At 53.5% G+C, this 57,671-nt stretch carries 53 protein-coding genes and 4 tRNA genes (1 of these 57 running past the window's edge); 34 read left to right on the top strand and 23 right to left on the bottom strand.

Annotation, left to right across the window (positions count from 1 at the left end):
• The 9 genes in view from H2508_RS15190 to H2508_RS00350 are tightly spaced (at most 14 nt apart) and all read left to right on the top strand, a layout consistent with a single transcriptional unit that may run on beyond the window.
• A protein-coding gene (locus H2508_RS15190; protein WP_182168436.1) for a cyclic nucleotide-binding domain-containing protein crosses the window boundary here: on the top strand, positions 1-1,115 show its final stretch. The gene continues 1,372 nt to the left of window position 1, outside the view; the window shows 1,115 of its 2,487 coding nt (coding positions 1,373-2,487); the start codon falls outside the window, past its left edge; it ends in the stop codon at positions 1,113-1,115.
• Positions 1,115-1,993, top strand: a complete 879-nt coding sequence (locus H2508_RS00385) for a hypothetical protein (protein WP_182168435.1) — start codon at positions 1,115-1,117, stop codon at positions 1,991-1,993. The genes H2508_RS15190 and H2508_RS00385 overlap by 1 nt, the downstream gene beginning before the upstream one ends.
• Positions 1,994-1,997: 4 nt before the next feature.
• Entirely contained in the window at positions 1,998-3,719 is a 1,722-nt protein-coding gene (locus H2508_RS00380) for a cytochrome c3 family protein (protein ID WP_182168434.1), read from the top strand.
• Positions 3,720-3,723: 4 nt separating this feature from the next.
• Positions 3,724-5,748 carry a heme-binding protein gene (locus H2508_RS00375; RefSeq protein ID WP_182168433.1) on the top strand — a complete coding sequence of 675 codons (2,025 nt, stop codon included), beginning with the start codon at positions 3,724-3,726 and terminating at the stop codon, positions 5,746-5,748.
• A 4-nt stretch (positions 5,749-5,752) separates the two neighbouring features.
• Entirely contained in the window at positions 5,753-7,660 is a 1,908-nt protein-coding gene (locus H2508_RS00370; protein ID WP_182168432.1) for a hypothetical protein, read from the top strand.
• A gap of 10 nt (positions 7,661-7,670) precedes the next feature.
• The gene (locus tag H2508_RS00365) at positions 7,671-11,444 is read left to right on the top strand and encodes an LVIVD repeat-containing protein (protein ID WP_220463527.1); all 3,774 of its coding nucleotides are present in this window, start codon (positions 7,671-7,673) and stop codon (positions 11,442-11,444) included.
• The gene (locus tag H2508_RS00360) at positions 11,441-12,745 is read left to right on the top strand and encodes a multiheme c-type cytochrome (protein ID WP_182168431.1); all 1,305 of its coding nucleotides are present in this window, start codon (positions 11,441-11,443) and stop codon (positions 12,743-12,745) included. The genes H2508_RS00365 and H2508_RS00360 overlap by 4 nt, the downstream gene beginning before the upstream one ends.
• On the top strand, positions 12,742-13,806 hold the full coding sequence (locus H2508_RS00355) for a PP2C family protein-serine/threonine phosphatase (protein WP_220463526.1): 1,065 nt from the start codon (positions 12,742-12,744) through the stop codon (positions 13,804-13,806). Before H2508_RS00360 ends, H2508_RS00355 begins: the two co-directional genes overlap by 4 nt.
• Positions 13,807-13,820: 14 nt before the next feature.
• Positions 13,821-14,846, top strand: coding sequence for an FHA domain-containing protein (locus tag H2508_RS00350; protein ID WP_182168430.1), 1,026 nt, complete (start codon positions 13,821-13,823; stop codon positions 14,844-14,846).
• A 46-nt stretch (positions 14,847-14,892) separates the two neighbouring features.
• On the opposite strand, the gene H2508_RS00345 is transcribed toward H2508_RS00350, so the two are convergent.
• The 4 genes from H2508_RS00345 to H2508_RS00330 all read right to left on the bottom strand — a co-directional run bounded on the left by H2508_RS00345 (position 14,893) and on the right by H2508_RS00330 (position 18,687).
• Positions 14,893-15,261: a PilZ domain-containing protein gene (locus tag H2508_RS00345; RefSeq protein WP_182168429.1), complete on the bottom strand. Its 369-nt coding sequence runs from the start codon at positions 15,259-15,261 to the stop codon at positions 14,893-14,895.
• A gap of 75 nt (positions 15,262-15,336) precedes the next feature.
• Positions 15,337-17,001 (bottom strand): energy-dependent translational throttle protein EttA, encoded by a 1,665-nt coding sequence (ettA, locus tag H2508_RS00340; protein ID WP_182168428.1) that lies wholly within the window; start codon positions 16,999-17,001, stop codon positions 15,337-15,339.
• Between the two features lie 170 nt (positions 17,002-17,171).
• Positions 17,172-18,230 (bottom strand): succinylglutamate desuccinylase/aspartoacylase family protein, encoded by a 1,059-nt coding sequence (locus H2508_RS00335; protein ID WP_328799268.1) that lies wholly within the window; start codon positions 18,228-18,230, stop codon positions 17,172-17,174.
• Entirely contained in the window at positions 18,223-18,687 is a 465-nt protein-coding gene (locus tag H2508_RS00330) for an ATP-dependent zinc protease family protein (RefSeq protein ID WP_182168426.1), read from the bottom strand. Before H2508_RS00330 ends, H2508_RS00335 begins: the two co-directional genes overlap by 8 nt.
• 706 nt (positions 18,688-19,393) lie before the next feature.
• Between H2508_RS00330 and H2508_RS00325 the strand changes: the two genes are divergently transcribed.
• The 13 genes from H2508_RS00325 (at position 19,394) to ribA (ending at position 31,340) form a co-directional block, all read left to right on the top strand.
• Positions 19,394-20,509, top strand: a complete 1,116-nt coding sequence (locus H2508_RS00325; RefSeq protein ID WP_220463525.1) for an efflux RND transporter periplasmic adaptor subunit — start codon at positions 19,394-19,396, stop codon at positions 20,507-20,509.
• A complete protein-coding gene (locus tag H2508_RS00320) occupies positions 20,509-22,467 on the top strand; it encodes a MacB family efflux pump subunit (protein ID WP_182168424.1) in 1,959 nt (652 codons plus the stop codon). Before H2508_RS00325 ends, H2508_RS00320 begins: the two co-directional genes overlap by 1 nt.
• A gap of 246 nt (positions 22,468-22,713) precedes the next feature.
• Positions 22,714-23,976: a serine hydroxymethyltransferase gene (gene glyA, locus H2508_RS00315; protein WP_182168423.1), complete on the top strand. Its 1,263-nt coding sequence runs from the start codon at positions 22,714-22,716 to the stop codon at positions 23,974-23,976.
• 196 nt (positions 23,977-24,172) lie between these two features.
• Complete coding sequence (gene nrdR / locus H2508_RS00310; RefSeq protein WP_182168422.1) at positions 24,173-24,649, top strand: transcriptional regulator NrdR; 477 nt, start codon at positions 24,173-24,175, stop codon at positions 24,647-24,649.
• 8 nt (positions 24,650-24,657) lie between these two features.
• Complete coding sequence (gene ribD, locus H2508_RS00305; protein ID WP_182168421.1) at positions 24,658-25,770, top strand: bifunctional diaminohydroxyphosphoribosylaminopyrimidine deaminase/5-amino-6-(5-phosphoribosylamino)uracil reductase RibD; 1,113 nt, start codon at positions 24,658-24,660, stop codon at positions 25,768-25,770.
• Positions 25,771-25,809: 39 nt separating this feature from the next.
• Entirely contained in the window at positions 25,810-26,472 is a 663-nt protein-coding gene (locus tag H2508_RS00300; RefSeq protein ID WP_182168420.1) for a riboflavin synthase, read from the top strand.
• Positions 26,473-26,481: 9 nt separating this feature from the next.
• Positions 26,482-27,585 carry a 3,4-dihydroxy-2-butanone-4-phosphate synthase gene (gene ribB, locus H2508_RS00295; RefSeq protein WP_182168419.1) on the top strand — a complete coding sequence of 368 codons (1,104 nt, stop codon included), beginning with the start codon at positions 26,482-26,484 and terminating at the stop codon, positions 27,583-27,585.
• A gap of 15 nt (positions 27,586-27,600) precedes the next feature.
• Entirely contained in the window at positions 27,601-28,074 is a 474-nt protein-coding gene (gene ribH / locus H2508_RS00290) for a 6,7-dimethyl-8-ribityllumazine synthase (protein ID WP_182168418.1), read from the top strand.
• Positions 28,075-28,087: 13 nt separating this feature from the next.
• Positions 28,088-28,537: a transcription antitermination factor NusB gene (gene nusB / locus H2508_RS00285; RefSeq protein WP_182168417.1), complete on the top strand. Its 450-nt coding sequence runs from the start codon at positions 28,088-28,090 to the stop codon at positions 28,535-28,537.
• Positions 28,538-28,549: 12 nt separating this feature from the next.
• Positions 28,550-29,482 (top strand): thiamine-phosphate kinase, encoded by a 933-nt coding sequence (thiL, locus tag H2508_RS00280; protein WP_182168416.1) that lies wholly within the window; start codon positions 28,550-28,552, stop codon positions 29,480-29,482.
• Positions 29,482-29,955, top strand: a complete 474-nt coding sequence (locus H2508_RS00275; RefSeq protein WP_182168415.1) for a phosphatidylglycerophosphatase A family protein — start codon at positions 29,482-29,484, stop codon at positions 29,953-29,955. Before thiL ends, H2508_RS00275 begins: the two co-directional genes overlap by 1 nt.
• 58 nt (positions 29,956-30,013) lie before the next feature.
• Positions 30,014-30,655 carry a retropepsin-like aspartic protease family protein gene (locus tag H2508_RS00270; protein ID WP_182168414.1) on the top strand — a complete coding sequence of 214 codons (642 nt, stop codon included), beginning with the start codon at positions 30,014-30,016 and terminating at the stop codon, positions 30,653-30,655.
• Positions 30,656-30,749: 94 nt separating this feature from the next.
• Entirely contained in the window at positions 30,750-31,340 is a 591-nt protein-coding gene (ribA, locus tag H2508_RS00265) for a GTP cyclohydrolase II (protein WP_182168413.1), read from the top strand.
• 61 nt (positions 31,341-31,401) lie between these two features.
• On the opposite strand, the gene H2508_RS00260 is transcribed toward ribA, so the two are convergent.
• The 8 genes from H2508_RS00260 to yrfG form a co-directional block, all read right to left on the bottom strand.
• Positions 31,402-32,289, bottom strand: a complete 888-nt coding sequence (locus H2508_RS00260; protein ID WP_328799266.1) for a polyprenyl synthetase family protein — start codon at positions 32,287-32,289, stop codon at positions 31,402-31,404.
• A gap of 2 nt (positions 32,290-32,291) precedes the next feature.
• The gene (xseB, locus tag H2508_RS00255) at positions 32,292-32,519 is read right to left on the bottom strand and encodes an exodeoxyribonuclease VII small subunit (RefSeq protein ID WP_182168412.1); all 228 of its coding nucleotides are present in this window, start codon (positions 32,517-32,519) and stop codon (positions 32,292-32,294) included.
• Positions 32,520-32,733: 214 nt separating this feature from the next.
• The gene (locus H2508_RS15075; protein ID WP_220463524.1) at positions 32,734-33,747 is read right to left on the bottom strand and encodes a glycosyltransferase family 4 protein; all 1,014 of its coding nucleotides are present in this window, start codon (positions 33,745-33,747) and stop codon (positions 32,734-32,736) included.
• A gap of 330 nt (positions 33,748-34,077) precedes the next feature.
• Positions 34,078-35,160 carry a glycosyltransferase family 4 protein gene (locus H2508_RS00245; protein ID WP_268920692.1) on the bottom strand — a complete coding sequence of 361 codons (1,083 nt, stop codon included), beginning with the start codon at positions 35,158-35,160 and terminating at the stop codon, positions 34,078-34,080.
• A gap of 62 nt (positions 35,161-35,222) precedes the next feature.
• Positions 35,223-35,930: a class I SAM-dependent methyltransferase gene (locus tag H2508_RS00240; protein WP_182168410.1), complete on the bottom strand. Its 708-nt coding sequence runs from the start codon at positions 35,928-35,930 to the stop codon at positions 35,223-35,225.
• Positions 35,927-37,867, bottom strand: a complete 1,941-nt coding sequence (gene dxs / locus H2508_RS00235) for a 1-deoxy-D-xylulose-5-phosphate synthase (protein ID WP_182168409.1) — start codon at positions 37,865-37,867, stop codon at positions 35,927-35,929. Before dxs ends, H2508_RS00240 begins: the two co-directional genes overlap by 4 nt.
• Positions 37,868-38,036: 169 nt before the next feature.
• Positions 38,037-38,423 carry an RNA-binding S4 domain-containing protein gene (locus H2508_RS00230; RefSeq protein WP_182168454.1) on the bottom strand — a complete coding sequence of 129 codons (387 nt, stop codon included), beginning with the start codon at positions 38,421-38,423 and terminating at the stop codon, positions 38,037-38,039.
• A 14-nt stretch (positions 38,424-38,437) separates the two neighbouring features.
• Positions 38,438-39,112 (bottom strand): GMP/IMP nucleotidase, encoded by a 675-nt coding sequence (gene yrfG, locus H2508_RS00225; protein WP_182168408.1) that lies wholly within the window; start codon positions 39,110-39,112, stop codon positions 38,438-38,440.
• 140 nt (positions 39,113-39,252) lie between these two features.
• Here yrfG and cysQ point away from each other — a divergent pair, with 140 nt between their 5' ends.
• From cysQ to H2508_RS00210, 3 genes are all read left to right on the top strand, one after another.
• Positions 39,253-40,098: a 3'(2'),5'-bisphosphate nucleotidase CysQ gene (gene cysQ / locus H2508_RS00220; RefSeq protein WP_328799265.1), complete on the top strand. Its 846-nt coding sequence runs from the start codon at positions 39,253-39,255 to the stop codon at positions 40,096-40,098.
• A 98-nt stretch (positions 40,099-40,196) separates the two neighbouring features.
• A complete protein-coding gene (locus H2508_RS00215) occupies positions 40,197-40,442 on the top strand; it encodes a YdcH family protein (RefSeq protein WP_182168407.1) in 246 nt (81 codons plus the stop codon).
• 38 nt (positions 40,443-40,480) lie between these two features.
• The gene (locus tag H2508_RS00210; protein ID WP_182168406.1) at positions 40,481-41,383 is read left to right on the top strand and encodes an MBL fold metallo-hydrolase; all 903 of its coding nucleotides are present in this window, start codon (positions 40,481-40,483) and stop codon (positions 41,381-41,383) included.
• 21 nt (positions 41,384-41,404) lie between these two features.
• Here the strand turns inward: H2508_RS00210 and H2508_RS00205 are convergent, their stop codons facing one another.
• Positions 41,405-41,878: a methylated-DNA--[protein]-cysteine S-methyltransferase gene (locus H2508_RS00205; protein ID WP_328799264.1), complete on the bottom strand. Its 474-nt coding sequence runs from the start codon at positions 41,876-41,878 to the stop codon at positions 41,405-41,407.
• 214 nt (positions 41,879-42,092) lie between these two features.
• Between H2508_RS00205 and H2508_RS00200 the strand changes: the two genes are divergently transcribed.
• Entirely contained in the window at positions 42,093-43,334 is a 1,242-nt protein-coding gene (locus tag H2508_RS00200; protein WP_182168404.1) for a sterol desaturase family protein, read from the top strand.
• Here the strand turns inward: H2508_RS00200 and H2508_RS00195 are convergent.
• The 9 genes from H2508_RS00195 to H2508_RS00155 all read right to left on the bottom strand — a co-directional run bounded on the left by H2508_RS00195 (position 43,331) and on the right by H2508_RS00155 (position 52,123).
• Positions 43,331-43,873: a YaeQ family protein gene (locus H2508_RS00195; RefSeq protein ID WP_182168403.1), complete on the bottom strand. Its 543-nt coding sequence runs from the start codon at positions 43,871-43,873 to the stop codon at positions 43,331-43,333. The two genes, H2508_RS00200 and H2508_RS00195, sit on opposite strands and share 4 nt — an antisense overlap.
• Before the next feature lie 25 nt (positions 43,874-43,898).
• A complete protein-coding gene (locus tag H2508_RS00190; RefSeq protein ID WP_182168402.1) occupies positions 43,899-44,243 on the bottom strand; it encodes a hypothetical protein in 345 nt (114 codons plus the stop codon).
• Between the two features lie 88 nt (positions 44,244-44,331).
• Positions 44,332-45,240, bottom strand: a complete 909-nt coding sequence (locus H2508_RS00185) for a hydroxymethylglutaryl-CoA lyase (protein ID WP_182168401.1) — start codon at positions 45,238-45,240, stop codon at positions 44,332-44,334.
• On the bottom strand, positions 45,241-47,241 hold the full coding sequence (locus H2508_RS00180; protein ID WP_182168400.1) for an acetyl/propionyl/methylcrotonyl-CoA carboxylase subunit alpha: 2,001 nt from the start codon (positions 47,239-47,241) through the stop codon (positions 45,241-45,243).
• A gap of 10 nt (positions 47,242-47,251) precedes the next feature.
• A complete protein-coding gene (locus tag H2508_RS00175; RefSeq protein WP_182168399.1) occupies positions 47,252-48,034 on the bottom strand; it encodes an enoyl-CoA hydratase/isomerase family protein in 783 nt (260 codons plus the stop codon).
• A 186-nt stretch (positions 48,035-48,220) separates the two neighbouring features.
• Positions 48,221-49,828 (bottom strand): carboxyl transferase domain-containing protein, encoded by a 1,608-nt coding sequence (locus H2508_RS00170; protein WP_182168398.1) that lies wholly within the window; start codon positions 49,826-49,828, stop codon positions 48,221-48,223.
• A gap of 7 nt (positions 49,829-49,835) precedes the next feature.
• Positions 49,836-51,005 (bottom strand): isovaleryl-CoA dehydrogenase, encoded by a 1,170-nt coding sequence (locus tag H2508_RS00165; RefSeq protein ID WP_182168397.1) that lies wholly within the window; start codon positions 51,003-51,005, stop codon positions 49,836-49,838.
• Between the two features lie 51 nt (positions 51,006-51,056).
• Complete coding sequence (locus H2508_RS00160) at positions 51,057-51,449, bottom strand: MerR family transcriptional regulator (RefSeq protein WP_182168396.1); 393 nt, start codon at positions 51,447-51,449, stop codon at positions 51,057-51,059.
• A gap of 149 nt (positions 51,450-51,598) precedes the next feature.
• Entirely contained in the window at positions 51,599-52,123 is a 525-nt protein-coding gene (locus tag H2508_RS00155; RefSeq protein WP_182168395.1) for a nuclear transport factor 2 family protein, read from the bottom strand.
• Positions 52,124-52,285: 162 nt separating this feature from the next.
• On the opposite strand from H2508_RS00155, the gene birA reads away from it, so the two are divergent.
• The 4 genes from birA to H2508_RS00135 all read left to right on the top strand — a co-directional run bounded on the left by birA (position 52,286) and on the right by H2508_RS00135 (position 55,195).
• On the top strand, positions 52,286-53,263 hold the full coding sequence (gene birA, locus H2508_RS00150; protein ID WP_182168394.1) for a bifunctional biotin--[acetyl-CoA-carboxylase] ligase/biotin operon repressor BirA: 978 nt from the start codon (positions 52,286-52,288) through the stop codon (positions 53,261-53,263).
• On the top strand, positions 53,260-54,000 hold the full coding sequence (locus H2508_RS00145) for a type III pantothenate kinase (RefSeq protein WP_182168393.1): 741 nt from the start codon (positions 53,260-53,262) through the stop codon (positions 53,998-54,000). The genes birA and H2508_RS00145 overlap by 4 nt, the downstream gene beginning before the upstream one ends.
• A 145-nt stretch (positions 54,001-54,145) precedes the next feature.
• Positions 54,146-54,221 (top strand) — tRNA-Thr (locus H2508_RS00140).
• A 173-nt stretch (positions 54,222-54,394) separates the two neighbouring features.
• The gene (locus tag H2508_RS00135; protein ID WP_182168392.1) at positions 54,395-55,195 is read left to right on the top strand and encodes an enoyl-CoA hydratase; all 801 of its coding nucleotides are present in this window, start codon (positions 54,395-54,397) and stop codon (positions 55,193-55,195) included.
• Between the two features lie 4 nt (positions 55,196-55,199).
• Here the strand turns inward: H2508_RS00135 and H2508_RS00130 are convergent, their stop codons facing one another.
• A complete protein-coding gene (locus H2508_RS00130; protein WP_182168391.1) occupies positions 55,200-55,781 on the bottom strand; it encodes a YrbL family protein in 582 nt (193 codons plus the stop codon).
• A 212-nt stretch (positions 55,782-55,993) separates the two neighbouring features.
• Here H2508_RS00130 and H2508_RS00125 point away from each other — a divergent pair.
• The 4 genes from H2508_RS00125 to tuf all read left to right on the top strand — a co-directional run.
• Positions 55,994-56,077, top strand: a tRNA-Tyr gene (locus H2508_RS00125).
• A gap of 136 nt (positions 56,078-56,213) precedes the next feature.
• Positions 56,214-56,287 (top strand) — tRNA-Gly (locus H2508_RS00120).
• 14 nt (positions 56,288-56,301) lie between these two features.
• Positions 56,302-56,377: transfer RNA gene (locus H2508_RS00115), tRNA-Thr, on the top strand.
• Positions 56,378-56,466: 89 nt separating this feature from the next.
• Positions 56,467-57,671, top strand: a 1,205-nt coding sequence (gene tuf, locus H2508_RS00110) for an elongation factor Tu (protein WP_182168377.1), incomplete at its 3' end; no start/stop codon positions are given.

The following is a 57,671-nucleotide window of genomic DNA, read 5'->3' as shown; positions in this document are numbered from 1 at the left end:
GCCCGCGTCAGGGCGATGCTGTGGTGTCGCAGGACAGTATTCTGATTGAGACGCCGCGCCGCATTATGGTCAAGTTGATGAACTCCAACGAAGAGGTGCGCAGCGGGATTGACCGAGTCTTTGTGATGCGCGCACTACAGGCTGCTTTCCGCCCGCAGCTATCACTAGATGAGTTGGCTGCCATTGCTGGGCGTGTTGAAACCTGCCAATTCAAAGCCGGTGAGGTCTTGTTTAGCGAAGGCGAAGAGGGCGAATGCTTGCACCTAATTCGCAGCGGCACCGTGATGTTAACGCGCGGTGGGGCCAATATGGTCGTGGCGCAAAGCCACTCTGGCGAGTTGGTCGGTCAGCTGGCTTTAATGGGTACGCCCAAGCGTGCTGACAGCGCTACAGCAGCGGTGCGTACGGAAACAGTATTGCTTCGCCGGCCCGAATTCCTAACACTGGTTAACAGCCAGCCAGAGCATGTGGCGACCCTGCAGAGTAGGCTCAGTGATACCCTACAAAAGTCCAATGCCATGGCTTCTCAGCCACAGGCCGCCCGTGCCATAGGCTTTTTGATGGCAGAGGGCTTGGGTGAAGCCACTAATGCACTGGTGATCGATGAAACACTCTGTGTGGGCTGTGACAACTGCGAGCGTGCCTGCGCTGAAACCCACAATGGTATTTCCCGCCTGAATCGTCAAAGCGGTGCCTCGATGGCTGGCTTACATGTCCCGGTGTCCTGCCGTCACTGTGAACTGCCGCATTGCATGAAAGACTGCCCACCCGATGCCATTCGGCGCACGGCCAATGGTGAAGTCTTTATCAGCGATAGCTGCATCGGCTGTGGCAACTGTGAAACCAATTGTCCCTACGGTGCCATTAAGCTCAGTTATCAAGCGCCTAAGAAACCAGGCCTACTGTCTTGGCTGCTATTTGGCCTGGGCAGTGGTCCGGGCGAGCCCGAGCACTTCAAGCCCAGTGCGGCGGCTCAAGATGCGGGTAAAAAAGCAGTGAAATGTGATGCCTGCATGGGTCGAAGCGGCGGACCCGCCTGTGTCCAGGCTTGTCCCACAGGGGCTGCCCTGCGCCTGTCTCCGAATCAGTTTGCTCAGCTTGTGGAGGGGCGTTAATGCATATTAATTTGTTGGCATGGCGCGGCTACCGCTATGGCAAGTTGGCCTTGATATTGGGGCTGTTATCAATAGTGCTCTATGCCAGCCAGGGGGGTGATGCAGCGCAGCCGCCTAATGGTGGCACATGGCAAGGCTATGTACTGGGTACAGTTGGTGCACTGTTAATCCTCTGGCTCAGTGTGCTGGGGATTCGCAAGCGCCGCTATAACTCCAACCTAGGCACGGTACAGGGCTGGACTTCGGCCCATGTCTACCTCGGTGGGGTGTTGTTATTAGTGGCCACTTTGCACAGCGCCGCCCAGCTTGGCTGGAACGTCCACACACTCGCTTACGCTCTGATGTGTATGGTGATTGTGTCGGGATTTTATGGACTCTATGTCTACTTGCATGTTCCTGGCCGGCTGGCAGGCAATAACGCCGGTAAGGATCGCGAGGCTTGGCTGGAAGAGCTGGCGGCATTGGATGAGCACATTCGTGAAGTGGTCGAAAGCTGTGATGCCGAACTACAAAGTATGGCGCTCAGTGCTTTGGAGTTGAGTCGGCTTGGGGGCTCCCTAACACAGCAATTAAGTGCGCGAGATCACTCGCGAATTTTACTGCCTAACCAGAGCAAAGCGGTCTCTAATGCAGAGCAGGCAGTGATGATTCATAGCCTGTCCCAACGCATTCCTAAGGCGCGCAAACAATCTGAAGCTGCGGTGCTCAATCAGCTGCTGGCCCTGTTTGGGCGGCGTCAGGTGATTCTTAACTTATTGCGTCGTGATATACAGCTGCGTGGCTTTCTTAAGATCTGGTTGCTGCTGCACATTCCACTCACCATTGCCCTGCTAGTGGCGCTGGTGATTCATATTTTCACTGTATTTATTTACTGGTAGCGCCGTGTATTTTCTGGTCCGTAAAAAAACTGGCCGCGGCAGCGGTGAAGCACTAGAGGCCGAGTATCAGGGAACAGAACTGACCCTCGGTAGTGATGACAGTGCCATGGTCCAGATGCCGGGATTGGCCGGTGTTTTACAGTTCAAGCCTAGCAGCGCTGGGGCTCAAGTTTCAGCCAGCAAGTTGGAGTTCGAGCTAGAGGGAAAAAGTCAGCGTAAAGCGGAGTTAGCTCTGGGGCAGACGCTCAGCGTCGCGGGCTATGAACTATCGCTTTTTAAGCCGCCGGCAGGTTTTGTATTAGGCCTACAAGTACATCGTAGCGCTCCCCTTAAAGCCAGTTTTGCTACAGCACTTGATCTATCGGAGTCGGCTTGGAGCGTGCGCCGCTTGAGCTGGATTTTGGCACTGTTAATTTTGTCTCTGGGCCTGATTATTCCTTTGACCGGCGTTGTTAAGCCGGAGCTTGCGCAGACCCTGCGGACTCACCCACTGCCTGACGATAGCCTGTGGTCAACGGGACCGCTGGACGCCGCTCACGACACCAGTGGCATAGCCAAAGATTGCCAGGCCTGTCACAGCAAGCCCTTTGTGATGGTGGAAGACGCAGCCTGCCTAGACTGTCACCGCCCGATAACTGAGCATGTGGATGTGGCAGTGCACCCCGCAGAGGCCTTTGTTGGCGAGCGCTGTGCTAGCTGTCACCGTGAGCACAATGAACCCCAGCGGCTAGTGCGAAGTGATAATAAGCTCTGTGTTGACTGCCACGCAGATAACGCTCAATGGCCAGAGGCCAAACAAATGGAGGCGGTGACAGCCTTTAGCGCTGACCAGCACCCAGACTTCAAGCTCAGTTTGCTTAGTCCTAAAGGCAAAGGGGCAGCACACGGCTGGGAAGTCGAGCGGGTCCGTCGCGGTAGTGCTGAGCTAGAGGAGCGCTCAAATCTTAAGTTCAGCCATGAAGTCCACCTCGATCACGATAAGGTGCAGAGCGAGAGCACCGGCGAGGCCTTGAACTGTGCTTCTTGTCACAGCCTCAAAGACGATCGACAGCACTTTGAGCCGATCAGCATGGATAAGCACTGTCGCAGTTGCCACAGCCTGAGCTTTGATATGTATGAGCCGGAACTGGAATTACCTCACGGGGATTTGCGCGCTGCCATTGTGGCAATGGAGTCACACTTTATTCGTGAATTTACCGACCCAGCGCTGCGCCAAGAGCGCTCTGAGAAAAAACCGCGGCGAGTGCCCGGTAAGCGTGAGGCGGCAGCGAGTTGTGAGGGCAGTGGCTTAGATTGTGGTCGCGCTGAAGCCTTGAAGGAAGCGGAGTATCAATTTGCACAGACTGGCTGCATCACTTGTCACGAAGTGCTCGAAACCGGTTTACAGGATATTTCTGATCGCTGGTATGTGCAGCCGATCCGCATTAGCGGTGATTGGTATCCGAAAAGTCGCTTCGACCACAAGAGCCATTTAAGTATTGCTTGGTCCGAGTCGAGCGAAGTGTGTGAGGCCTGTCACGATGCCTCCCAGTCGAAGCTGGCCACCGATATTTTAATACCAGGGCAGGATAACTGCTTGGAGTGTCATGATCAGGGCCGAGCTGTGAGTACCGATGTGGGTTGCGTCAGCTGTCACGCTTTCCATCAGCGCGACAGTAGTTTGTCTATTGAAGCCCGAGGCTTGCTAGATAAACAGCATCCAGCAGCCAATAAGCAGGGAGAGTAAGTTGATGAACTGGCGAATAATTGGCCTCTGTAGCGCATTGCTGCTCGTCGCCTGTGGCGGAGGGAGTGGCAGTGGTAATAGCGAGGGTAGCTCAGGTGATAAAGACCCGAGCAATAAACCCTGTGTCGGTCAGTGCGCAGATGATGCTAGGCGCTTGACCATCACCGATGTTGAGCAGATTCTAGCGCAGGCCATTGCCCAGTCACGGGCCATGGGTGAAGAGGCCACCATTGCCGTTGTCGACCGAGTGGGTAATGTGCTGGCAGTTCATCGCATGGCCGCCAGCGCTGCCGAAGTGGCCATCAGCACGACCTTCCCCACCACAGTGACTACCGGCCTAGAAGGCGTGGTGTTGCCGGCTGGATTAGATGGCGATGCACTAGCGGCGATTGCCAAGGCTGTGACAGCTGCTTATTTATCCAGTGAGGGCAACGCTTTTTCTACCCGTACCGCCAACCAAATCGTGCAGGAGCACTTCAATCCCGGGGAGAAAAATCAGCCCGGCGGGCCATTGTTTGGCGTGCAGTTTAGTCAGTTTGCCTGCTCTGATTTCACACTTTCTCCCTATGGTGTCACTCGAGAGGGCACAACAACAGCCAACTTAGGTCCCCTACCGGCCAAGGCAATGCCCGGCCCGCAGCGCTCGCCCTTAGGTCTCGCTGCTGACCCCGGCGGATTTCCCTTATATAAAAACGGCACCGCGGTGGGCGGTGTCGGTGTGATCGCCGATGGACGCTACAGCATCGATCAAGATGTCTTTGATATCGACCGAGATGTGGATGAGTTGATCGCTTTTGCTGCCAGCTTTGGCTTTGCCGCGCCCCTCGATCGCCGCGCTGAGCGGATTACAGTTGAGGGTAAGTCTTTTCGTTTTAGTGATGTCGACTTTGCTGACTTGGCTGAGGATCCAGCCCAAGCGCCGGCGTATGACAGTCTTGTCAACGCGGGCTCATTAGTTGCGGTAAAGGGCTATAGCCGCGCCAATATCATTGCCGGCACTGCATTTGGCAGCCCCGAGTCTGGCATTCGGCCCGCGGATGGCTACGCAGAGCTCGATGCTTTTATATTTGTTGATGCCAACAATCAAAATCGCTATCCGCTGCGCGCTGGCAGTGATGCTGCACTGTTAGCAGTGGATGCCCTCAGCGCTAATGAAGTGCAGCAGTTGCTGCAATCTGCCATCACCGTTGCTAACCGCAGCCGCGCACAAATTCGTCGTCCCTTGGGCAGTCAGGCGCGAGTGACAGTATCCGTGGTGGATAGCCAAGGCGTCATATTAGGTATGCTGCGCACCCGTGATGCCCCTGTCTTTGGTGCCGATGTGTCACTGCAAAAGGCGCGGACCGCCACTTTATTCTCCTCTCGTGACGCCGCTGATTTCTTGCGCAGTATTAGCACGCCAACTGTCTACGTAGATTCGCAGTTGAGCCCCAAAGCACAGGTACTCATTCCCGATTATGTTGAGGCGGCGCAAAGCTTTATTGGTCCCCAAGCGCTGACCGACGGTATCGCCTTTTCCGATCGCGCCGGTGGCAATTTATCGCGGCCTTTCTACCCCGATGGTATTCGCGGCAATAGGCACGGCCCTTTCAGTAAGTCTTTCGACAATAACGAGTGGAGCGTGTTTTCCACCGGCCTACAGTTGGACCTTTCACTCAATAAAGTGCTGCAACACCTGTTGTTTACACTCGGGGCCATTGATGAAGATGTCGGCCCTAACTGTGTTGAGTCGACGGTACCACGCCTAGCGAATGGCAGTCAGATTTTCCCTGGCAGTGTGCCGATTTATCGCGGCGATACTTTAGTGGGCGGCATCGGGGTATCCGGTGACGGTATTGAACAGGACGATATGATTTCTTTCCTTGGGTTACATGAGGCGGGATTAGCACTCGGGGGCAGCATTAATAATGCGCCACCGGAGATGCGAGCTGACCGGCTGGAGCCTGCAGGTCAACGCTTGCGCTATATACAGTGCCCGCAAACACCCTACCTTGATAGCGACGAACAGTTCGTTTGCGCGGGGAAATAATGCCATGGATGCCAGCAGTCTAAGCTCAAAGCACTTGCCACTTAGTCAGTTCGCAGTAGGCCTGATGCCGTCACTGGTATTAGCGCTGGCCGCCGGCCTGATATTCATTCCGCAACAATCCGCGGCTCAAAGTAGCGAAGAGCCTGTGATCGCTTGTGACGACAAAGATGTGCGCGACCGCAGTCGCAGTACCCGTCGCCGCGCTGCTGGCTCTAACCGGGATTGTGAATACCGAGAGACGGTTGTTGATGAGGATAGCGCTGAGGTCATGCGAGAGCGGCCAGTGGCGCTGCATCGTACGGTTTTGCCGCGACACTACTCAGGCATCCCTCGGCCAGGCATTGAACGGTTTGAGGCTTTGGTAGCAGTTCCCGATCGCTGGCGCATAGTCGATAGCCTAGGCTATGAAAGTAATTGGTACGACCCTTATAACCGCAACACCTTAAAAGGCGATAAGCCAATTCACGGCGAGTGGTTTTTTAATGTCACAGCAATTTCTGACTCTGTAATAGAGCTGCGTGAGCTGCCCACTCCGGTCGGCATGCAGTCAACGGATAGTGCGGGTTCATTGGACATACTTGGCGGCAGCGAGCAGGCACTGTTCAATCAAAACTTGGCGGTGGAGTTGGTGTATTACAAGGGTGACACCGTATTTCGCCCACCGGACTGGGAGTTCCGCTTTACCCCAGTGTTTAACTACAACTATAGCGAAGTGGAAGAGCTCAATGGCATCAATGCCAAGCCCGGTGATGGCACTACCCGCCACGATAATCACCTGGGTATACAAGCGGCCTTTGTCGATAAGCACTTGCGCAACGTCAGTGATCGCTATGATTTCGACAGTCTGCGCATTGGTATTCAGCCCTTTTCTAGCGACTTTAGGGGTTTTCTTTTCCAGGACTCGCCTTTCGGGGTAAGGCTCTTTGGTACCCGTGACAACAACCGCTTCCAGTACAACTTGGGCTGGTTCCGCCGCATGGAAAAAGACACCAACAGTGGTCTCAATGATGTTGGCCAAGACTTGCGTGACGATGATGTATGGCTTGCCAATTTGTATTGGCAGGATCAGCCAACACTGGGTTTTTTTTCGCAGCTGACAGCCATTTATAACCGCAATCGCGAGGGCGATGAGCTGTTTTTCGACAGCAATGATTTCATCCAGCGCCCAGCCTCCCTAGGGCAGGAGCGGAAGCGCGATTACGATGTCTATTACTTGGGTTATAACGGCGATGGACACTTTGGGCGGCTCAATCTGAGCGTGTCAGCTTATGCCGCCTTTGGTGAAGAGAAAGGCAGTGTCTTTAGCGCTAAAGACTCTGATATTGAAGCTTTCTTCTTTGCCGCCGAGCCCTCTATGGACTTTGATTGGATTCGGGCTCGACTGTCCTTCCTCTACGCCAGTGGCGACGATGATCCCTTCGACGATAAAAGTCAGGGTTTTGATGCTATTTTCGAGAACCCACAATTTGCCGGCGCCGATACCAGTTATTGGATTCGCCAGGGCGTGCCGCTGATTGGCGGTGGCCGTGTGGCACTGTCTCAGCGCAATGGGCTGCTCCCTTCTTTGGAGTCATCCAAAGAGCATGGACAGTCTAATTTCACCAACCCCGGTCTATTTCTAGCCGGTGGGGGTGTTGATTTTGACCTGCTGCCTGAATTGCGTCTGTCTTTTAATGCCAACTACCTCGCCTTTGCTAAAACCGAGGTTTTAGAGGTGGCCCGTGCTCAGGCCAATATCGATAAAGAGATTGGCCTCGACCTCTCCGCTGCCTTGATCTGGCGGCCATTTATGAGCCAGAACGTGGTAGCGCGTTTGTCTTATGCGCAACTATTCGCCGGAGACGGCTTTAAAGAGCTGTATGGTGACGACGACCCTTACTCCTTGCTTCTTAACGTGATACTGACCTTTTAAAGGGGCTGCCATGAGACCTAGTGACAAGCCACACCGTTTTCCAAGCCTGTTCCATTGTTGGATGGGCAGCATGGCAATTGTGTTATTGGCGCTGCCAGTAAGCGATACCCTGAGCGCCTCAGGCAGTAAGCCTGTCGAGCGAGTTTATGTCACCGCGCCTGCGGCACCTGCCAGTCAGAGTGCTGCTGAAATGGAGCGTAAAAGCGCTGGCTGTATGAGCTGTCACACCGCGACAGATGAAAAAACAATGCATGCCAATCCCGCGGTTAAACTCGGCTGTAGTGACTGTCATGGCGGTAATGCTCAGGTACAGCGTCCCAGTGGTACAGAGAGTTTGGCGGATGCCGGATATCTCGAAGCATTGCAGCAGGCTCACGTATTGCCGCGCTACCCCGAGCGCTGGGGCTTTCCTTCAAGCGCTAACCCAGAGCGAACTTACACTTTACTAAACAAAGAAAGTCCTGAGTTTGTACGTTTTATTAACCCCTCGGATTACCGCATAGCAGAGCAGGCCTGTGGCGCCTGTCACCTGCCAATTATTGAGGCGGCTAAGCGCAGCCTAATGTCTACCTCAGCCATGTTTTGGGGTGCCGCTGCATATAACAATGGCATCTTGCCCTACAAGTACTCCATTTTAGGTGAGGGCTATACGCGCGAGAGTGAGCCGGCCAAAATTCTTGGCCCAGTTAAGCCCAGCCCAGAAATGACCCGCATGAGTATCTTGCCAGAGCTGTATCCATTGCCAGCTTGGGAGACTATGAAGCCGGGCGATATCTTCAGGGTCTTTGAGCGGGGCGGTCGCAACATTGGCAACCTGTTCCCTGAAACTGGCCTACCTAATGCGCTGGGTCAATTGCAGCGCATAGAAGAACCGGGCCGTCCGGACTTTCGTCAATCCAACCGCGGGCCCGGTACCGGCGCGCGAATTTCAGTTCCAGTACTGAATATGACCAAGACTCGGCTCAATGACCCGCACTCTTGGTTTATGGGCACTAACGACCAGCCGGGGGACTATCGTCAGTCTGGCTGTGCCGCTTGTCACGTGGTCTATGCCAACGACCGTGACCCGAAGCACTCGGCGCTTTATGCCCAGTTTGGCCACACAGGTGAAAGCCAGAGTATCGATCCGACTATCCCTAAAAATCAGTCGGGCCACCCCTTAAAGCACGCCTTTACCAGAGCTATACCCACCAGTCAGTGCATGGTTTGCCACATGCACCAGCCCAATATGTTTGTTAACAGCTACTTGGGTTATACCATGTGGGATTACGAGTCCGACGCGCCCTCTATGTGGCCTGAGAAGCAAGTTTATCCCAGTGATAAGGAGCGTCACGACGTGCTTGAGCGCAACCCAGAGGGCGCTGCACCGCGGGGTAAGTGGGCAGACCCTGAGTTCCTCAAGGCGGTGTCTGAACTCAACCCCGGATTGAAAGACACCCAGTTCGCCGACTACCACGGCCACGGCTGGAACTTCCGCGCTATCTTCAAACGCGATCGCGAGGGCAACCTACTGGATGCTGAAGGTGAGCAGGTCAGCGACGACGATCCAGCAAAGTTCGACAAGGCAGTCCACATGGCCTCTATCCATATGGAAAAGGGCATGCATTGTGTGGACTGTCATTACGGTCAGGATAATCATGGCAACGGACACATTTATGGCGAAGTCGCCGCTGCCGTAGAAATTGATTGCAAGGATTGTCACGGCTCAGCTCAGGCCTATCCGAACCTGTTTACTTCTGGCCCTGCCGCTCTCGATGGAGGCACCGACTTGGGCGCGCTTCGCAACCCAGACGGGCGCAAGCGCTTTGAGTGGCTAGGCAACAAATTGATTCAGCGCTCGGTCTTGGATCCGGAGCTTGAGTGGGAGCTCAGCTTGGTGAAAGACAGCGTGACCCCGGGTAATGCTGAGTACAACGAGAAAGCCGCTCGGGCCAAACTGATGAGCCGCGATACGGCCACTCAGGACTGGGGCACAGATGTGGCCTCTGACAATCTCGCGCACTCTGACGACGAGATGGAGTGTTATACCTGCCACACTTCATGGACCACTTCTTGCGCTGGCTGTCACTTGCCGATTGAGGCAAACAACAAAACTGAGCGGCACCACTACGAGGGGGGTGAGACGCGAAACTTTGCCACTTATAATCCCCAGGTATCCCGTGACCAAATGTTCCTGCTAGGTAAGCGGGAAACAGCGAAAGGTGGTAAGTATGCACCGGTGCGCTCCAGTTCTGCGCTGGTCTTGTCGTCCACTAACGCCAACCGCGAGAAGATCTATATTCAGCAGCCGCCGATAGCAGCCAGCGGCTACAGCTCTCAGGCCTTTAACCCGCACTTTCCCCACACTGTACGTAAAACAGAGACCAAAGAGTGTGAGGATTGCCACCTGTCGAAGGATAACGATAACAACGCTATTCTCGCTCAGCTGATGATGTATGGAACGGGCTTTGTAAACTTTGTCGGCCACTATGCTTGGCTAGGTGCTGAGGAGCAAATCAGCGGCGTAAAAGTCACCGAATGGGACGAACCACAGGCCGTACTGGGGAGTTATTTGCATCGTTACGCCTACCCAGATTACTTCCAGCAGCACCAGCAAGCAGGTGGCGTTCTGCAGGAGGGGCACATTCATCGCAGTGGGCCCGCAGCCTGTGTGCAGTTGCGCGGTGAGTACTTGTTTGTTGCTGAGGGTGACAAAGGCATGCAGGTCTATGACGTAGCCGGAATCGCCAACAAGGGTATTTCTCAGCGGGTTATTAGCGGGCCCTTTAGTCCCCTCGGGCACAACACTCGCATCCCTAGCAGCAATGCGACATGCGTGGTCTTACCAACTAACCAGCCGATCCATCCTTCGCGCAACGAAGGAGAGTTGATGCGCGACATTAACTTAGAGCAGCCTTTTCATCCCTTGTACAACTATGTGTACATTACGGATGCTAAAGAAGGTTTGATCCTGAGCGATGTCGATACCCTAAGCGATGGCGAGCCGCGCAATAATCACTTGCAGCGCGCGCTCACCTGGAATGAGAATGCTGTTCTCAATGGAGCGCGGCACATGGTCTTAGGTGGTAAGTATGCCTATATTGTGGCTGATGCCGGTTTGGTGGTGGTAAATATCGACCAGCCCCTGCAGCCGCAACTCGAGGCTGTGGTGCCGCTCAATCAAGGTCATTCAGTAGCGCTGCAGTTCCGCTATCTCTTTGTCACCGATGCCGATGGCCTCAAGGTGATTGATATCACTGAGCCCAGTGCGCCGCACTTACTCCCAGAAAATACCATTGCTCTGCAGCAAGCGGGGCGTATGCATCTGGCTCGGACTTACGCTTATGTGGCTGCAGGCAGTGAGGGCCTTGCGATTGTCGATATCACTCAGCCGAGCAGGCTGCGTTTGTTGCAGACATACAGTGATGGTCTAGTGGATAGCCGCGATGTCACTGTGGCCAGTACCAATGCTTCGCTCTTTGCCTACGTGGCCGATGGCCGAGGGGGCTTGAAAGTATTGCAGTTGACCTCGCCAGATTCACAGCCTAAGTTCTATGGCTTCAGTCCTGAGCCCAAGCCTGAATTGATTGCTAGCTACCCCACCGCGTCGCCAGCGCTTTCTTTGAGTCGTGGTTTAGAGCGGGATCGCGGCGTTGATGAAAGCGGAGGGCAAGTAGCAGTATTTGGACGAATTGGTGCGCGGCCACTCAACTTGGAAGAGATGCGCAAGCTCTATGTCGATGAAAACGGCAAGCCTTGGTTTGTAGAGAATAAAGCAAGCGCTGAAAAGGCAGATAAAAAATGAGATTTGGCCGAGTCATCATCAGCCCTTGGGCTGCACTAGTGGCGGCCTTAGTGAACAGTGCCTCGCTCAGCGCCGCTCCCTTGCCGGAGGCTGCTAGTAATGTCCATGAGGGAGTGGCTAGTTGTGCGAGTAGTGTTTGTCACGGCAAGGTGAGCAAGGACCCCAGTGCCACCGTTTGGTTGAACGAGTACCGGGTGTGGTTGCGCCAGGACTATCATTCCCGAGCTTATCGCACATTGCAGACAGCTCAGTCTGAGGCAATCGCCCGAAAGCTGGGTTTGCCCAGCGCTGCCGGCGCCAAGATTTGCCTGGATTGTCACGCTGATAATGTCCCCAGTGAGGCGCGTGGTCGCCGTTTTCAGATTTCTGATGGGGTCGGCTGTGAAGCCTGTCACGGGGGTGCTGGGCAGTGGTTAGAGAGCCATGCTGAACTTGGCACAAGTCACGCCGATAACATAGCCAAAGGTATGTATCCTACAGAGCAGCCTTTGCAGCGGGCTAGGTTGTGCCTGTCCTGTCACTTGGGCACTAAAGACAAATTTGCCACTCACGAAATTATGGGTGCTGGACACCCGCGTTTGGCCTTTGAACTAGAGACCTTTACGGTTAACCAACCGGCTCACTACGAAGTGGACGCTGACTACCGTGAACGCAAACCGGCGATTGCGCCGGTGAATATGTGGCTGGCAGGTCTTGCGGTAACGAGCATGCAAAGTCTCGAATTACTGCAGGAGCAGTGGTTCACTCGTCAGAGCCTAATACCCGAGCTATCGTTTTATCAGTGTCACGCCTGTCATCACCCGATGGATGATTTGCGCTGGGCTCCAGAAGGGGCTGCTGCATTACCGCCGGGCACGGTGCGCTTGAACGATGCTAACCTCTTGGTGCTGATTGAAGTGCTGGCCATCCTAGACCATGACAAGATTAATGAGCTGAGCAGTGGCCTGCAGCAACTGCATCGCGCCTCAATGGAGAGCCGCAGTGCAGTGCTTAATCAAGCTAAAGCACTGCAGCAAGTACTCGAGCCAGTGGCTAGGCAGGTGAGCGGCGCAAATTACAGTACTGAGCGCTTGCGGGGCTTACGCAGCGGCTTATTAAAAGCTGCTGGGGCCGAGCGCTTCCGGCACTTTACGGCGGCAGAGCAGGTGTTTCTAGCTGTGGAAACCTTGAGTATCGCAGTGGGAGATAATAGCCGGCTAGAGTCTGCACTCGATGCTTGGTTTAAGTCAGTAGAAGATGAGAACGCCTTTGTGCCGCAGCAGTTTGCGGTTCTGGCCAAGCAAGTCATGGGTGCACTGTGAGTGAACATCAGGTACTGAAAGACGGTAGTGGCGCCACACACATCGGGCGCCGAGAGCATAACGAAGATACTTACCTAATCGATGTGGAGCAGGGCCTTGCGGTGGTGGCGGATGGGGTCGGCGGACATCAGGCCGGTGAAGTTGCCAGTGCTATCACCTGTGAAGTCATCTTACGGGAGCTAGTTGCAGGGCGCTCTGTGGAGCAGGGCATTCGCAGCGCCAACCGCGAGGTGATGGCTGCAGTTGCACAAGGCCGTGGCAAGTCGGGTATGGCTTCCACCGTCGTGGCTGCGCGTTTTTCCGACAGCGATTACGAATTGGCCTGGGTGGGAGATAGCCGATGTTATCTTTGGGATGGCCAGTTAAAGCTCCTCACCCGAGATCATTCCTATGTGCAGGCGCTGTTGACCAAGGGACAAATTACTTTGGCCCAGGCGCGCAATCATCCACGAAAAAATGTCATTGTACAGGCCGTTGGTTTACAGGAAGATACCAAGCTGCAGGTTGGTATTAACGGCGGACGCCTTGCGCCAGGTCAGGTGCTTTTGCTCTGTAGTGATGGCTTGTCTGATGTAGTCGACAGTGCTCAAATGTCGGAAATACTCTCCGCCAATGCCTCGCTTGCAGTGCGCTGTCAGACTTTGGTCGATGCTGCGGTGCAAGCTGGGGGTAAAGATAATATCACGGTTGTTCTGTTACCAGGCGCTGAGCCGAAATCTGGATTGGCCCTGCTAGAGCCGGATGTGCTGTGGAGCTACGATCCTAAAAGCGGTGATTACACTGGTCTGCCTGAGCTGGAGGAAGAGTTTTCGGGTGAAGCAGCTGCTGTGCCGATACCTGCTGTGCGCCGCGTAGCATCACGCCAAAGTGATGGCACTCCCGGGGAGCAATTGCAGTCAACACAGATGTTATCAGCCAGTGATATTGAGGCTGCACGCAAAGCGGCCAAACAAGAACAGGAACAGGGACGGCGTAGCAGTCGCTGGCTATTTGCTTTAGTGGTGGCTGCACTGATAGTTGGCAGTGTGGCATACAGCCTCGACATTATTTTTAGAGGCTGAAAGGACGGTAGAACATGACAGATTTTAGTGCAGCATTGCTCGCAGCTGATGGCAGTAAGCATGGCTTAAGTGGCGCGGATGGTGAGAGTCTTGAGCGTCGCGTAGGCCGTTCAGCAGATTGCGATATCACTATTGATGACCCTAGAGTATCTCGCGCGCACGCTTTGTTGCGCGTCAAAGAACAGAGTCTCAGTATTGAAGACCTTGGCTCAGCTAATGGCACTCAGGTAAATGGTAGAACAATCAGCGCTGAGACCACCCTCAGCGACGGCGATACGGTCAGTTTTGATAAACACAATTATGTGGTCATCTTGAGCGGCGTCAGTGCGGACATGGATGCGACCATTGTTGGTGGAATGGACGACGCTACGCTTGTTTCCATTCCTGAGCCTGAGCCCAAAGCTATGCCGGAGCCGGTCAAGGAAGCACCAACAGCAGAGCCGCTAAAAGCTCAAGCGCCTTCGGATCTACCCGGCAGTTGGACTGATTCGGGCACCAGCGATAGCACGCGGGTATTGTCACTTGACGCTATCGCAGAGTCGGAAAGCGGGCCTGTCGACATGGAGCGCGCTTCCGATCTGCCACACCTCATTTTAGTGGCGACAAGTGGCAGCGGAGCTGAAGCAGTTGAGCTGCAGGTAGGTGATGGCACTAAGCCAGATGTATGGGAAATCGGTCGTGATCCCAGCTGCGAAGTGGTGGTGGACGAGCCAAGTGTGTCTGCGCGGCACGCTCAGTTAATTCACGACAATGGTCGCTGGCGCTTGGTTAACTTAGTGTCGGCTAACGGCATCTTCGTTAACGGTGAAAAACGTCTGACAGCTTACTTAGCCGATGGGGATGAGATTCGCTTAGGTATTGCTTCGCTGATATTTCGGGCGGCTGCTGGGAGTGTCGTGGCAGCGGCGGCTAAAGCTGCTTCAGATCAATCTGCGCAGCTAGCTGCTGCAGGCTCTAACAAAGGCTTCAGCGCTACCCTTGTGCTGACGGTGGCAATACTCGCTCTGGCGGCAGCAGCTGCGGCATACTTTTTGCTTTGAGTGCCACAGACACTAGCGAGAAAGGAGGGCTTTAGCCCTCCTGTTGTTAGTTGGCCTTTAGTTGTTCAACTTCAGCGTTAATAGTGTCGGGGTCGCTGACATGTTGCTGCAGAAGCTCTACTAGGGCATCAATATTTTCTCGGTCGACATGTTCCACCGAAAACCCCAGCCGCTCTGCTTCAACGTGCTGTAAATAAGCGTGTAATTCCAGCTCAGCACTCTCATCTAATTGAATCACTAAGGTGAAAGGCTCGTTGTACTGCGCGTCCCAAGTGTCAGGCTGATCAGTGGCTGCGCCACCCAGGGATATGCTGAGTAGGCGCTGCTGCCAAACGCTGCCGCCCTGATGAATAGTCACAGGTAGATCTAGTTCTATGCGGGTGAAATCACGTTTTTCACGATAAGCTTCACTCATAAGGAGACACTTCCAAATTCCACGATAAAACTACTATAGCGCCGCCTCACTGACATTGCGAGACGGCTCTCCTTACTACTTGAGCTTGCGGTATTTCACTCGCTGGGGCTGATCTGCCGCACTGCCTAAGCGAGCCTTGCGGTCCGCTTCGTAGTCGCTGAAGTTGCCCTCGTGGAATACCACGTTGCCATCGTCTTCATAGGCTAGTATGTGAGTGGCGATTCGGTCAAGGAACCAACGGTCGTGTGAAATTACTAGCGCGCTGCCGGGGAAGGCGAGGATCGCTTCTTCCAGTGCGCGCAGTGTTTCTACGTCAAGGTCGTTGGTTGGTTCGTCCAGCAACAGAACGTTGGCACCCTGCTTGAGCAGTTTGGCTAGGTGCAAGCGGTTGCGCTCTCCACCAGAGAGGTCTTTCACAAACTTCTGCTGGTCGGAGCCTTTGAAGTTAAAGCGGCCCACGTAGGAGCGCGAGTTCACTTCATAGTTGCCGATGCGAATCACGTCCTGTCCGTCAGAAATTTCTTCCCAGACAGTCTTGCTGCCATCTAAGTGATCGCGGGACTGATCGACATAGCCAAGCTCTACAGTCTCACCAACATTAACTTCGCCGCCATCGGGCTGCTCGATGCCCATCAGGATTTTAAACAGCGTCGACTTACCCATGCCGTTGGCACCGATGATGCCCACTATGCTGCCCTTGGGCACGCTAAAGCTGAGGCCGTCAAACAGCAGTCGATCGCCGAAGGTTTTCTTGAGGTTACTGACTTCGATGACTTTATCACCTAGGCGAGGACCGGGTGGGATGTAAATTTCGTTTGTTTCGTTACGTGTCTGGAATTCCTGTGACTGCAAGTCTTCAAAGCGCTGTAAGCGTGCCTTGCTCTTAGCTTGGCGGCCCTTAGGGTTGCTGCGCACCCACTCGAGTTCTGACTTAATAGCCTTCTGATGAGAGGCTTCTTGGCGCTGCTCTTGCTGCAGGCGCTGCTCCTTGGCATTGAGCCAGTCGGAGTAATTGCCTTCATAGGGGATACCGCGACCTCGGTCGAGCTCTAAAATCCAGCCGGCGGCGTTATCTAAAAAGTAGCGGTCGTGGGTAATGGCTACTACTGTGCCGGGGAAGTCGTGTAGGAAGCGCTCTAGCCATGCTACGGACTCTGCATCTAAGTGGTTAGTCGGTTCGTCCAGCAACAGCATGTCTGGGGCAGAGAGCAGTAATCGGCACAGTGCCACACGGCGCTGTTCACCGCCGGAAAGGGTTGTTACGTCGGCATCCCAAGGCGGTAGGCGCAAGGCATCGGCAGCGACTTCCAGTTTCGTTTCGATATTGTGCGCATCGGTCGCCTGGATAATGTCTTCCAAGCGCGCCTGCTCTTTAGCGAGCGCATCGAAGTCCGCATCAGGCTCTGCGTAGGCTGCGTAGACCTTGTCCAGTCCAGCTAAGGCATCAATGGCTTCTTGCAGGCCTTCTTCCACATTGCCGCGCACGTCCTTGTCGGGGTTGAGTTGCGGCTCCTGGGGTAAATAGCCAATTTTGATACCTGGCTGGGGGCGAGCTTCACCGAGAATGTCGGTGTCGAGTCCCGCCATAATTTTCAGCAGGGTGGATTTGCCCGCTCCGTTGAGTCCCAGCACGCCAATTTTGGCGCCAGGAAAAAACGACAGTGAGATATCCTCAAGAATGGTTTTCTTCGGCGGCACGACTTTGCCGACGCGATTCATGGTATAGACGTATTGGGCCATAGTAGTGGGATAACCCTGTATTAAAAATGTGGGTGGATTTTAGCAGGAATAGGGCAGCGCTTCAGCGTGTGCTCATGTATAGATCCTGAGTACCAGAAAAGGTTTTATTGCCAGCCCGCGAAGGCCAGCTGGCCCATCCGCTGGGCTAGCTTTAGTAAGGCTCTGCAGAGTTAACCGGCGATTGGCGCTTGGCTCAAGTCCTCGGGGTCCAGCTCATCTTCTACTGGGCCATAATTTTCGTGGAACTCATCAACCTGCCAGTTTGTTCGTCCGCCAATTTCGGCGATGTGGAACAGAGCGTCACCTTCGTAAACCAGTGGTAGATTGGTGCGCCCGATCACTATGCCGGCATTTTCTGCCACCACATCTACTTCGCTGACGCCCAGAGGGTCGGCAATAAAGCCGATAGTTTGGCCTTTCTCAACCTCGGCGCCCAAGGGAACTAAAACGCGTAATATCCCGCTTTCCGGTGCTCGGAGCCAGCTTGTGCTGCGACTGATGACTGGAGGCTTAATTCGGGCGCGACTCTTACGCAACATGCCCAAGTGGCGCATGACATTGAGTACGCCCTTCACACCAGCGCGAATATAAGTCTCATCAAAGCGCAGTGCTTCACAGGATTCATAGAGCAGCACAGGTACGCCCATGTCGCCGGCAGCCTGACGCAGTGAGCCATCGCGAATTTTCGCATCAATGGCTAGCGGTGCGCCAAAGGCTTCGGTCATCGCTAGGGTTGCCTCGTCTGCTAGATTGGCTCGAATTTGCGGGAAGTTGCTGCGGTGACGTGCGCCAGTGTGCAAGTCGATGCCATGGCTGCAGTGCGCCACCACCTCATTGAGAAAGGTCTGCGCGATGCGTCCCGTTAATGAGCCCCGACTGGAGCCTGGAAAAGAGCGGTTTAAATCGCGCCCATCTGGTAAATAGCGCGTGTGGTTAATAAAGCCGTAGACATTAACGATCGGAATTGCGATCAGGGTGCCGCGCATGCGCTCTAGCAGCGGATCTTTCAGTAGGCGTCGAATGATTTCTACACCGTTGATTTCATCGCCGTGAATAGCGGCGCAGACAAACATCACCGGGCCGGGGCGTTTGCCGCGAATGACCTTCAGGCTGATCGATAAGTTGTCGTGGGTGTAGGTGGGGGCCACCGGAATTTCGATTATGTATTGCTGACCAGGCAGCGTTTCTTGGCCACCAATCGTTAGCACTTTGGCATTCTTGCTAGGCATCTTCGTCATCCTCTGGCGCGCCAGCAGGGCGCAGCCCTTGAAGATAGGAGCGGGCCGGGTCGACTAGAAAATGGCCGCGCATGGCTGTGCGGCCCAGCAGCATACGAAAGCGCATACTCTCACGGTCGGTGAGCGTGAGTTCAGCGTCAATGCTCTGCTTGCCAATTTGTAGGCGGCTCAAGATAACGTAGCGCTGCTCGCGGTGGCCGCCAGAGTCTGTTACTTGGCGTTGGTCTAGCACGCGGGCTTCGCAGTGCACCACATGTTCAGTATTGAGTTGTTGCGGGTGAATACCAAAGCGTACCCACTCTTCACCGTCACGGCTAAAAGGCTCTAAATAGAAGGCGTGTAAAGCGCTGGTGCGTGCGCCGGTATCGATCTTTGCTTTGATCCGATCAATGCCCAGATCAGGTAGGGCTAGCCATTCACGCCAGCCTAATACTGCTTTTTCTGTCATACCCGTTCACAAGTTGTTACAACAGGCGGAGTATCTACGCCCCTCGTCGGGATGTAAACTGCTAGAGTGCCCTGCATGGGCGATCCGGCCTGGCACGAAGTGCTCGAATACAGCCTCGCTGCGCTGCCTTGAGTCCTTGGGCTAGCTGCAGTGCCTGTCACTTGAGCGCCATGCTGACCTTCTTCAAACACTACAGTACTTAGCCAGCATGGCAGCCTGTGCGAGCCTCATGGCATGAGTTGCTATCTGCTCTCGTTCAGCAATGCAGGGATATCAATAGCATGCTCAACGCCGTCAAGATGAATTTCAGCTGCAATAGGCAGGAATTTCAACAGATTCGCAAGCCAATCAGCAGAATTGGCGAGGGGCTTACTCTCTGTCGGCCGTTAATATGCCCTACACTTCACCTACTTTTTTGCGCTTGTCTGCTTGGGGTGCGTGGATGCCCAGCTCACATCTGCGTGCTGGCTTAGTAGCATGAGCTAATAGTCCGCGTCAGCTCAGCTGTTTAAGAGAGCAATAAGCGGCCCAGAAGGCGTTTCATCCTTGGGTTGATGACTCTGGCTGACCCATTGCCCATATAAGCCAAGCATTAGCGATAACAGCGGGGTGAATGACGTTTTTGTTAATGACACAATATTAAGTGCTATTTTTTTTAGCGTGGGAGAATAAAGAGATGAGGTTTGGGCTGAGAAAAGGCCGAATAGTGCTTACTCTTTTATTGGCGGCGGTGGCCTTCTTTAGTTGGCAGTACTGCAGCCCTGAAAAAGAAGTTGCCCCAGCTGTGATGCAAGTGGGGCGTGAGGATATTGAATACTTAGTGACAGCCATTGGCAGTTTAGAGCCGAGAGATTATGTGGATGTTGGCGCACAAGTGTCTGGCCAACTTACGGCACTGCATGTGGATGTGGGGGATGAGGTTGAAAAGGGCCAGTTGCTCGCTGAAATAGATGCCGATGTACAAGAAGCGCGGGTATCGGCTAGTCGTGCACAGCTTAAGGCTTTAGAGGCTAATTTGCGCGAGCGGCAAGCGGAGCAAGAGTTAGCAAGGCTAAAGTGGCAGCGCCAACAGCGTCTAGCTAAGGATAACGCGACCAGTGATGAAGCCTTGCAAAGTGCACGCGCTGAAATGTTGATTGTGAATGCTCAAACAGAAGCGCTAGTCGCGCAGATAGAGCAGCATAAATCAAGCCTACAAGCAGATGAAGCTACGCTAGGTTATTCGCGTATTTACGCGCCGATGTCAGGAACCGTCGTGTCCTTAGAGGCGCGACGAGGGCAAACTTTAAATGCGAATCAGCAAGCCCCGCAGCTTTTGCGTATTGCGGACCTTAGTGTTATGACGGTGTGGACGGAAGTGTCAGAGGCTGATGTAAGCCGCCTGCAATTGGGCATGCCCGTCTATTTTTCGCCACTAGGTAACACCACGCAACGCTGGCATGGCACTTTGCGCCAAATTCTTCCCACGCCAGAAAAAGTCAATAACGTGATTCTCTATACTGCTTTGTTTGATGTGGATAACTCATCCGGTGAATTAATGACCAAGATGACCGCGCAAGTGTTCTTTGTGTTAGCTGAGGCTAGTAACGTTCTGGCTATTCCTATGTCGGCATTAAGCACAAATGAGGGCGGTGTAACCACGGTGTATGTTCGAGACGATGAAGGAAATGTTGAAGAGCGCGTGGTGCAGCGCGGTATTGATAACCGTGTGAAAGTCGAAATAAAACAAGGCTTGGCAGAAGGAGAAAGTATTTTACTGCAGCCTAGCACCGCTAAAGCGAGATCAGCAAAGAACACAAACTCCATGGCAAAGGTGCGCTGATGGCTACGCCTCTTTTGCGCCTGCGCAACATTCGCAAGCAATACTCCCAAGGGGACGCTTTTCTCGAGGTGTTAAAAGGCGTTGATGTGGATATTTATGCCGGTGAGTTCGTGGCCATTATGGGGGCATCGGGTTCAGGTAAATCCACTTTGATGAATATTTTGGGCTGTTTAGATCGTCCTAGCTCAGGCACCTACGAGTTTGCAGGGCAAGAGGTGAGTCACTTAAAGGATGACGAGCTAGCTTGGTTACGGCGCGAGGCCTTTGGTTTTGTGTTTCAAAGCTACCATTTAATTGCTGCCTCAAATGCTTCTGAAAATGTTGAAATTCCAGCGGTGTATGCAGGCTTGCCGGCCGCTAAGCGTCGTGAAAGAGCGCAGCAACTACTGACGCGTTTGGGGCTAGGTGATCGCTTGTATCACACCCCCAGTGAATTATCAGGTGGGCAGCAGCAGCGTGTTTCTATCGCGCGCGCTTTAATGAACGGTGGCAGTATTATTTTAGCCGATGAGCCCACAGGCGCATTGGATAGCCAAAGTAGCCAAGAGGTGATGGTCTTATTGAGCGAGTTGGCTGATGAGGGGCATACCGTTATTTTAATTACTCATGATGCGCAGGTAGCCCAGCATGCTGAGCGAGTGATTGAGTTTAAAGACGGTATGATCATTAACGATACGGGGCACAATAAAAACAAGCAAACGCCATTGCCGCCAAAGTTGTTAAATCTTAAAAGTGCAGCAAGCAGTAAAAGTGTTTCTGTGTTGGTGGAAAGCCTGGAAGCCATAAGCATGGCTTTGCGATCTTTAAAAGAGAACTGGTTCAGAACTGTATTAACCTTGCTGGGCATTGTGATTGGTGTGGGCTCAGTGGTGGCCATGCTCGCTATTGGGCAGGGTGCAAAGGATGATGTACTAGAACGTTTTAGTTCCATGGGCACTAATTTACTGGTGGTGCAGCCGGGTGCTGATCGTTTTGCACGACGCAGTGCAGATGGCGGTATGACCAGCTTGTTACCTGAAGATGTACCTGTATTGGCACAGCTAGCGAATGTGAAAGCCGCCGTGCCAGAAAGTACAACAGGGGTCACGGCGCGGGCAGGAGGCTTAGACACCACTACACGAGTGAACGCTACGAGCGCGGACTATCCTATGTTGCGTGACTGGCTACCACAAGAAGGTGTTTTCTTTAGCCATGAAGATAACGATCGCTATGCCGCGGTAGCGGTTATTGGGCAAAGCGTGGCGCGTGAACTGTTTCCACAAGGCGGGCCGGTGGGCGAGTTTGTTTTATTGAATAACATTCCTTTTCAAATATTAGGCGTGATGAGCGAGCAGGGTGCGACCCCATGGGGGCAAGATGCCGACGACATTATTTTTATCCCCTTGAGTACTGGTAGCTTGCGGGTATCGGGAAACCGCTATGTGGATCGCATTACGGTGGCGGTATTCGATACAGCTAGTATCGAGCAAACAGAAGAAGCGCTACGGCAGGCCTTGGTTCAGCAACACAATGGCAATGAAGATTTCCGCGTACGCAATATGGCTTCCATCGTGGCTTCAGCCACAGCAGCAAATAACACGCTGACTATATTGCTCGGCTCCATAGCCGCTATTTCATTATTGGTCGGTGGTATTGGGGTGATGAATATTATGCTGGTGAGTGTGACTGAGCGCACCCGTGAGGTGGGTATACGTATGGCCACTGGGGCCCGCACACGCAACATTCTTCAACAGTTTTTGGTGGAAGCAGTGGTGGTGTCTATCCTGGGCGGTATTATCGGTGTGCTAGGAGGGCTTGGCGTCGCTGCACTGATAGGCGCTTGGTTGATGCCAGTTACTTTTTCCATACCGATTATGGTATTGGCCTTCGCTTGTGCGGCAGGCACGGGCTTGGTTTTTGGTTTTACCCCCGCACTCAAAGCCGCTCGTTTAGATCCTGTTATCGCACTGAGTAGTTGATGATGGATAAATTACTGTTGCGCGCGTTTATTTTACTGCTTTTTCTATCATACCCGTTCACAAGTTGTTACAACAGGCGGAGTAGCTACGCCCCTCGTCGGGACGTAAACTGCTAGAGTGCCCTGCATGGGCGATCTGCCGTATTAGTGTAATCCTACACATAGGCTTATATGCCGGCCGCTTTTTGAGTAGAATACGCGCCTTTGAATTCGGGGCATCATCGCCCCAGCCAGCCGAGGGATACCGATGTTTGACCGCAGCATGACCATCAAGGGTTTTGACGACGAAGTTTTTGATGCAATTAGTGCAGAAGAGCGCCGTCAGGAAGAGCATATCGAACTGATTGCTTCTGAGAACTATACCAGTCCTCGCGTGATTGAAGCTCAGGGTACCGTACTGACCAACAAGTATGCCGAAGGCTATCCAGGCAAACGTTACTACGGTGGCTGCGAGCATGTGGACGTGGTTGAGCAACTGGCCATTGATCGCGTAAAAGCGCTGTTCGGGGCGGATTATGCCAACGTTCAGCCGCACTCAGGTTCCCAGGCAAACTCAGCGGTTTATCAGGCGCTCTGTGCCCCGGGCGACACCGTTCTGGGTATGAGCTTGGCTGAAGGTGGCCACCTGACACACGGCGCCAAGCCTAACTTCTCAGGTAAAATGTACAATGCGGTGCAGTATGGCCTGAAGCCTGAGACCGGTGAGGTCGACTACGAGCAGGTTGAAGCACTGGCGTTTGAACACAAGCCCAAGATGATTGTGGCGGGTTTTTCAGCCTATTCGCGGGTGATGGACTGGTCTCGTTTCCGTGACATCGCCGATAAAGTGGGCGCTTACCTAATGGTTGATATGGCTCATGTGGCCGGTTTGATCGCCGCGGGCGTTTACCCCAACCCAGTGCCATATGCTGATGTAGTGACTTCAACTACCCACAAAACTCTGCGCGGCCCACGCGGTGGTGTGATTCTGGCCAAGGCCAATGAAGAGCTGGAGAAGAAATTCCAGTCTGCAGTATTCCCCGGTGGTCAGGGTGGCCCCTTGATGCACGTGATTGCAGCTAAAGCGGTTAGCTTTAAAGAAGCGCAGAGCGAAGAGTTTGTTAGCTACCAGAAGCAGGTCGTGAAAAATGCTCAGGCCATGGCCAAAGCCTTTATTGACCGTGGCATTAAGATTGTTTCTGGCGGCACCGACAGCCACCTCATGCTGGTTGACCTGATTGGTAAGCCCTACACCGGTAAAGACGCCGATGAGGCACTGGGTAAGGCCAACATTACAGTGAACAAGAACGCGGTTCCTAATGATCCGCGCTCACCCTTTATCACTTCTGGTCTGCGTGTGGGGACCCCCGCTATCACCACTCGCGGTTTTGGCGAAGCTGAAACAATCGAACTGGCTGGCTGGATGTGCGACATCTTAGAAGCACTCGAAAAAGGCGATGCTGAGCAGAGCATTGCTGAAGTTAAGGGCAAAGTGCTGGAAATCTGCAGCCGCTTCCCAGTTTATAGCTGATGGGCTGTTGATTGACTGAGTGAATTAAAGGGGGCTTCGGTCCCCTTTTTTATGTACGGGCTCGCTGCTTAGCCTAGCAAAAAGTCACTTTTTCACAGACGCCATTTGCAGTCCGTGTACCGCTCGCAAATATGTTAATCTTCAAGCACTTAATTCAAGCCACTTTCACTGGGGTGGCTCATTGCAGGAATAGATCATGCACTGCCCTTTTTGCGCTGCCGATGATACTAAAGTCATCGATTCTCGATTGGTCGCCGAGGGCGATCAGGTGCGCCGTCGCCGTGAGTGCTTAAGCTGTAAAGAGCGTTTCACTACCTATGAGGTGGCAGAGTTAGTCATGCCTCGGGTAATTAAGCAAAACGGTAACCGCGAACCTTTTGATGAAGACAAGTTGCGTGCCGGATTTCAGCGTGCGCTGGAGAAGCGGCCGGTTTCCGTGGAGGATATTGAAGCCGCGATAAATCAGATCAAGCATGATTTGCGCGCCACCGGCGAACGTGAGATCGGCTCTCGGGTGTTGGGTGAGCTAGTCATGGACAGCCTAAAACAGTTGGATCAGGTGGCTTACGTGCGCTTTGCTTCGGTGTATCGCAGCTTCCAGGATATCGCTGAGTTTCGCGACGCTATCGAGTTACTCGAGTCCGATACCGCTCGGGGCGCTGAGCCGGCTTAAGTCCCCTGATGAGCAATTTTACCGAAACAGACACCCGGATGATGGCGCGCGCCCTGCAGGTGGCGCGACTCGGGCGCTACTCAGCAATGCCCAATCCTCATGTTGGCTGTGTATTGTTGCGTGATGGCCAAGTCATTGCTGAAGGCTTCACCCAAGCTGCCGGTGGCAACCATGCAGAAATTCAAGCCCTGCAGGCCGCGGGAGATGCTCGCGGTGCCACGGCTTATGTGACACTGGAGCCCTGCAGCCATTATGGCAAAACCGGGCCCTGTGCCGAGGCTTTAATCGCCGCTGGGGTGGTTCGTGTGGTAGCGGCCATGGAAGACCCTAATCCACAAGTGACAGGCCAGGGTTTGGCGCGCTTGCGCGCGGCTGGTATCGAAGTGAGTAGTGGGCTGCTACAAGATGAGGCAGAGCAGTTAATTGCTGGCTTTATTGCCCGCATGCGGCGCGGCAGAGGGCGAGTTCGAGCCAAGTTGGCGATGTCGCTCGATGGTCGCAGCGCGATGGCCTCGGGTGAAAGTCAGTGGATTACGGGGCCTGCCGCCCGACAGGATGTGCAGCGTCTGAGAGCTAGCAGTTGCGCTATTATTACTGGGGTCGGCACGGTGCTCGCCGATGACTGCTCGCTGACGGTACGGGCGGCTGAACTGGCTTTGCCAGCGGATATGGCAGAGCAGGCCTGTGCTCGTCAGCCCTTGCGAGTGGTGATGGACTCGCGCTTGCAAAGCCCGCGCACAGCAAAGGTGCTTGATAGTACTGCGCCAAGCTTGTTGTGCCACGCGGAGTCGACGGAAGTGCCCGCTGCCCTGCTGGACTGTGATCGCTTGCCCTTGCCCAGAACTGACAATGGCTTGGATTTGCAGCCATTGATGGCTGAGCTTAACAGGCGGCAATGCAATGAAATTCTGGTAGAATCTGGGCCCCGTTTGGCTGGCGCCATGCTTCAGGCCGGTCTGCTGGACGAATTGTTGGTGTATATGGCGCCAACTCTGATGGGTAGTCTAGCCCAGCCTCTGCTGCACTTGCCGCTAAATGAGATGAGCGAAAAAGTGCCATTACAGATACGCGACCTAAGGCAAATAGGGCAAGACCTACGTTTCACCTTGATACCCGGCTGAGCCAGCTGCCAGCCTCAATACTCACAGTTAGGATGCACTATGTTCACAGGCATTATTCAGGCCGTAGGCGAGGTCGCTGCACTGCAAAACAGTGGCGGTGATTTGCGTTTGCGTGTCCGCAGTGCTGCTTTGCCGCTGGATGACGTGGCGCTTGGTGACAGTATTAGCACTAACGGCGTGTGCCTGACAGTGACCGAGCTGCCTGGTGATGGCTATTGGGCCGATGTGTCACGGGAGACCCTCGATTTCACCACCCTAGGCAGTTTGGTTGTCGGCAGTCGTGTGAATCTAGAGAAAGCCTTAACTCCCGCCAGTCGCTTGGGCGGCCATATTGTCTCTGGTCATGTGGATGGCGTGGGTGAGGTGCTTAGCTTTACTGAAGATGGCCGCTCGATTCGCTTTGTACTGCGCGCGCCCGAGGCGCTGGCTAAGTATATTGCACACAAAGGCAGCATTACTGTGGATGGCACCAGTCTGACCGTGAACGCCGTACGCGGCGCTGAGTTCGATCTCAATATCATCCCCCAGACTATGCAGGAAACAATCTTTGGCACTTACACGCGCGGCAGCCGGGTTAACCTTGAAGTTGACGTGATCGCCCGTTACTTGGAGCGGCTCATGTTAGGCGATGCCGCTGCCGACCCCCAAGCCGAAGGCCTGTCGATGGCGACTTTGGCCGAGAACGGCTATCTGCGCCCTTAAGGAATTTTAATGCAACTCAATACTGTAGACGAACTGATCAGTGATATCCGCCAGGGACGTATGGTGGTGTTGCTGGATGACGACGCTAAAAGTTACAACGAAGGCGTGGTGATGGTTGCCGCGGAGCACTGTGATGCTTCACACGTCAATTTTATGGCGCGCAAGGCGCGGGGCTTGGTTTGTCTGACCTTGACCGAGGATCGCTGTCGGCAGCTTGATCTGCCCTTGATGGTCGAATCAGCTCACAGTGAAAAATCTAATTTTACTCTGTCAATTGAAGCTGCTGTGGGTATTGATACCGGCATTTCGGCGGCAGACCGTGCGCGCACTATTCAAGCGGCAGTGGCTCCCCATGCGCTGCCTGCGGATATCGTTCAGCCGGGGCACATCTTCCCTCTGACAGTCATGTCTGGGGGTGTGCTAACACGCGCAGGACACACCGAGGCGGCATCAGATTATGCACGCTTAGCAGGTTTACTGCCGGCGGCAGTGATTGCCGACATTCTCACTGCCGACGGAGTACTGGCCGACGGCCCAGCTCTGATCGAGTTTGCCCAAGAACACAAGCTTAAAATTGGCACCATTGCCGATTTGATTCATTTTCGTCTAGCTAACGAGCGCACCATTCGCCGCATCCGCGAAGGCGTCATTAACACCTCTTACGGCGAGTTTCGTCTCACTGCATATCGCGATCAAACGGAAGGCGAAGTGCACTTGGCTTTGTCCCGAGGCACCATTGTGGAAAATGAGCCGACGCCGGTGCGGGTGCATGTTACCTCTGCTCTGCGTGATTTAGTGACCAGTGAGTTGGCGGATGTATCATCTTGGAGCTTGGGCAAATGCCTGGCCTATGTTGCCGCCCAAGATCGCGGTGTGGTGGTTTTACTAACTCGCCAAGAAAGCTCTGAACAACTTTTGGCTAGTATCGATCTGGCCTTGGGTGATGATTCTGCTTCTCCGGCGACGCCGGATAGTTACACCACGGTGGGTTTGGGCTCTCAGATTTTGAAAGATCTGGGCGTCGGAAAAATCCACCTGATGGGCGCTCCCATCAAGTACAATGCCATCTCCGGTTTCGACCTGGAGGTTCTGGACTTTATTGAACCGGCCTAAAACAAGGACCTGATCATGCACAATATCAAAACCATTGAAGGCAACTTCGCCAGCGCCAAAGGCCAGTACGCTCTGGTAGTTGGTCGCTGGAATAGCTTCGTGGTAGAGCACCTACTAGAGGGCGCGATCGACGCGCTGCGCCGCCATGGTATCGATGATAAACAGATCACGATCGTACGTGCCCCAGGCGCCTTTGAAATTCCATTGGTGTGCCAAAAGGTTGCCAAAACAGGCAATTACGATGCGATTGTCGCTTTGGGCGCGGTAATCCGCGGCGGTACTCCGCACTTTGAGTACGTGGCGGGTGAGTGCACTAAAGGTATCGCGCAAGTTAGCATGGAGCACGGAATCCCGATTTCCTTCGGTGTGTTGACTGTGGACTCCATTGAGCAAGCGATAGAGCGCTCGGGTACTAAAGCCGGTAACAAAGGTGCCGAGGCGGCCCTCTCTGCGCTGGAGATGGTGAGTCTGTTGGGCAACTTGGATTGAGCGGGCTAATTTCGTGAGCAAACCCCATAACACATTGGCCGCTGAGCGTCGTAAAGCCCGTCACTACGGTATGCAGGCTTTATATCAGTGGCATATGGCAGCAGCCCCGCTGAACCAGATTGAGGCGGAATTTCGTGGTGAGTACGATTTTAGTCACGTCGATGGCGACTATTTTCATGCCTTGCTGCACGGAGTTCCGGCCTCGGTCGATGAGCTAGAAGCTGCATTTACGCCCTACTTAGATCGCGGTATTGAAGAGCTCGGTCCTATCGAGCGCACTTTGCTGCGGATGGGGACGTTTGAGCTGGCCCAGCGCATTGATGTGCCCTACAAAGTGGTGATCAATGAGGCGGTGTCGCTGGCCAAGAAGTTTGGTGCCACCGATAGCCACAAGTACATTAATGGCGTACTTGATAAGGCAGCCCGTGAACTGCGTAAAGTAGAAGTAGGCGCCTCCTCTTAGAGGCCGCTAAGCATGGCCGCCGGCGAATTCGATCTCATTTATCGCTATTTTTCCAGCTTGGGCCGAGGTCCTGCTGTAGATCTTAGCGTTGGTGATGACTGCGCTATTCTCAAGTTGCAGCCGGGTGAGCGCCTCGCGACTTCCATTGATACGCTGGTGGAAGCTGTGCATTTCCCCGCTGAGGCCTTTCCTGAAGACCTAGGTTTTCGTGCCGTTGCTGTGGCGGCCTCTGATTTGGCTGCCATGGGCGCGAAACCAGTGGCAATGACTTTGGCTTTGAGCCTGCCTGAGCCCGATGAATTATGGCTGCATACTTTTAGCGAGGGTTTGGCGGCGGCAGTCAAAGCCTTCGACTTGCCATTGGTTGGCGGTGATACCACTAAGGGGCCGCTCACTATCACTGTGCAGGTTATGGGCGCGCTACCCGCCGATAAGGCTCTGCTACGCAGTGCTGCACAAGTGGGTGACATGCTCTGTGTGAGTGGCCCCTTGGGTGACGGCGCAGCAGGCTTGAGCGTGGTGCAGGGTGAATGGGAGGGTCGCTGGCAGGGTGGGGCGCAGTTCGCTGACTACCTTGAGCAGCGTTACTATCGGCCCAGTCCGCGCCTCGCTTTGGGGCAGCAATTATTAGGCAGCGCCACGGCGGCGATAGATATCTCTGACGGTTTGCTAGCTGATGCTGGGCATATTGCCGCAGCTAGTGGCGTAAAGTTAGTCATAGAGCCCGAGCTCATCCCGCTGTCAGCGGCATTGGCAGCCCTTAAAGATCGCGAACAGGCCCTGCGCTGGGCGCTGAGTGGTGGTGATGATTATGAGCTGTGCTTTTGTTTGCCCTCTGGCAGTCCTGTCCCTAAAGGCTGTACACGAATAGGGCAGGTGGTGGCCGGTGAGGGTGTAGAGTGCAATAGCTCTGTGATTAGCCAGGCAGGTTACCAACACTTTTAATGAAAGCACCCACTCCTTTTAAAGACCCAGTCCAGTTTCTAGCCTTCGGCTTTGGCAGCGGGCTATCGCCTAAGGCGCCTGGCACTGCTGGCACCCTGATGGCTCTGCCACTCTACCTGCTGCTCGCCCCACTACCCCTGCTCTCTTATAGCGCGGTACTTGTTCTGAGTGCTATAGCAGGTATTTGGATTTGTGACCGTGCCAGTAAACAATTGGGTGTTCATGATCATCCGGGAATCGTGTGGGACGAGTTTGTTGGCCTGTGGGTGACGATGTGGGCCGTGCCGCAGGGTTGGTCATGGCTGCTAGCTGGCTTTTTGTTGTTCCGCTTGTTCGACATTGCCAAACCTTGGCCGATCGGTCCGCTGGATAAGAAGGTCGAAGGCGGTTTTGGGATCATGATTGACGATGTCATTGCCGGCATTATGGCTTGTGCAGTGCTGCATTTGGCAAATTTAGTATTGTTTACTTAGCGCTGTTCTGCTGCACTAAGCTATTCCAGCTTGCTTAAGCTCATTGCTTGGAGCGTACATGCGATATATTGCAGCACTATTGATGGTCCTGGCCTTGGTTACGCCCCCAGTCTTTGCCGGAGGCCCTCAAGTGGTGGTGGAGGCTTTGTTGCCTAATACTGCCGTGATGCAAGTCAACGGTGCGCGTATTACCCTGCGCGCCGGCCAGAGTCGCGCCGGTGTGAGCTTGATCAGTGCAAACTCAAGGCAAGCCATTGTGGAAATCAATGGTAAGCGGCAAACATTGAAGCTGCACCAGCGGATTAGTGCTAGTTATTCAGCGCCTGAGTTACGGCAGGTCGAGGTTCCCCGGGATGCTGCTATGCAGTACCGTACAACAGCGGCGATTAACGGGCGGGCTGTGCAGGTGCTGGTAGACACTGGAGCGAACGTTGTAGCTATGAATGCCGGTCACGCTGCTGCCTTAGGCATTGACTATCGTGCGGGCCAAGAGGCTCAATTAGAGACCGCTGGTAGCCTCATTAAGGCCTGGTCTGTGTCATTGCAAAGTGTCGATGTCGGTGGGATTCGAGTGGATAATGTCCGTGCTTCAATTACCGAAGGCGATTTCCCCTCGACCATTTTATTGGGTATGACCTACCTGCAGCATGTGCAAATGCAGGAAAAAAACGGTGTTTTGCTATTGTCTCGGGAGTGGTAGCGGCAACTAAACCGGTAACATTACCGAGCTTGTCGCACAAGCTGCTCAAAGTGGTAGAATACACGCCCTTTTTTAAGCCCCGGAATACTCTAGAGTGCCAACACGCTACGTAGAATCCTCCCGTCTTCCCACCGCTTGGGGGGTGTTTGATATCCATGGCTTTGATGATCTGGAGGCCAACAAAGAGCACGTGGTGCTGACCATGGGCGATGTTGGCGATGGGGAGCCTGTGCTGGCAAGGGTTCATTCCGAATGCCTCACGGGTGACGCCTTGTTCAGCCTTCGCTGTGATTGCGGCAATCAACTTGAAGCCGCCCTTAAGGCAATCGCAGAAGAGGGCCGCGGCGCACTGTTTTATTTGCGACAGGAAGGCCGCGGTATTGGTTTGCTGAATAAAATTCGCGCTTACAAACTGCAGGATGCCGGTGCCGATACAGTAGAGGCCAATGAGCAACTGGGTTTTGGTGCTGATATGCGCGATTACAGCGTACTCAAACCTATGCTTGAGCACCTAAAAATCAAGCAAGTGCGCCTAATGACAAACAACCCGCGCAAGGTAGCTGCTCTGGAATCCGCTGGCGTTGCTATTACTGAGCGAATTCCACTTCGCACTGACAGTAACCCACACAATGAAAAGTACTTGCAAACCAAGGGTTCAAAATTAGGCCATTTCTTCGGCCACTAATTCCTCTGTTGCTCCCGCAGTGCTGGGGCGAATGCGAAGACGCTAAGCCCTTGTTACCCTTTTAATGTTTTCTGTCAACGATATAGCGCCCTAGCTCCCGCAACATCTCTGCTGATTCGCCGAAGTCATTCAGTGCCGCCAGAGCCTTCTCAAGCAGTCGCTGTGCCTCAGACTTGGCGCCCTCCAAACCCATCAGCTTCACATAAGTAGCCTTATTTTCCTGCTCGTCCTTGCCTTGGGTTTTACCGAGGGTTTGGGTGTCACTTTCAACATCTAAGATGTCATCCACCACTTGGAATGCTAGCCCGATATGCTCCGCGTATGTATCCAGAGCGACTAGCTGTGCTTCACTGGCACCAGCCGCAATGCCACCTAAGGCCACTGAGGCCCGAATCAATGCCCCAGTTTTCATTGCGTGCATAGCTCGCAGTGCTGCCAGCGAGAGATCTTTGCCCGTCGACTGAATGTCCACATATTGCCCGCCAACCATGCCGGCAAAGCCAGAGGCCTCGGCTAACACCTTGATCATCTTGACTTTTTGCTCAGCACTAAGCTCTGGCGCATCGGCGATTATCTCAAAGGCACGGGCTTGCAGGCCATCGCCTACTAGAATCGCAGTCGCATCGTCGAAGGCCTTATGCAGAGTGGGTTTGCCACGTCGCAGCTCGTCATCGTCCATGGCTGGCAGGTCGTCGTGGATCAGGGAGTAGGTGTGAATCAGTTCCAAGGCTAAAGCTGCTTTAATGCTTGCTTGCTCAGCTTCACTAATGGCTCGCCCTGCAGCGAAATAGAGAATAGGGCGTACCTGTTTACCGCTGTTGTTCAGCGCGTACTCAAGTGCCGCAAGTAGATTCGCCGGTAGTGAGCCAGAAGCCGGGTAGACCGAATTCAGCTGCCCTTGCAGGCGAGACCGGCAACGATCAATAAAGTCGCCTAAAGTATCCGCCACGACTAATTGTCATCCATATCCGCTTCTTCAGGTACATCGGCAAGTAATTGCTGCACCTTTTGCTCCGCACTCATGAGCTCATGCTGTGCTTGACGTATCAGTTTGACGCCCTGCTCAAAGCTCACAAGGGATTCCTCAAGTGGCGTTTCTGAATGCTCCAGCTTGGCAACAAGTGCTTCCAGTTGCTCAATAGTGCTGGCAAAGGTGGCAGGCTTTTTCTTAGGTGGCATGAAATAGGGTCCAGATAGAGTGTTTTGAGATTATAACAAGAGCTAAGTTGTTAAGCGTAAGGAACAGTTTTTTTTGATAAGGCAAAGCTAGGCCGCTTATGGCCTGACCCTCACCCAGTTTATTTGTTTAGAAAAGTTTAGCCACATATTATGCAGGCTTAGTTGATACTGACCTTTTGCTTGCGATTTAGCATGGGAGCACTAAAGCCTTGGTTTAAGGTTTAGCGACGGGACTGATGTGTTGATAAACTTTTATGTGCTCGGCAATATTCTGTTGAATTGAGAGTACTTTATTTGCCGAGGCTCCGGTTTTGTTGGCGTGTAAGCCTTCTTTTGCAAGTTGTCTTGCAGCATTCGCAAAAGCAGTCACGTCATCCTTGGGGCAGAGAACCCCGGTCACCCCATCCTCAACGGTCTCTGGCAGCGATGAGCTGTTTGTAGCTATTACAGGCAGGCCGCAAGCGATGGCTTCGGTAACTGCTAAGCTAAAGCCTTCGCTCCGGGAGGGGAATAGGAATGCATCGGCACTCTGCATTGCATTCACCACTTCGTGATCACCTTGTAAGCGGCCAATATCAAACATATTCGCTGGCATGCTTTGTTTATCTTTTTCTGACCCAGGACCACCGGTGTAATAGAGCTCGAAGTCCTGACCAAGCTCGCGCATGATGGGCGCGAGCAAATCTATTCCCTTGCGGATTGTCCAGCTACCCACATAGAGCAGTCTAAAAGGTTTGTTGGGTTTGCGTGGCTCGGTGGAAGCTTTAAAAAGAGCCGTGTCTACTCCGTTGTAAATTACCTGCATTGGAACATCCGTGAGCGTGTTTTTTGCTGTGCTGGCAACAAACTGACTGACAGAGATAACTCTACTGGCTTTTCGAAGCACTCGGCGTTCAATTGGGGCAATCCAATGCCTATGATAAATCGTTCGAAGCCAGCCTTTGTAGCTACGAGAGTCTGGGTGGTGAACTGAGTGGTGAATTGTCGCTACGATGGGCAGTGTTTCTGGAATAAATCTCGGGTGTAACCATGTGTTTACGTGAACGATATTGGCCCACTCAGGAGCTTTGGGAGCAGATACACTCCAAGGTGCGTACTCGGCGCGTAAGGGAAGCCAAGTAATTTCAGCTTTAAAGCCTTGCTCATTAAGCCCTTTAACTAAGCGTTCTGTGTATGCATCAGTGCCAGTATTTGCTTTAGTGGTAGGGAACCAAATCGCAGGTTGCACTTTTGTCCTTGATGACTGTTTGAGTGAAGATGGAGCATTTGTTGTTTTGTGAAACAGTAAATAGACTAACCGCTTACTCTCAGAAGTACGAATAATTTTATTTGTGTCTTAGTCCTAAAATAAATGCCCACTTGGAATGTCTGGGGCCAACGCTGTTTACTTCATAGGCTCTTTTATTACAGAGCTTCTAAGTAAGCTGATATACAAATGGGAAGCAGTGCAGAGAATCTTATGTCTTCAATTCGGTGCCGGTCTAGAAACTGCTGAGAAGATGTCTGCTTTTTTAGAAGGTAGCGTTAGCAGTGTGCTGCTACTTCTCGCGTTAATGATTTAGGTGTCAGTATCGTAAATAAGTTGTGAACTTAATTCTCTATTGAATCTCTCCCAGCTAAATTGGGAAGCATGCTTCCTGCAGCGTTCTTCCCAGTCTGTCGGGGAAAGTAGCAAGTCAACTAGCTTAGTACTTAAGTCGTGATAGTCACCTTCGTCAACTAGCAGACCTCCATCACCACCAATTGCGTCGGCCACTCCGCCTACGTCAAAAGCAACGGTTGGTGTGCCATAGCTTGCTGCCTCGATTACTACCATGCCGAAACCTTCTACATCCCCAGGGATATTTAAGATTGGAAAGACGTGGACATTAGCGGCGAAGTAGCATGTGTTAAGCACATCGTCACTTACTTGCCCCAAGAATCTCACGCGTTGGCGGTGTTCGCTCGTTAACTTGCCCAAACTGTCAATGACGGCTTGCTTTTCACCCCGTTGGTCTAGGCTATTGCTTGGTTCATCACCAACGACTAATAACGCGGCTTCTGGCACTGATTTGAAAATTCCGGGCAAGCTATGTTTAATAAATTGTGAAAGCCCTTTGCGTCGAGTCATGCGGCCTACAAATAGGATTATGGGCCGACCTTCCAAGTCATACTCTTCACGAAATGATGAGACGCGTTGATGGGCAAGTGGGTCGGCGGGGTGGCAGCCTGGGTTTATGACAGTGATTTTCCCGTCTGGTACGCCTCTGTCGCGCGCGAGATTTGCGGTATTGTGACTGTTTGCTAGTACGCGATTTGCGCGACGTATCAATGGTATAAAGATTTTTTGATAGACCCAACTTGGCGCTACTAGGTCTAAGCCGTGAAGAAAAATTGCGGTTTGAACCTTGAATACTCGCTGCAGCAGGGCCAGGCTTGGGCCGGTTAAGCCACTGCCGCCGATAATGATGTTAAAGCTCTTGCTACGACATAGATAAAGCGCTTGTATGGTAGATGAGAGTAGGAAGCCGCTGAGGTGTGGTGAGGTTTCTATAGAGAATACATTTTCTGGCAGATAGTCAGCGCAACCTCGTGGTCCGATGACCGTTACATCGGAATAACAAGCCAAACCTGAGACAACTTCACGCATCATACGCTCCATACCTCCTACTAGAGGTGGCAGGTTGCGGCTTATAAAAAGAACACGTGGTATGTTGGTTTGTTTCATTTCTTTGTTGCGGAGTGATAAACCTGATATTGCCACTTCATGGGCCAGACGGTCAGCGCTAGTGCTTGTAATATTCTAATGGGAGTTTTCGAGATACCAGCATTGCTAATCCATTGCCATGACAGCACATGGAGGTCTTTCCAGAGTTCGTTTACTTCCAATCCGGACTCTTCAAATAGCGCATCCCATTCGGCTAAAGATTTGACATCTTCTTTCGCATCAACCTGATGAGTGCCCTTGTATAGCCCAAACTTTCTGGTGAGGAAGTCTTTATTGGGTACTAGAATTACAAACAGTGCATCTTCTGTAGCGACTCTTTGCATTTCTTTTAGTGCGGCCAATGGATCGATGAAATGTTCGAGGGAGCCTAGACAGGTCACAAGATTAAAGTGGTTATCTTTAAAGGGTAAGCTCTCAGCCGCACATGAGTGGAAAGATCCTGAAGGTAGTGCAAGCCTGCATGTACTGATTGCTACGTCCGATAAGTCGACACCGGATATGCGTGCCCCCTTTTCTTGACATGCTGCGAGAAAGGCGCCGGTCCCGCAGGCTACATCGAGGACATTGCTATTCTTGTTTATCTTTAGCTTTTTAGTGAGTCTGCGGTGGTGATAACTGGGAGTGACTATTTTTGGAGGTGTCTTGTAATAAACCGTGTCATAAAATTCTTTTATTTTTTTGGTCTTGTTTTTATTGCTGTTCAAGTCGTGAACCCTGCTCCGGCTGCATTTATCGTAATTGACGGTGACTGCCGTGATGTCTTGTGGGAGTTCACTGCATGAATGATTCTTTCGCTATTTAAACCTGAGTTATAGAGCTGCTCCAGTTGTGAGGCGTGTTCGATAAACTCATCAGGCAGTCCGAGCTGGAGTAAGCTGCAGGTTTTAGAGCATGTGTTCACATATTCCCCTACGGCGGACCCTGCGCCACCGGCGCTCACATTGTCTTCTAGTGTCACAAGCAATTCATGAGTGCTTGCTAGCGATAAAACTAGCTCTTCATCCAACGGCTTCACCCAGCGCATATCCACCACAGTGGCATTTAGCTGCTCGGCGGCTTCAAGCGCAGCAGGCAATAAGGTGCCAAAACTGAGAATAGCCACTTGGCTGCCCCGCCTTACGGTCACTGCTTTACCAATTTCCATGCCGCTCATTTCGTTGGCGATGATGGCGCCTGGGCCGGTGCCTCTGGGGTAGCGCACGGCACTGGGGCCCTTATGCTGGTAAGCGGTGTAGAGCATCTGCCGGCATTCGTTTTCATCGGAAGGGGCGCCAATCACCATGTTAGGGATGCAGCGCAAGAAGCTGAGGTCGAAGGCGCCATGGTGGGTGGGGCCGTCTTGACCGACTAGACCGGCGCGATCGATGGCGAAGGTGACGTCGAGGTTTTGCAGGGCGACGTCGTGTATCAGTTGGTCATAACCGCGCTGCAGGAAGGTCGAGTAGATGGCGACCACGGGCTTTAGGCCATCGCAGGCCATGCCGGCTGCCAGTGTAATGGCGTGCTGTTCGGCAATGGCAACGTCGTAATAGCGTTTGGGGAAACGTTTGGCGAAGTCCACCATGCCGGAGCCTTCGCACATGGCCGGGGTGATGCCAACCAGGTTTTTATCCTGTTCGGCCATATCGCAAAGCCAGCGACCGAAGACTTCCTGATACTTCAGTTTTTTTGGCCCGCTTGCTGGGAGCGCTGGCTGCGGACCTTTGGGCTTAGCCTCTATTTTGTTGATGGCGTGATAGGCCACCGGGTCTGCTTCTGCTGGGGCGAAGCCTTTGCCTTTCATGGTGCGGATGTGAAGGAACTGCGGCCCCTCCAGATCCTTCATGTTTTCTAGAGTCTGAATCAGTTGCGGTAGGTCGTGGCCGTCGAGAGGCCCAATATAGTTAAAGCCGAGCTCTTCAAACAGGGTGCCGGGGGCGACCATGCCTTTCATGTGCTCTTCAGTGCGCTTGGCTAGCTCCCAGGCAGGGCGGATTTTTTCCAGTACCCGCTTAGAGCCCTCGCGCAGAGCGATATAAGTCTTGCTGGCCCAGATTTTGGCAAAATAAGTGGCCAAGCCACCGGTGTTATGGCCAATGGACATCTGGTTGTCGTTCAAAATTACCAGCATGTTGGGGCGCACATGACCCGCATGGGCAAGCGCTTCTATTGCCATGCCGCCGGTAATGGCGCCATCGCCAATCACTGCCACGGCTTTGCGTTCAATGCCCTGTTGGCGCGCTGCCAGTGCCATACCCATCGCGGCGGAGATGCTGGTGGAAGAGTGGCCCACACCAAAGGCATCGAACTCGCTTTCGGCGCGCTTAGGAAAGCCTGCTAAGCCACCGGCTTGTCGCATGGTGTGCATTTGCTGCATGCGGCCGGTAAGGATTTTGTGGGGATAGCTTTGGTGGCCCACATCCCACACGATACGGTCGTGGGGGGTGTTGTAAATGTAGTGCAGCGCTATGGTCAGTTCGACCACGCCCATACCGGCGCCAAAGTGCCCGCCCGTTTGCCCCACGGTATAGAGCAAGAAGGCGCGCAATTCGTCGCTTAAGGTCAGCAGCTCCCGTTCATTGAGCGTTTTCAGGCTTCGGCCCTGATCAATAGCGCTCAGTAAGGGAGTGTTGGGGCGAGTGGTTGGGATTTCCGGTAGCATTGAGGAATTCTAGCGTATTTTTGTCGACTGTGGTGCCTCATTCCCCGCTTATGTGGGGGTAATCCTGTGCAAAATCTCGCTTTCAATCGCTTTGGGGTGACATTCTCGGTCAAAATAGCCAAGAGCGCTCAAAGATGCCAACCTTCGGTGATTGAGATCGGCTTGAATATTAGTTCTCTGGCTGCTCCTTGAAGCGATGAATTTGCCGGCGCTGCTTCTTAGTGGGTCGGTGGGCGGGGCGCTCAATCATGCCACCGGCGGCTTTGCGTGCTGCTGCTTCCGCTTCACGTTTGGCCACTGAGGCTTCGGTCTCTTGATAGAGGGCTTGTGCCTCTGGTGCACCGCGCCGTTGGTCCGATAGCGCTTTCACTTCAATGACTTTGAGGTCCCAGCCCTGGCGAACTTGCAGGACATCGCCCACGCTGATTTCTCGGGATACTTTTACCCGCTGGCCATCTAGATGCACTTTGCCGCCTTCTATGGCTGCTTTCGCCAGGCTGCGGGTTTTGAAGAAGCGGGCAGCCCACAGCCATTTGTCTAATCGGAGTTTGGACATTGGAGGATGGTCGCTCATGAGCTGGCTCCGCTAATAACGTTTGGCATAATTTCATCGAAGTGATGGATGCCAGGAAAACGGGTATCGAGACGCTTCTGGCGCTGACTATCTGGCTGTAACAGGGTCAGTAAATGGCGGATGCCATAGCCGCGCGCTGATTCAAGTACGGATTCCGTATCGTCAATCAATAGTGTGCGCTCAGGATCAAAGGGGTTGAGCGCTTGTAGATTGTGCCAGAAAGCAGGGTCTTCTTTGGGAGCGTGCAGCTCATGTGACACGACAATACGGTTAAACCAGGGGGTGATGTCGACCCGGGACACCTTAATGTCTAAGGTTTTGCGGTGGGCGTTGGTCACCATCACCACATCTTGGGGGCCGCTGCGCAGGCTTTTGAGAAAGTCCAAGGCGAAGGGCCGCAGACGGATCAGGTGCAGTAGTTCTTGTTTGAGAGCGATGATATCCATATCCAGCTGCTCAGCCCAGTAGTCTAGCGAATACCAGTTAAGGGTACCTTCATGCTGGCTGATTTTTGCAATCAGGGTCGCGCTGGCTTCTTGTTCTGGGATGGAGTGCTTCAGTGCATAGGCGCGTGGCACGTGTTGCATCCAGAAAACATTATCAAAATGCAGGTCCAGCAGGGTGCCGTCCATATCTAATAGTACGGTGTCGATACTATCCCAATCAATCATCAAGCTTGCTGCGTGAATAGCTAGTAGGATGCGTATTATGCCTGTTTTGATGTCTTGCTGCAGTGCTTTGCTCTTAACAATGGGGCCGAGAAGCGCAAGGATAGTGGTATAGTTGTCGGCAGAAAGGAACAGGAGACCCCGTGCAAGATTTAATACACTTGGTGCCCTCTTTGCTAAGCCTGTGCCAGGAGGCGGGGCAGGCAATCTGCCGCCATTATTACGCCCCGGGTGATGTGGAGGTGAAATCTAAAAAAGATGACTCTCCTCTGACTCGTGCGGACCTCGACTCCCATGTGATTTTGCGCGATGGCCTCAAGGCGCTCAGCGAGGATTGGCCGGTGCTTTCCGAGGAGTCTTCCTCGGAGCACAAGGCTCTGCGTCACGCCTGGTCGCGCTTCTGGATGGTAGACCCGCTGGATGGCACCAAGGAATTTGTTGCGGGTAATGGTGAGTTCACAATTAATATTGCACTGATTGACGAGCACCGCCCCGTTTTGGGCTTGCTCTACTTGCCTCTTGAGCACTTAGCCTATGTGGGACTGCCCGGGCATTTTGCCCGTCGCTACGCCTTGGATAATGAAGGCAGCTGGTCTTACCAGAGTATTGCGACTCAGCCACTTCAGCCCGATAGCGCTTTATCGGTGCTGGTCAGTCGCCGCCACCGGGATGCTAAGTTGAGGTCTTGCCTTGATTGGTTAAAAACGCACTGGGGTGAAGTCGAGCGCCGCAACAGTGGTAGTGCGCTAAAATTTTGTCGTCTGGCAGAGGGCAGTGGAGATTTTTATCCGCGTTTTTCACCCTGCTGTGAGTGGGACGTGGCGGCAGGGCAAGCCATCGTCGAGGCTGCGGGCGGGGTGATTTTGGGCTTGGATGGCCAGCCCTTGCGCTACAACTGTCGGCCGTCCTTGCTGAGTCCACACTTTTTAACGATTGCCGAGCCAGACAATGCCCTGTGGCAGCGTTACCTTGCGGATCACTGTAAATAAAGTCTTAGCCCCATTCACATTGCTTGTGTAGGTGATCAATGTGGGTATAGAGTAATGCACTGATCTTGGCTGATCTGCTACTGAGAGAAGGAACCAACATGAGAAAGCCCCCAGGGAGCGATGCGGATATCGAGCGGGAGGCTGCCAACGAAGACATTAGCCCTGCCATGCGTCTGCAAGAGCTGATAGCGCAGCACCGTGCTCTGGATTCCAAAATTGCTGAAATGTATAGCCACCCAGCCCATAACCAAATATTGATGCAACGCCTGAAGAAAGAAAAGCTGCGCCTGAAAGACTGTATTCAGCGACTTAAAGATGAGTTGATTCCCGACCTGAATGCCTGAGGCGATAACTATTCGAAGCACTTGACGAGGCAAACACGATGCACAAACTACTGCTACTCACTCTGAGCGCAGCGCTTTCGATAGGCGCTGCAGTGGCTCAAGCACAAGCCTCTGAGCAGCCTGCTGTGACTCATAGCGCCCTCGCAGGGCCCTTGCATTTGCTGCAAGGGAAGGGCGGTAATGTGCTGGCCTCGATTGGCGATGATGGCATCTTGATAGTCGATGATGATTACGCTGATTATGCACAGGCCTATGAGGATACTTTGCAGCGTCTTGCAGCTAAGGATGGGACCGCTCCTCGTTTCGTACTCAATACCCACTGGCACTCTGACCACACTGGCTCGAACCAGTACTGGGGTGAGCGCGGGGCTGTGATAGTGGCCCACGATAATGTCTATCAGCGCCTGTCGACCCGCCAGGATATGAAGGCCATGGGCGGTATTGTCGAGCCCAGTCCGCGGGCGGCATTACCCCTAGTGACTTATGCCGATTCTATGGCACTGCGATTTAATGGCGGCACCTTGGAGGTCCAGCATTATCCGCGTGGTCACACTGATGGCGACAGCGTCGTGTACTTTTTGGAGCAGAATGTAGTGCACATGGGGGATCACTTTTTTAAAGATCGATTTCCCTTTGTCGACCTAGTTTCTGGCGGTAGCGTTGCTGGCTATCTGAGCAATGTGAAGGCTGTCTTAGAGCGTATCGACGCCGCTACCATAGTGGTCCCCGGGCACGGCAGTTTGGCCAATAAAGAAGATCTGCAGCGCTTTGTTGACATGTTAGAGGCGACCACAGCTCAAGTGCAGCTGCGCCTGAGCGAGGGTGAGACGCTTGATGACATCCTCAACAGCGGCTTAGGTGAGCAGTGGCAAAGCTGGGGCAGGGGTTTTATTAATGAGGCCAACTGGATTCGCACTGTAGCAGCGGATCTTGGCGAGTAAGCAGTTACTTTTTAGCAGCAGTTAAGTCGCAGTCAGTTGCGCAGCTTCTAAGGCTAACAAGCGGCTTTTGGTTTCTAAGCCGCCGGAAAACCCAGTTAACTTACCATCGCTGCCAATAACTCTGTGGCAGGGCACAATAATGGGCAATGGGTTGCAGCCGTTGGCCCTACCGACTGCCCGTACCGCTTTTTCATTGCCAATGCTGCAGGCAATATCGCGGTAGCTGCGGAGCTCACCATAAGGAATTTGCTGTAAAGCACGCCACACCTGCTGTTGAAAAACACTGCCTGCTGGGGCTAGCGGCAAATCAAAATATTGGCGCTTGCCGGCAAAATACTCCTCAAGTTGCTGGGCGGCGCTTTTCAAACAGGTGTCGTCGGCTGTTTGCTTACAGTCTTCTCGGTGCTGGCCTTGAAAGCGCAGCTCTAGTAGAAATCCATCCTGAGAGATCAGCTGTAAGGGGCCGATTGGCGTGTCTACTATTAGGCTGTTCACGGTAGATCTACTCCTGGGAGGCATTCAGCTCTGCGCGTGTTAGGCAGGGTTTTTGGCCTGTGACTATAACATGCTGGGCCTTGGTTCTAAGCTTGGCTAGCTAGCGGCAGTAATGGTTCAAGGCTGGCTTCAGTTTGCCTTCAGTTAAAAGAGTTACGATACTGATCTCTACACCACTGGTTCGATGAGGCTCTGCCGGGTTGCTTGTTAAGCTATGGATCTGATTGTTTATGCTGTGCCGTTTTTTATTCTAGCCATGCTGCTAGAGCTGGTTTATGGCGTTGTGAAACAGCGAAATACCTACCGCTTGAGTGACAGTATCAGCAGTTTATTCTTGGGTACGCTCAGTCAAGGGAGGCGCTTTGTAGTTTTAGGCGTCGGTGGCTATGTTTACTATCTGATCACCCAGCACTTTACTCTGTCGCTGATGGACCCTGGCCACTGGTTCACTTGGCTTCTCGCTTTTGTATTGTACGACTTTTGCTATTACTGGCTGCACCGGTTTGGTCATGAGCGCACGATTTTATGGGCCGCGCATGTGGCGCATCATCAGAGCGAGGATTACAACTTAAGTACCGCCCTGCGCCAAACCAGTACTGGCTTTCTGTTGGGTTGGGTGTTTTATATTCCTATGTACTTATTGGGTATTCCCGCTGAAGTGGTGGTTACTGTGGGCTCTCTCAACCTCATTTATCAGTTCTGGGTGCACACTGAGCATGTGCCGAAACTGGGCTGGTATGAGTGGTTTTTTGTCACCCCATCTAACCATCGTGTTCACCATGCACAGAATGACGCTTATTTGGATCGCAACTACGGTGGCGTGTTTATTATTTGGGATCGCCTATTTGGCACCTTTCAGGAAGAGCTGGACAATGATCCGCCGATCTACGGTATCCGTGGGCCATTGCGCTCTTGGAACCCATTGAAGGCATTAAGCCACGTTTATATTGATATGGCGCGGGATAGTTGGCATGCCAGGGATTGGAGAGATAAGTTGCGGGTGTGGTGGGCACGGACAGGCTGGCGCCCAGCAGATGTAGAGGCGCGTTTTCCAGCCCAAAAAACAGACCTTGCCAGCTTCACTAAATACGACCCGAAGATCACTGGAACGCTCGCCTGCTATGCGCTATTTCAGCTGCTCGCAGTGGTGGTGTTGTTGAATTTCATGCAGGCAGCTGAATTGAGCTATGTCACGGGACTAGCACTGTATGTGCTGATGCTCGCTACAACTGTGACTACTGCACTGTGGCTAGATCAGCGCAAGGAACCCAAAGTCTGGGAATGGCTGCGCTTAGGCTTTGCTGGCTGTTTATTAGTGATCGGCTGGCAGGGTGGCGGGGCCGCCGCAGTGCTTTATGCTGGGGCTTTTTATCTTATCGTTAACGCCTTGTTCCTGCCTTGCTTAAGCGTCTCTCAGGAGGCGCGAGTTGAGGTAGGTGCCTCAAGTCTTAGCTAATCTAGGGATTGTAATATCTGCGCTTCGAGGCTTACTGAGTCGCTGCCATTATCGAGATAGATCGTGCCGCCGGCGATGCTAAGCGATAGTTTGCAGTTGCGTTGCACTAAGGCCGCAGCAGCTTGAACCTGGGCCCAATCCAGCTGTGTCACAGCTAAGCGCTCCAGCTTACTGAAGCTCTCGGCGTTGAGCTTCCACCAAGTGCTGGCACTTTTGCCAAATGCTAATACACTCACTTGTTGTGCTCTACCACAGGCTTTGCGTAAACGCGGCTCCTCCGCCTGACCCACTTCAATCCACTGCACAATTTCACCGCTATCGCTGTGTTGCCAGAGGTCGGGCTCGTCAGTGGTGGATAGGCCCCGAGTAAAACTTAAGTTGGGTGCTGCGTGCAGGGCAAAGGCCAAGAGGCGCGCAGTAAGCCGCTCCAGCGTTTCCGAAGGGTGCTGGGCTAAGGTTAGCGTGAAGTCATCGTAAAGGTGACGGTCACTATCGGCCAAGTTGAGCTGAATCTTATAAATTGTCGGTTTTAGCGCCATGTGGTGAGCCGCGAGTTAAGGGTTGTTAAAAGCTAGGCTGATTGCGCAGAGCCCAGAGCACACGGGTACTGAGCAATACCACAAGGGCGTCAGCAGCGGTTCGCAAATAGCGTACGGTGGTCCATTGCGGGTCGCTGGAAAGTACCAACCACAGCACTGTGGCTGGAATAACAATGGCGGTAAATAAGGAGAAGCGCGACTGACCAAATAGCCCGAGACCAATCAGCAGATAGACCGCACCCAACAGGGCGCTGAGCAGCACCTGATCACCCAAAGGACTGAGCCACAAAGTGGCAATCTGCCACAGTCCACTGGCAGTGATTAATAGCGCCGCAAGTTGTCGTTGCCAGTAAATAGAGCGAGTGAGCATGCAATTCTCCGCGTGGAAGAGGGAATGTATCACAGGCTCGAGGGCAGCGGAAAAACTAAGCTGAGAATGCTGCCTCAGGGTAAATAATTCAAACTACTTTGCTGACAGTGAGGGCACGGGCGCTGCGCGATGCGTTGTCTCTGCCAAGAACTCGACAAATGCGTTCACCCGCTGCCACTAGTGCTTGTAAGTCGAGGCCGGTATCAATACCTAGGCCCTGCAACATATACACGACGTCTTCAGTGGCGACGTTGCCGCTAGCGCCTGGGGCGTAAGGGCAGCCACCTAAGCCGGCGATAGAGGCGTCTACAGTGGCAATGCCATGCTGCAGCGCAACAAGGATATTAGCCAAGGCCTGACCGTAAGTGTCATGGCAGTGTACTGCCAGTTGCGCGGCGGGAATATCTTTTAATAGTAGCTCTAGTAACTGCGCCATGCTACCGGCGTGACCGCTGCCGATAGTGTCGCCGAGGGAAACTTCGTAGCAGCCCATGGCAAGTAATTCGGCTGTTACTTCTCGTACTTTTTCGGCTTCAACTTGACCCTCATAGGGGCAGCCCAGGACGCAAGAGACATAGCCGCGTACAGGGAGCTTTGCAGCCTTAGCAGCAGCCATCAGTGGTTTGAAGCGTTCTAGGCTTTCTGCCACGCTGCAGTTAATGTTTTTTTGTGAAAAGCTCTCGGTGGCGGCGGCAAACACTGCGACTTCATCGGCGCCGGCGGCTAGGGCTCGCTCGAAGCCGCGCATATTGGGTGTTAGCGCAGTATAGCGGACTCCCGGCTGACGCTTAATGGCCGCAAAAACCGCTTCGCTATCGGCCATCTGGGGGACCCATTTAGGGTTGACGAAGCTGCCGGCTTCAATAACTCGCAGGCCGGCATCGGCGAGATCTTCAATGAGTCGGACCTTGTCGGCCAGTGCCAGGGTCTTGCTTTCGTTCTGCAAGCCGTCTCGAGCGCCGACTTCGACCAGCCTTACTGCCTCAGGTAAGGTCATTTAGCTCTCCTTGACTGGGCTAAACTGCAACAGTTCGGCGCCGCCATCGACCAGATCACCGGGTTGGAAATAGTAGCTCTCGACAGTGCCGGCTGTCGGTGCACTCAGAGTGTGTTCCATCTTCATGGCTTCCATAATGATTAGGGCCTGTCCTGCCTCTACTTCGCTGCCAGGTTCGACCAGCAGTGACACCACCGTGCCATTCATGGGGGCAGTGAGTCCGCCTGCCGATAGAACGCCATCCTGCTCTCCGGTATCAGCTTGCGCCTCGCGAAAGTGAATGGCTCCTGAGCTTAAGTAAAGCGTCAAGCCTTCAGCTGTGGTAGCTAAACTGGCGCTTTGTCGGTGACCCTCACGCTCAAAATGCAGCGTGTTCTGTTGCAGCTCCCCCTTTAACACGCAGTCGTAATCTTTGACTCGGATACGGTAGCCCTCAGCTAGCTGCTCGGCGCTGACCGCAAAGACTTGGTCTTGATAATTGAGTAAAAAATGCTGAATAGGCGCTCCGTTGAGCCGCCATGAATTATCTGCCTGCCAGGGCGACCAAGGGTCTAAGCAGGACGGGCGGTAGTGTTTTTGCTCTTGTCGCTGCAGTAAGCAGGCCAGAGCTGCTAGTGGTAGGTCCTGTTCTAAATCGGATTCTCGCTGCTTGAATAGCTCTGCGCTGTGGCGAGTGATAAAACCAGTGTCTAATTCCGCTGCTTGGAAGGGGCGGCTGCTGCTCAGCTGATAGAGAAACTCCAGGTTGGTGGTGGTGCCGCCAATGTGATAATTGCGCAGTGCCTGGCTGAGGCGCTGTAAAGCGCGCTCGCGCGATTCATCCCAGACGATTAATTTGGCGATCATTGGGTCGTAATACACCGAGATCTCGTCGCCCTGACGCACGCCGGTATCGACTCGAACATGGGCCGATTCTTGCGGTGCCTGCAGGAAGCTTAGGGTGCCGGTGGCGGGTAGAAAGTCATTGGCAGGATCTTCAGCGTACACCCGTGCCTCAAAGGCGTGGCCCTGCAAGCGGATCTCATTTTGGCGAAGGGGGAGCTCGGCGCCGCTGGCGACCAGTAACTGCCACTCCACCAAATCTTGGCCGGTTATCATTTCAGTGACGGGGTGCTCTACCTGTAGGCGGGTGTTCATTTCCATAAAGTAAAAATGCCCGTCTTCATCGAGTAAAAACTCGACTGTACCGGCGCCGCTATAGTCAATGGCGCGAGCAGCCTGAACTGCGGTTTCACCCATTGCTTTGCGGAGCTCGGCGCTAATACCCGGTGCCGGGGCTTCCTCAATAACTTTTTGGTGGCGGCGCTGCACCGAGCAATCGCGTTCGGCGAGATAGACACTATTGCCGTGATTGTCACAAAAGACTTGCACTTCCACATGACGGGGTTTGGTTAAATATTTTTCCACCAGCATGCGGTCGTCACCGAAGCTGGCGCTGGCTTCGCGTTTGGCTGCTGCCAATGCTGATTCAAATTCCTCAGTTGACCAGACTTCCCGCATCCCCTTGCCGCCGCCACCGGCGGTGGCCTTTAGTAAGACCGGGTAGCCCATATCGTCAGCGGCTTGATGCAGCAGAGCAGGGCTCTGGTCGTCACCGTGATAACCCGGTACCAGGGGCACGCCTGCCTCTGCCATGATGTGCTTGGCGGCGGCTTTAGAGCCCATCGCCTCAATGGCTGCTATGGGTGGGCCGATAAACTTGATGCCGGCGCTGTGGCAGGCGCGAGCAAAGTCAGCATTCTCCGACAAAAAGCCATAGCCGGGGTGAATGGCATCAGCGCCACAGTATGTTGCTGCTGCGATAATCTTATCTATGACTAAGTAGGACTCGCGCGCCGGTGCTGGGCCGATGTGAATGGCCTCATCCGCTAGGCTGACATGGAGGGCAGCGCGATCAGCATCGGAGTACAGCGCTACCGTAGCAATACCCAAGCGCCGCGCTGTTTTGATTACGCGGCAGGCAATTTCGCCGCGATTAGCAATCAGTAGTTTCTTGAACATAAGCGCTTGCTTACTCCAGCCAATTGGCTTTACGTTTATTGAGGAAAGCATCCAAGCCTTCTTGGCCTTCTGGGGACACTCGGATGTGGGCAATACGAGCACAGCTGTCGGCAATTAATTCCTTGCTCAGAGGCTGGCCGGCAACAGAGTTGATTAGGTCCTTGGCAGCACGAATGGCTAGTGGGCCGTTGGCGCAGATCGTTGATGCCAGTTGCGACACTCGCTCGTCTAAGGATGCCTCTGGCACCACTTCACTGACTAAGCCCAAGCGTAGAGCTTCAACAGCATCAAAGCGTTCGGCAGAGATAAAATAGCGCCGAGAAGCTCGCTCGCCGATAGCGCGAATCACATAGGGACTGATAGTGGCGGGAATCAATCCGATTTTGACTTCCGATAAAGCAAAACTAGCGTTCTCGCTGGCTATCGCCATATCGCAGCAACTCACCAGCCCCACTGCTCCGCCAAAAGCAGCACCCTGGACTCGTGCAATAGTTGGCTGGGGTAGCTGGTAAAGGGTTTGTAGCAGGCCCGCTAAGGCTTCGGCATCTTTCATGTTGTGGCCGTAATCGTAATCGGCCATGCGTTTCATCCAAGCTAAGTCGGCCCCAGCGGAAAAATTGCTGCCCTCTGAGGCGAGTATCACAACACGCACGGCCGCATTTTTTGCCAGGTTTTCACAACAATGTTGCAGCTCGGCAATGATCTGGTCGTCGAAGGCATTGTGTTTTTCAGGGCGGCAAAGGGTAAGCGTGGCTATTCCCTGCTCGCTGATATGGCTGCTGACCTGCTTCATAGCTATTGGGCTCGCTGTTTTTGTCTTTTGCTGTGGCGCCTAGAGCCCAAGAAAGCTCTAGGCGACCCGCTGTGAATATGTTCTTGTACACTCAGCGCAGATTTGAAAGCGCTACAGCAAGCTGACATAAAAGCGCTTTCACTCAGAAGCTGACTAAAACTATTCCTCATCCGCTGCATATCGCGCTCACATCCTAAACACGCCAAACTTGGATTCCTTGATCTCTGCATTCAAGGCCGCCGAAATGGCTAGGCCCAATACTCTGCGAGTATCTGCTGGATCGATCACGCCATCGTCCCATAAGCGCGCAGAGGCGTAGTAAGGATGGCCCTGCTCCTCGTACAAATCCAAAATCGGTTGCTTGAATGCCGCTTCTTCTTCAGTAGACATCGACTTGTCTTCCCGCGCCAGTTGGTCCTGTTTAACCGTGGCCAGAACGGCAGCAGCTTGCTCGCCGCCCATGACTGAAATGCGTGCGTTAGGCCACATAAACAGAAAGCGCGGTTCGTACGCCCGGCCACACATAGCGTAGTTGCCGGCACCGAAAGAGCCGCCTATCATCACGGTAAATTTGGGTACATCAGCGCAGGCTACCGCGTGCACCATCTTGGCGCCGTGGCGAGCAATACCACTGGCTTCGTACTGCTTGCCGACCATAAAGCCGGTGATGTTTTGCAGGAATACCAGTGGTGTTTTGCGCTGGGCACAGAGTTCTACAAAGTGTGCACCTTTGACCGCCGACTCGCCAAAGAGAATGCCATTGTTGGCGATAATGCCCACAGGATAGCCGTGAATACGAGCGAAGCCACAGACCAGTGTTTCGCCGTATAGGGCTTTGAACTCATCAAATTCCGAGCCATCGACAATGCGGGCAATCACTTCGCGCACGTCATAGGGCTGGCGCGCGTCAGCAGGTATTAGCCCGTAAATATCTTCTATTGGGTACAGCGGTGGGATGGGTTCGCGAATGTCCATATCGACTGGCTTAACCCGGTTTAAACGGCTTACCGCCCGGCGCATTAACTCTAGTGCGTGGTGATCATTGTTAGCGTAGTGGTCGGTGACGCCAGAGCTGCGGCAGTGTACATCGGCGCCACCGAGCTCTTCGGCGGTGACGATTTCTCCCGTGGCAGCTTTGACCAGTGGCGGTCCGCCGAGAAAGATAGAGCCTTGATTTTTGACAATGATTGACTCGTCGGCCATGGCCGGTAAGTAGGCGCCGCCAGCTGTACAGGAGCCTAATACCGCGGCAATTTGCGGAATGCCTTTGGCGGACATGCGGGCCTGATTATAGAAGGCGTGGCCGAAGTGCTCGCGGTCTGGGAATACCTCGTCTTGTAGCGGTAAAAAGGCACCGCCAGAATCGACGAGGTAGAGGCAGGGCAGGTGGTTTTCTTCGGCAATAGTCTGTGCGCGGCCCTGCTTCTTAACCGTGAGTGGGTAGTAAGTGCCGCCTTTGACAGTCGCGTCATTGATGAAAATCATGCACTCCTGTCCGGCCACGCGGCCTATGCCGGTGATAATGCCAGCGCCGGGGACTGGCTCATCGTAGACACGGTAAGCGGCGAGTTGGCTGAGTTCCAGAAAGGGCGAGCCAGGGTCCAGCAGGGCATTCAGTCGCTCTCGAGGCAGCAGTTTACCGCGGGAGGTGTGACGCAACTGAGCTTTTTTACCGCCTCCTTGTTGTGCCTCCATCACGCGCGCGTGAAGGTCATCAACTTGCTTTTGCATATGGTCGCGGTTGTGCAGGAAATTAGCGTCGCGGGTATTGATGCGGGTTTGCAGCACAGTCATGGGGCGCTCACTTAGTTTCGTTAAATAATTCGCGGCCAATTAGCATGCGGCGAATTTCAGAGGTGCCGGCGCCAATTTCGTAGAGCTTGGCGTCGCGCAGTAGACGGCCAGTATTGGCTTCGTTGGTGTAGCCAAAGCCACCTAGTGTTTGAATTGCTTGCAAGGCCATCTGAGTGGCTTTTTCTGCGCTGTATAAAATCACCGCTGCGCAGTCTTTGCGCGATGCTTCACCGCGGTCGCAGGCCGCAGCTACTGCATAGAGATAAGCGCGACTGGCACTTAGGTCGGTGTACATATCGGCCAGCTTGCCTTGCATCAGCTGAAACTCACCGATGCTCTGACCGAATTGTTGCCGCTGGTGTAGGTAGGGTAGGACTTCATCTAAGCAGGCTTGCATGATGCCCACTGGACCGCCGGAGAGCACGGTGCGTTCAAAGTCCAAGCCAGACATTAAGACTTTGGCGCCCAGCCCTTCGCCGCGCAGTATGTTGGCGCTCGGCACGGGGGTGTTATCAAAGACCAGTTCACAAGTGTTGGAACCGCGCATACCTAACTTGTCGAGTTTTGGAGAGCGGGAGAAACCGGCAAAGTCACGTTCGACGATAAAGGCGGTAATACCCTTAGAGCCCGCCTCGGGATCGGTTTTCGCGTAAATCACGTAAACATCTGCATCGGGGCCGTTGGTGATCCACATTTTGCTGCCATTAAGAAGGTAATGGTCGCCTTCTTTGCGGGCGCTCAGTTTCATGCTGACTACATCAGAGCCGGCGTTGGGCTCAGACATGGCCAAAGCACCAATATGCTCACCACTGCACAGTTTTGGTAAGTATTTTTGTTTTTGCTCTTCGTTACCGTTTTTACTGATCTGGTTCAGACAGAGGTTAGACATGGCGCCGTAAGATAAGCCCACCGATGCCGAGGCGCGACTGATCTCTTCCATGACTACAGCGTGGGCTAGGTAGCCCATATTGCTGCCACCGTATTCCTCTTCCACAGTGATACCGAGTAGTCCCATATCACCAAACTTGCGCCACAGATCCTGGGGGAAATCATTGCTGCGGTCGATCTCAGCTGCCCGCGGGGCAATTTCTTTTTGGCACATCTGGTATACCGCGTCACGCAGCATGCTGATTTCTTCACTGAGTCCAAAATTGAGGGTGGGGTATCCGCTATCCATGGTTTTTTCCTGGGTCTATTTGCTGGCGAGTGAATTGCTGCAGCGTCGGCATTAGCTTCGGCTCAGATGCTGGCTAGACAGGGCTTGTTGGCAAAGACTCTCTACTTCGTCGAGACCCCGCAGCATGTCGTTGATATCTTGTTGTTGTTGTAACAGGCGGCGCCGCTTGTCCCGCACGCTGTTTATTAGGGAGTGTAGTTGCTCCTCATTATTGTGCTCGGGATCGTAGAGGTCGATGATTTCGACGCTTTCTTTGAGTGTCATACCGATGCGTTTGCCGCGCAGGATCAGTTTGATCCGCACGCGGTCCGCGGCGCTATAAATACGTTTTTGACCCACACGGCGCGGCTGTACGAGGCCTTTTTCTTCGTAGTAGCGAATAGTGCGGTTGCTCACGCCAAATTCATTGGCTAGCTCAGAAATACTGTACGTGGCTTTTGTCATGTCAGCTAATATAGCAAGGTTTACGTTAACGTAAACGTCTAAATCAACTTGCTACTGTGGCGGCGCTACTAGCGCTGTCACGGACATGCTGCTTTGCTGCTGCTGAGGTTTGCGGCGCGCCCTAGCTGTTACAGGGCGCGCACTTTAGCTTAGGTATTGCGTGCGAGTTGCTCGTTCAATTTTTGCTTCATTGGAATGACCCAGCTTTCTTTGAGTGCCGCTGAGAGTAGGCCGGCATCTTCCAGCTCGTCACAAAGCTTCATCTGGTGGGCTAGGTCGAACATATCGAACTGCCGCACAATACGGGCCTCACTGTTTAGAGTGATAAAGGATAGGCCGGGGGTTTGATAGTGGCTGCCATCGGGACGCTTACCCGGTCCGCGGTTGAGCCAGTGAGTAATCAAGCGGTTGTCGGTGCCGGTATAAACACCCTCGTAGGGGAAGGACCAGCCCTCCCAGCCTTCCATGTCGCGGCCGTAGTGGGTGGCTTTAATTTCATCAGTGCCATTGGCCGTAACCGTCATCACACCGGCATATTCACAGGTGTAAACGCAGTTGGGGTCGTAAATGGCATCAACAAAGAAGGTCCAATCGTTAGAGATTGAGGCTTCCGCGTGAGCTTCGATCAGCTTTTGGGCGGTGGCGCGCAGGGTGGCGTCGTCGAGTTGTGACATGGCTAGGCTCCGAAAGTCATAGATGTTGTTAGTGTTTGCGGCAATCTAAGCAAGTCCATCCTAAGCAAGTCCTTCGGATCCGGCCAGCGGACGTGTTTGCTAGCTTGAACCACTGACATCTTTGCTATCATGGCGACTTTTAGCGCGAGTGTAGGTTAACCGATGTCCAAAACTGTATTGCTTCCTCTACTAGCCGATGGTGATTACCACTCTGGCGAAGACCTTGCCCAGGTTTTGGGGGTGAGTCGTACTGCGGTGTGGAAGCAGCTCAACCGTTTACAGGACCTCGGCCTGGAATTGGAGTCGGTGCGCGGCTTGGGTTATCGCATTCCCGGGGGCTTAGATTTATTGGATGCGGCCGAGATCAGCGCGGCAATGCGAGCTGAGTCGAAGGCTCTGCTGCGCAAACTGACGGTACTGGACAGTGTCGATTCAACCAATGCCGAAGCAATGCGACATAGGGCGCCGGGCAGTAGCTCAGGCCTAGCCTATACCGCTGAGCAGCAAAGTGCCGGGCGTGGCCGCAGGGGGCGGCAGTGGGTGAGCCCCTTCGCGCGTAACATCTATTTATCTTTGGTCTGGGAATTCTCTCAAGGGGCTGCAGCCCTAGAGGGCTTGAGTCTCGCTGTCGGCGTGGCGGTGGCTAATGCCCTGCAAGCTTGTGGCGCGCCCCCGCTGCAGCTGAAGTGGCCCAATGATGTGCTGTGTAATGGTGCCAAGCTCGGCGGTATTTTGCTGGAGATGACCGGAGATGCTGCGGGTAATTGCCAGGTGGTCGTTGGCGTGGGCTTGAATGTAAGCATGCCCGAGAGTGCGGCTGAAAATATAGAGCAGGCCTGGACTGATGTGGCGAGGATTTGTGGCAATAAGCCGCCTTCGCGCAACCGTTTGCTGGCTGCGTTATTAGATGAGTTGCTACCATTACTAGATGGCTTTGAAGCAGGCGGCTTTGCCCCTTGGCGCGAGGCCTGGATGGCGCTTGATGCCTATGCTGATACAGCGGTGGTATTGCATAGCGCTGAAAGCCGTCAGGCTGGAATTGCCCGGGGCGTCGATGAACGCGGTGCTTTGCAACTGGAAACGACGCTGGGGCTGCAATCGATATTTGGTGGAGAAATATCAATGAGGCCTGTGGCATGAGTAGTGCTGAGCGCTGTTTGCAGCTGGATGTGGGCAATAGCAGTGCCAAGTGGCGCCTGCTAGAGGGCGATGAGATTGTCGCTCGCGGCCTGTATCGCAGCGAGGATGAGCAAAGCCGCGATAATCTACTGGCCTGTTCCCCCCGCCTAGACGCCATTTGGATTTCTAGCGTTGCTAAGGATGAAGCGCAGCAAGAGCTGTCAGCCATGCTGCGGCGACAGTGGCAGCTTGAGCCTTGGCTGGCCCGCTCTGAAGCCGAGACCTTGGGACTCATCAATAGCTATAGTGAACCGCAGCGCATGGGGGTGGATCGCTGGTTGGCCATGCTAGCCGCGCGGCAGCGATATACTGGTCGCTTGTGTGTGGTGGATGCTGGCTCTGCCTTGACTATTGATATCGTGGCTGCAGACGGGCGGCATGAGGGAGGCTATATTATTCCCGGTCCGCAGCTGATGGAGCGGGCGCTGTTGCTAGATACTGACCGAGTACGTTTTGCTGAGACCGCTGAGTATGCTTTACAGCCCGGTGAATCCACTGCCGAGGCAGTGCGTCACGGGATCGCTTTGGCCCAGGCCGGTGCCGTTACCATGGCGCTGAACTTGGCGGGCAGCGAACCTTTAAAATCGATCTTTACCGGCGGCGGCGGGCAGTGGTTGCAGCGGCATTTAAATTACGATGGGGAGTATGTGGCCGACTTAGTGCTTGATGGCCTGCAGTGCATGGGGAGGGCGCGGTAAAGACATTTTTGGGCCTCGGTGAAAAATTTACACAAAAGCATGCGATATCTTGCTCACTAGATCTTGCATCCCCTCGGCAACTTCCCTAGAATTGCCGGCCTTCAAGTGAGGACTTCCCCAGTGCTCACTTTTAGCATTGGATTTGGCTGGCGTAGCTCAGTAGGTAGAGCAGCTGATTTGTAATCAGCCGGTCGGGGGTTCGATTCCTCTCGCCAGCTCCATTTCCAACAGCATCTGTCTTAAGTTCTATATTAAAACCCTATTTTTAAGTGACTGTGATTACGCTTTAATGCGGCCTTGGCCTATGGCAAGTTGCCACTCGCGTTTGCTTTCCCCTCCTGTATTGATCTAGATTCTGTTCTTCCTGACAAAATACAACGATAAAGGAATTGATATGCAGGCCACCAACTTGGCAGGTGAACCCGTATTACAGCTAGAGCATCGAGGGCAGGTCGCTTTGCTCTGCTTGAATCGGCCGGAGGCCTATAATGCGCTGTCGCGGGCTTTAACTCAGGCAATTATCGACGCTTTTGGCGCGCTGTCGGCCGATGACTCGGTGCGAGCAATTGTGCTGACCGGTAATGGCAAGGCGTTCAGTGCGGGAGTTGACCTCAAGGAAATGGCTGAAGATGGCGGTAAAGCCATGGATCCTGCCAATCTCGGTGTCGACTCGCCGCTAATACGCGCACTGGCAAACTGCGAAAAGCCAATTGTCGGTGCTATCAACGGCTTTGCAGTCACCGGTGGCTTTGAGCTGGCACTGGCCTGTGACTATCTCTATGCCGCCCGCTCAGCTCGCTTTGCCGATACGCATGCGCGCGTCGGCCTGATTCCGGGCTGGGGCTTGTCACAAAAACTACCGCGGCTGGTGGGTATAAATCGGGCACGAGAGATCAGTTTTACCGGTAACTACTTCAGTGCGACAGAAGCTTGTGAGTGGGGCTTGGTGAACAAGGTGCTCGAAGATGACTCGCTGCTTGAGGCAGCTTTAGTTTCGGCACAAGATATCGCAGGCACTCAGCCCGATGCATTAAAGCGTATTCGGGCGCTGATGAATGAAGGCTGGCAGCTGCCTTTGGGAGAAGCGCTAGCTATGGAAGGTGAGCGCTCGGCGGCCTACAACAGTACTGTGGAGTTCTCGCTAATGGAGGAGCGTCTGGCTGAGCTGCGTACACGGAGTAAGCAACGCCAATAGACTCTTACAGGAAGTGGAGTCTTTGCAGCGGCGTGTGGCTAAAAAACCTTTCAAAGCGCTGCCATTTACGTTTGATTTTCAGGCGGGCAAAAGGCGCGCAGTGGGTGGCTAAAGGGATCCAGTCTGAGTTGCCTAAGTTGTCGATAATGACGCAGTGATTGCCGGTAGATGTTTTTTGATAGGCGATGTTGGCTGGCTTGAGGTTCATGCTGACCACTGCATTATCGAGTTGGTAGCGATAGAGGCGTTCTAATGACTGCAAAATCTCATCCTGTTCACCGTGGCTAAGATTGTTGTCATCTAGGTAGTGCTGCAGAGTTTTGGATGTGCTGCCATCGCTGTCATGAATGCGGTCAAAAATGGCGCCCATGCCCTTTGAGGTGAGTCTTGTGCCATGAAAGCGAGGGATTAAGGACCAGTCTTTGAGGCGGCGTTGCAAAATTTGGTAATAAGTCTGCTCTCGCTCGGACTCTTGTAAATTGCCGTTATAGACAATTTTTACGCATAAAGCTGCATCGTTGGGGTGTTGAAAGCAAATGCGGTGTAAGCCTTTGCCAAGTACAATTGCATTGTCGAGTGACAACACTGCTAAATTTCCTCGTGAGTTGACTGTAGTTTTTTGGGTTTTTCAGCAATATAGCTGCATGTTTGGTGATTATAGCGGCATTTAATTAAATTTCACTCGACGGGTGACTGTGCTGGCGCAAGCCTGGTACTTAGCTTGGTTGAAGCTTTTATTCGAGATTGAATTTAGTGGTTGACAAGTGCCGCGGTCGTCTGGACAATGTGCCGCCTTCTGGAGGGGTTCCCGAGTGGCCAAAGGGATCAGACTGTAAATCTGACGCGAAAGCTTCGGTGGTTCGAATCCACCTCCCTCCACCAAGATTTTGCGCTGGGATAGAGCGAAGGCCTGTGAGCTGTTTTGCTCTGTTCTAGTGAGACTTGGAAATCCGCCAAGTGCTGCTGTGGGCTTCGGCCCACTTTGTGTATTTAGGGCGGGTATGTGTTGCAGGATGTAGCGGGTATAGTTCAATGGTAGAACCTCAGCCTTCCAAGCTGATGATGCGGGTTCGATTCCCGCTACCCGCTCCAGTTGGTTGTGTAAAGCTCATATAGCTCAGTCGGTAGAGCACTTCCTTGGTAAGGAAGAGGTCACCGGTTCAAATCCGGTTATGAGCTCCACTCCCGGTGGGTGGCAGCCAGAGTTAAATTGTATGGTGGTATGCGTTTCAACAGCATGGCATAGGCCGGTGTGATAGGAGACTGTCGTAATGAGTAAGGAAAAGTTTGAACGTAATAAGCCCCACGTCAACGTGGGCACCATCGGTCACGTTGACCATGGTAAAACCACGCTGACAGCGGCGCTGACACGCGTATGCGCCGAGGTATGGGGTGGTGCTGCAGTTGCCTACGATGGTATTGACAACGCACCGGAAGAGAAAGAGCGTGGCATCACTATTGCTACTTCACACGTAGAATACGACTCTCCTGAGCGTCACTACGCACACGTTGACTGCCCTGGGCACGCTGACTATGTGAAAAACATGATCACCGGTGCTGCACAGATGGACGGCGCTATCTTGGTATGTGGCGCCACTGATGGCCCAATGCCTCAGACCCGTGAGCACATCCTGCTGTCGCGTCAGGTAGGTGTTCCTTACATCGTTGTGTTCCTGAACAAAGCAGACCTGCTGGCTGAAGACTGTGGCGGTGCTGACTCAGAAGAATACGAAGAGATGAAAGAGCTGGTTGAAATGGAGCTGCGTGAGCTGCTTGACCAGTACGACTTCCCCGGTGACGACACGCCAATCATCTGTGGTTCGGCACTGATGGCTTTGAACGGCGAAGACGACAACGGTCTGGGTACTACTGCTGTTAAGACACTGGTAGAGACTCTGGACAGCTACATCCCTGAGCCCGAGCGTGCTATTGATCAGGCCTTCCTGATGCCAGTAGAAGACGTGTTCTCAATCTCTGGTCGCGGTACTGTTGTGACTGGTCGTGTTGAGCGCGGTATTGTTAAAGTTGGTGACGAGCTGGAAATCGTTGGTATCCGTGACACACAGAAAACTGTTTGTACCGGTGTTGAGATGTTCCGCAAATTGCTAGACGAAGGCCGTGCTGGTGAGAACGTTGGTGTTCTGCTGCGTGGTACTAAGCGTGAAGACGTTGAGCGTGGTCAGGTACTGGCGGTGCCCGGTTCTGTGAAGCCACACACTAAGTTCGAAGCAGAGGTTTACATTCTGTCCAAGGACGAAGGTGGTCGTCACACGCCATTCTTTAAAGGCTACCGTCCCCAGTTCTACTTCCGTACTACGGACGTAACAGGTGCATGTGAGCTGCCAGAAGGCGTTGAGATGGTGATGCCAGGCGACAACGTACAGATGGTTGCGACCTTGATTGCACCGATTGCGATGGACGAAGGTCTGCGCTTTGCGATCCGTGAAGGCGGTCGTACAGTGGGTGCAGGTGTAGT

Origin of the sequence: Sediminihaliea albiluteola, from assembly GCF_014077625.1 — a bacterium.
Taxonomy (GTDB): Bacteria; Pseudomonadota; Gammaproteobacteria; order Pseudomonadales; family Halieaceae; genus Sediminihaliea; species Sediminihaliea albiluteola.
This window is presented reverse-complemented; position numbering and strand designations above follow the sequence as displayed.

Excerpts from the sequence above, each read along its gene's own strand:
- H2508_RS00330 (WP_182168426.1), bottom strand. The coding sequence starts at position 18,687 with ATGACAGAAAAAGCAGTATTAGGCTGGCGTGAATGGCTAGCCCTACCT.
- H2508_RS00365 (WP_220463527.1), top strand. The coding sequence starts at position 7,671 with ATGAGACCTAGTGACAAGCCACACCGTTTTCCAAGCCTGTTCCATTGT.
- H2508_RS00190 (WP_182168402.1), bottom strand. The coding sequence starts at position 44,243 with ATGCTCACTCGCTCTATTTACTGGCAACGACAACTTGCGGCGCTATTA.
- glyA (WP_182168423.1), top strand. The coding sequence starts at position 22,714 with ATGTTTGACCGCAGCATGACCATCAAGGGTTTTGACGACGAAGTTTTT.
- H2508_RS00320 (WP_182168424.1), top strand. The coding sequence starts at position 20,509 with ATGGCTACGCCTCTTTTGCGCCTGCGCAACATTCGCAAGCAATACTCC.
- H2508_RS00165 (WP_182168397.1), bottom strand. The coding sequence starts at position 51,005 with ATGGATAGCGGATACCCCACCCTCAATTTTGGACTCAGTGAAGAAATC.
- H2508_RS00335 (WP_328799268.1), bottom strand. The coding sequence starts at position 18,230 with ATGCCTAGCAAGAATGCCAAAGTGCTAACGATTGGTGGCCAAGAAACG.
- birA (WP_182168394.1), top strand. The coding sequence starts at position 52,286 with ATGTCCAAAACTGTATTGCTTCCTCTACTAGCCGATGGTGATTACCAC.
- xseB (WP_182168412.1), bottom strand. The coding sequence starts at position 32,519 with ATGCCACCTAAGAAAAAGCCTGCCACCTTTGCCAGCACTATTGAGCAA.
- H2508_RS00345 (WP_182168429.1), bottom strand. The coding sequence starts at position 15,261 with ATGAGTGAAGCTTATCGTGAAAAACGTGATTTCACCCGCATAGAACTA.
- H2508_RS00145 (WP_182168393.1), top strand. The coding sequence starts at position 53,260 with ATGAGTAGTGCTGAGCGCTGTTTGCAGCTGGATGTGGGCAATAGCAGT.
- H2508_RS00385 (WP_182168435.1), top strand. The coding sequence starts at position 1,115 with ATGCATATTAATTTGTTGGCATGGCGCGGCTACCGCTATGGCAAGTTG.
- H2508_RS00360 (WP_182168431.1), top strand. The coding sequence starts at position 11,441 with ATGAGATTTGGCCGAGTCATCATCAGCCCTTGGGCTGCACTAGTGGCG.
- H2508_RS00200 (WP_182168404.1), top strand. The coding sequence starts at position 42,093 with ATGGATCTGATTGTTTATGCTGTGCCGTTTTTTATTCTAGCCATGCTG.
- H2508_RS00275 (WP_182168415.1), top strand. The coding sequence starts at position 29,482 with ATGAAAGCACCCACTCCTTTTAAAGACCCAGTCCAGTTTCTAGCCTTC.
- H2508_RS00195 (WP_182168403.1), bottom strand. The coding sequence starts at position 43,873 with ATGGCGCTAAAACCGACAATTTATAAGATTCAGCTCAACTTGGCCGAT.
- dxs (WP_182168409.1), bottom strand. The coding sequence starts at position 37,867 with ATGCTACCGGAAATCCCAACCACTCGCCCCAACACTCCCTTACTGAGC.
- H2508_RS00215 (WP_182168407.1), top strand. The coding sequence starts at position 40,197 with ATGAGAAAGCCCCCAGGGAGCGATGCGGATATCGAGCGGGAGGCTGCC.
- H2508_RS00230 (WP_182168454.1), bottom strand. The coding sequence starts at position 38,423 with ATGTCCAAACTCCGATTAGACAAATGGCTGTGGGCTGCCCGCTTCTTC.
- H2508_RS00185 (WP_182168401.1), bottom strand. The coding sequence starts at position 45,240 with ATGACCTTACCTGAGGCAGTAAGGCTGGTCGAAGTCGGCGCTCGAGAC.
- ribH (WP_182168418.1), top strand. The coding sequence starts at position 27,601 with ATGCACAATATCAAAACCATTGAAGGCAACTTCGCCAGCGCCAAAGGC.
- H2508_RS00270 (WP_182168414.1), top strand. The coding sequence starts at position 30,014 with ATGCGATATATTGCAGCACTATTGATGGTCCTGGCCTTGGTTACGCCC.
- nrdR (WP_182168422.1), top strand. The coding sequence starts at position 24,173 with ATGCACTGCCCTTTTTGCGCTGCCGATGATACTAAAGTCATCGATTCT.
- ettA (WP_182168428.1), bottom strand. The coding sequence starts at position 17,001 with ATGGCCCAATACGTCTATACCATGAATCGCGTCGGCAAAGTCGTGCCG.
- H2508_RS00375 (WP_182168433.1), top strand. The coding sequence starts at position 3,724 with ATGAACTGGCGAATAATTGGCCTCTGTAGCGCATTGCTGCTCGTCGCC.
- H2508_RS00370 (WP_182168432.1), top strand. The coding sequence starts at position 5,753 with ATGGATGCCAGCAGTCTAAGCTCAAAGCACTTGCCACTTAGTCAGTTC.
- yrfG (WP_182168408.1), bottom strand. The coding sequence starts at position 39,112 with ATGATTGATTGGGATAGTATCGACACCGTACTATTAGATATGGACGGC.
- H2508_RS00175 (WP_182168399.1), bottom strand. The coding sequence starts at position 48,034 with ATGAAGCAGGTCAGCAGCCATATCAGCGAGCAGGGAATAGCCACGCTT.
- H2508_RS00170 (WP_182168398.1), bottom strand. The coding sequence starts at position 49,828 with ATGACTGTGCTGCAAACCCGCATCAATACCCGCGACGCTAATTTCCTG.
- H2508_RS00155 (WP_182168395.1), bottom strand. The coding sequence starts at position 52,123 with ATGTCACAACTCGACGACGCCACCCTGCGCGCCACCGCCCAAAAGCTG.
- ribB (WP_182168419.1), top strand. The coding sequence starts at position 26,482 with ATGCAACTCAATACTGTAGACGAACTGATCAGTGATATCCGCCAGGGA.
- H2508_RS00245 (WP_268920692.1), bottom strand. The coding sequence starts at position 35,160 with ATGGAGCGTATGATGCGTGAAGTTGTCTCAGGTTTGGCTTGTTATTCC.
- H2508_RS00180 (WP_182168400.1), bottom strand. The coding sequence starts at position 47,241 with ATGTTCAAGAAACTACTGATTGCTAATCGCGGCGAAATTGCCTGCCGC.
- thiL (WP_182168416.1), top strand. The coding sequence starts at position 28,550 with ATGGCCGCCGGCGAATTCGATCTCATTTATCGCTATTTTTCCAGCTTG.
- H2508_RS00135 (WP_182168392.1), top strand. The coding sequence starts at position 54,395 with ATGCAGGCCACCAACTTGGCAGGTGAACCCGTATTACAGCTAGAGCAT.
- H2508_RS00300 (WP_182168420.1), top strand. The coding sequence starts at position 25,810 with ATGTTCACAGGCATTATTCAGGCCGTAGGCGAGGTCGCTGCACTGCAA.
- H2508_RS00350 (WP_182168430.1), top strand. The coding sequence starts at position 13,821 with ATGACAGATTTTAGTGCAGCATTGCTCGCAGCTGATGGCAGTAAGCAT.
- H2508_RS00160 (WP_182168396.1), bottom strand. The coding sequence starts at position 51,449 with ATGACAAAAGCCACGTACAGTATTTCTGAGCTAGCCAATGAATTTGGC.
- H2508_RS00210 (WP_182168406.1), top strand. The coding sequence starts at position 40,481 with ATGCACAAACTACTGCTACTCACTCTGAGCGCAGCGCTTTCGATAGGC.
- ribD (WP_182168421.1), top strand. The coding sequence starts at position 24,658 with ATGAGCAATTTTACCGAAACAGACACCCGGATGATGGCGCGCGCCCTG.